Below are 57,671 nucleotides of genomic sequence, written 5' to 3'. Positions count from 1 at the left end.
CTACTTCCTGCGGGTGTTCGAGGCGTCTGATCCCGCGACATCCGCCGATAAGCAGCCTTTCTTCGAGAAGCTCCTCGTTGGGCTCGAGACCGCCCCGAAGTATCTTGGCGGATTCTGGGGACACACATGGACCCCGGGCTGGCACGATGTTCCTCTGGGGGCTCGCGCCCCCTACGTGCTCACCATTATGGCGGCCGGTGCCTTCGTGGCGATCTCCTTGCGCCGCGGGGGATGGCGCAAGTGGACCGCCTTGATGATCCTCGTGGGGTCGATGTGCCTTCTTCCGGCCTTGTTCTACGCCAACGGCGCCATGGACACCATCGAGCTCTACCAGGCCCGGTACATCTTCCCGCTGCTGGCGCCCACCTTCTTCCTCATGCTGGCCGTCGATCAGGATGAAGATGCGTGGTTCACAGTTCCGCAGGCTGTCTGGGTCACCGTCTGCATCTCGCTGTGCCAGACGATCACCCTGCATACACTGCTGCTGCGATTCGTTCAGGGCGCCAATGAACGGTGGGAGCTCAACCTCAACAAGAACATCGAGTGGTGGTGGAGTGCGCCGGTCTCACCCATGATGGTCTGGTTCCTCACGACATGCCTCGCTACTGCGGCACTGGGAACCTCCATGGCGATGCTGACGCGCACGGCCGAGAAGCACGCGTAGAGCCGTCCGTGTGCTTGCCGGACAGCCCGCACCCGGGCCTGCTCCGTCGAGCCGCCGTTGAACGTCGTGGGCGGGTGGCGCGAACTGGCGCCACCCGCCCACACAGGCATGAGGGGGAGAGGAACGGGCCGGGTGCTCCGGCGAGGAGCCTCAGGACTGCTGGTGGTCCAGCAGACCCAGGAGGTAGGCGCCGTACCCGGACTTCACCAGGGGCTCGGCGCGCTGGCGCAGGCCCTCGTCATCGATGAAGCCCATGCGCCAGGCGACCTCCTCGGGGGCGCCGATGTTGAGGCCCTGACGGTGCTGGACGGTGCGGATGAAGCTGGTGGCGTCGGCCAGGGAGTCGAAGGTGCCGGTGTCGAGCCAGGCGGTGCCGCGGGGGAGGACCTCGACGGTGAGCCGACCGGCCTCCAGGTAGGTGCGATTGACGTCGGTGATCTCGTACTCTCCGCGGGCGGAGGGCTTGAGGTTCTTGGCGATCTCGACGACGTCGTTGTCATAGAAGTACAGGCCGGGAACGGCGTAGTTGGAGCGGGGGCGGGCCGGCTTCTCCTCGATGGAGATGGCCTTGAAGCTCTCGTCGAACTCGACCACGCCGTAGGCCGTGGGGTCGGCGACCTGGTAGGCGTAGACGACGCCGCCGTCGGGACTGGTGTGGCGGCGCAGCTGGGTGCCCATGCCGGGGCCGTAGAAGATGTTGTCGCCCAGGACCAGGGCGGCGCTGTCGTCACCGATGAAGTCGGCACCCAGGACGAAGGCCTGGGCCAGGCCGTTGGGCTCCTGCTGGACCGTGTAGGACAGGTTGACACCGAGCTGGGAGCCGTCACCCAGGAGGCGGTGGAAGGAGGGGGCGTCATGGGGGGTGGTGATGATGAGGACGTCCTGGATCCCGGCGAGCATGAGGGTGCTCAACGGGTAGTAGATCATCGGCTTGTCGTAGACGGGCACCAGCTGCTTGGAGGTTCCCAGGGTGATCGGGTTGAGTCGTGTGCCGGAGCCTCCGGCCAGAATGATTCCTCGCATGCTCCAAGCATGGCCCATTCCGGCCCCGAATGGCGCCAGGATCGGGTGGATCGGGAACTCATGTCCGTGGTTCCCGGCACGTTCGGCCCCTGTGGCCTTGTCTCCGGGGTGTCGGGCAGGTGGCGCCGATAGACTCCCTCAGTGGCGCCTCGCCGACGCGGTGGCGCCGAGACCGAGACCTATGTGCACAGAAGGGGCCATCAATGGGGCAGATCGAGCTGGGCAAGCCGCTCGCCATCGAGGAGACGCCGATTCCGGGATTCCTGCGGATCGACCTGACTGTTCATGGGGACAACCGAGGCTGGTTCAAGGAGAACTGGCAGAGGGAGAAGATGCTGGCCCTGGGGCTGCCCGACTTCGGACCGGTTCAGAACAACATCTCCTTCAACAACGAGGTCGGGGTCACCCGGGGCATCCACGCCGAGCCCTGGGACAAGTTCGTCTCGGTGGCCACCGGCCGCGTCTTCGGCGCCTGGGTGGACCTGCGTGAGGGGTCCTCCTTCGGGGCCGTCTACACCTGCGAGATCGACCCGTCGGTGGCGGTGTTCGTGCCGCGGGGCGTGGGCAACGCCTATCAGACGCTGGAGCCCAACACCGCCTACACCTACCTGGTCAACGACCACTGGTCGGCCGATGCCCAGTACACCTTCCTCAACCTGGCCGATGAGACGGCAAACGTGCCCTGGCCGATTGCGCTGAGTGAGGCCATCCTCTCCGACAAGGACAAGGCGCACCCCCGCCTGGCCGACGTCACCCCTTTCCCGGCTCCCGGGGCCAAGGCTTAGGAGGCACACCGTACCGGTACGGTAACGGGGCCTAGGACGTGCCTGCGTACCGGTACGGTAGGGCGCTATGAGACGACTTGAGCCAGCGCGCCAGCAGTACGCCTGGGGGTCGACCTCCGCCATTCCCGCCCTCCTGGGCAGGGCCGACGACGGTGCCCCCTGGGCTGAGGCCTGGTACGGCTCCCACCCGGCCGGCCCCGCACGGGTCGCCGAAGGCGCTGTCCTGTCCGACCTCATTGACGCCGAGCCGGAGCGTCTCCTGGGCGAGGACATCATCTGGCGCTTCGGGCGTCGTCTGCCCTTCCTCCTCAAGCTCATCGCACCTGAGCAGCCCCTGTCCCTCCAGGTCCACCCCAGTCAGGCTCAGGCCGTCGAGGGCTATGCCCTGGAGGATGAGGCCGGCATCGCACTGGACCACCCCTCCCGCAACTACAAGGACGCGAACCACAAGCCGGAGATGGTTCTGGCACTCACGCGGTTCCAGGCCGTCGCCGGCTTCCGGGCCCCGCGCCGGGCCGTCGAGGTCCTGGCCGGTCTGGACAGCCCCCTGGCCCGACGCATGCGCCGCACCCTGCGGCTCAACCCCACCCGTTACGGCATCCGGCAGGTCTTCTCCGACGTCGTCTCAGCCGCCACGCGTCCGAGTCCTCAGGAGATCGACGCCCTCGTCACTGAGATCGCAGCCAGGTTCGAGGCCGGCACGTCCCCGTCGCTTCGGGTGGACTCCAACGTCGTGAAGATGGCGGGCACCTTCCCCGGGGATCCCGGCATCGCTGCCGCGCTCCTGCTCAACCCCGTCACCCTGCAGGCCGGTGAAGCGCTGTTCGTGCCTGCGGGAAGCGTTCACGCCTACATCTCCGGTCTGGGTGTGGAGGTCATGGCCTCCTCCGACAACGTGCTGCGCGCCGGACTGACCGCCAAGCACATCGATGTCCCCGAGATGCTGGCGTGTGTCGACTACGTGGCGGCGCCGCCGGTGCGCCCTGCCCCCGAGTACCTCTCTCGTGCCACCCGTGCCTACTACGCGCCGGTGGATGACTTCGAGCTCATGGTCACTACCGTGGTGGCCGCCGACGGGCGCCTGCCGGTCCCCGGACGGGGCCCGCGCATCCTCCTGGCCGTCGAGGGCGCCATGACGCTGGTGACACAGGCCGACTCGCAGACGCTCGCCCAGGGCGAGGCCGTGTTCGTCGGTGCCGACGAGCGCAGCCTGTCCGTTGAGGGGGAGGGCACCCTCGTCCAGGCCGACGTTCCCTGACCTGCGCGCTCAGCGGGACTGAGTACGGTCAGTCCCCTCGGTGATGCCCTCCTGCCGGACGGCGGCTGCGGCGATGTCGTCACCGGCCTCGGGGGTGAGAAGCACCGCTGTGCGTCCTGTTCGCCAGGCGACCAGCACCTCCTGGAGCGCCTGGGCCGTGCCAGGACAGCGCACCAGGACGGCACGTGAGGTGGAGCGGCTCTCAGCCCCCGCGGTTCCGGCTGCCGCCTCGACACGGGACACCAGCTCGGCACGCGTCAGGGTGGCGGGCCGTGCGTCTGGCGGGATGGTGCCGGCGGGTCCGCCCTGAGTCGTCGGTGCTGCGGGATCAGTGGTGAGGTCACTGAGGCACGTCAGGTCGGCAGCGGCGCTCACCGGTGTGAAGTGGTCGGGATAGTGCATGAGGTCGGCGGCGCCGTCGAGTGCGAGGGCGGGAAGCTCGCCCGGCCAGCGCAGTGCCAGCGAGGCAGGAGGAACCAGCACCTGAACCTCTGCCTCATCGCAGAGGCGCTCCGCGGTGAAGGCCACACTCAGCTCAGGGGTTAGGCCGGCGGTAGCGATCTCCTCCTCATCCCCCAGGAGCACGCCCCGGCCCGCCAACCACGCACCGCACGTCCAGGCGACGGTCCGCCAGTGCGGAGGGAGACCGACGTGGACTCCATCACCCTGTGTGGACTCCGATGTGATCAATCCCGCGATCTTTGCCAGCCACATGGACAGGACGTGTCCCGTCAACTCGACTCGCTCATCGATTCCATAACAAATAAGCCACGGTCTGTCGGCGTCTTGAGGGCCGGGAAGCAGCGGCAGCAGGGGGTCGTACATGACTCCGATTGAAGCAGATCTACTGACTTTCAGGAATCTCCCTGGTAACGTCCAGTCGGTTGGGGCAATATGGAAACGTGCGTCAGGAACCCTGAAATTCTCTGAAACGCCACGCGCATTCCTGCTGTCAGCCAGGCTGCGGGAGGCTCTCAGGGGATTTGTAGGAAGCCAACATATGGTGGCAACCAGATGGGGTTATTCCTTGATATATCAAGGAATGATGTCAACGGTCACGAGAGGATGAACTTTCCCTGGCCGGCTTGACTGGCCTTGTCTCACACGCATGTAATTCTTACTGACAAGAAGCTCGGATCGAAGGGAGGCCGACATGTGGAACATCCTCGGCGACGGCCCGCTCAAGCAGCCGGAGGAGCCTGACGCAGAAGTCCTGTCGCTCCTCTTCGGTGGTGGTGACGACGTCGATGAAGGTCCTCTGGCGTGGCAGGAGCGCGCACTGTGCGCTCAGACGGACCCAGAGGCGTTCTTCCCGGAGAAGGGTGGTTCCACACGTGAGGCCAAGCGAGTCTGTGCGACTTGCGAGGTTCGTGAGGAGTGCCTCGAGTACGCCCTCGCCAACGACGAGCGCTTCGGTATCTGGGGCGGTATGTCGGAGCGCGAGCGGCGCAAGCTCAAGCGTCGCGCAGTATGACCCGCGCCGGCTCCACACAGGGAGCCAGTCGGGTAGGAGCCCTGGCCGTCGTCGTGTCGGCCGGGGCGAGCCCGTTTCTGGCGCAGACACTTTCCGCGATCGCCTCACAGACCTGTGCGCCTGACGTCGTCCTCGTCGTCGATGTCGCCTCGAGAGCCAACGGGCTGGGAGACGGGACCCCGATCGAGGAGCTTGTTGAGACAACGGGGCTGGATGCCGTCACTGCGGTGCGTGTCGTCAGGGTCAGGGAGGCCAAGAGCTTCGGGGACGCCGTCTCCCGGGGGCTGACCGCCTACGCCGGGCTCGTCGCCGCGGGCAACCGCAGACGCCGCAGCCCGGAGACCGTTGACGGCGCAGAGGGCTCGGACAGCGAAGCCACCTCGGGCGGGCCGCGCACCTCGGTGCGTGACCTTCTGCTGTCAGGCTCCGGTCCCATCACCGGTCCCACCGGAGCGCTCTCACCGATCACCGCCTACGAGCAGCGGCTCGTGGCCCCCACCGAGGCCACCCCGGAGATGCCGGAGCACCAGGTGTGGTTCTGGCTGCTCCATGATGACTCCGCTCCTGCTCAGGACTGCCTCGAGCGGCTCCTGACCGCCGCGACCAATGCGCGCTCCGTGGGAGTCGTCGGGCCCAAGCAGGTGGGCTGGGACAACCCCGAGCTGCTCCTGGAGGTCGGGCTGCGCGCCACTGCCTCGGCCCGTCGCGCCAACGACATCGTCCCCGGCGAGGTCGACCAGGGGCAGCACGACGACCGCAGCGATGTTCTGGCCGTGGGAACGGCCGGTGCCCTCGTCGACCGGGCGGTGTGGGAGGAGATCGGCGGCATCGCCCCGTGGCTCGGCCCCTTCGGTGACGGTTTGGAGTTCTCGCGCGCCGCGCGCCTGGCCGGATACCGCGTCATCGTCGAACCCACCGCCGTCATCCGCCACCGACGGGCCTCCTACCAGGGGCTTCGACGCCCCGCACCCGTCTCTCACTCCTCCAGCGCGCCGCCCCGCACCGATGCTGAGGCCATCGCGGTCAGGCTCCCGGAACCTGACCCGGAGAGGTCCTTCCGGGCTCGGCGCACTGCCCAGCTCACCAACTGGGCGGCCTTCTCAACCCGGCCCATCGGCCTGCTGCTGACCTGGTTCGTCGTTCTCGGACTGATGCGGGCCGTGTGGCGCCTCGCCTCCAAGGCGCCGGCGCTGGCCGGCGATGAGCTCGGTGCGGCTCTGGCCGTGGCCGGACGCGGTCGACGGGTCAGGGCGGCCAGACGGCGGCTCGCCCGACACACCAGCGTGCCCGCATCCGCGCTGGGGCGTCTCTACGCCACGCCGGCCGAGATCCGCGGGGTGCGCCGCGACCGCACCCGCCAGGAGCGTGAGCGTCGTGCCCGAGCGGCAGCTCCCAGCGAGCTCGAGCTGCGTGAGCTCGCCGCACTGGCCCGCAGCCGGCGTCGCACCCTGAGCGCCGTCATGGTGCTGGTGCTGGCGCTGAGCACCTACGGCCTGTCCCGGCTGCTGCTCACCCGCTCCATCACCGGTGGGGCCCTGCCCCTGTTCAGCGGCGGCTGGCGCCAGATGTGGGACACCGCCTGGAGCACCTGGATCGCCACCGCTGACGGCTATCCGGGAGGCGTCACCCCGTTGCTGGCCATCCTGGCCGGGCTGGCGGCTCTGGGGCGGCTGGTGGGGCTGGAGGCCGGCGTGCTCATCAGCGCCCTGGTGCTCCTGGCCGTGCCCCTGGCGGCGCTGGGAGCATGGTTCGCCGCCGGCACGATGACCCGGAAGGTGGTTCTGCGGGCCTGGGCGGCGCTCGTGTGGGCTCTGGCTCCCAGCCTCCTGCTCGCCCTGGGGCAGGGGCGTCTCGGTGCTCTCCTGGTCCACCTCGTCCTTCCCTGGGCGCTACTGGCCCTCGCCCGCGCCGTGGGCGCCGACCGGCGGGACCTCGTTCTGTCCGGGCTGGTGGGCGCTCACCTGCTCACCGATGAGGAACGCGCCGAGCTCGACCGCTTCTCCACCGAGAAGGTCACCGACCTCGCCCACCTGGACGAGGGGACGCAGGCCGCCTCGAGCGTCCAGGGCGATACCGGGTCCTCGCAGGAGGGGGGCACTGAGAAGACACCCGCCCCGGACGACGCCTCGGCGGGTGCTGCTGCGGACCCGAGCACCACCAGCGTGACGGCCTCCACCGACGCCGAGGCCGCGACCTCGGACGACGGCGCTCGTGACCGTGGTGAGGACGAGGAGGCCGGCCGAGCGGCGTCCGCCCTGGCGACCGCGCGCGAGGTTCTCGACTCCCTCAACGCCCCCGACCCGGCCGCTCCGGAGACCGAGGTCGATCTGCCCCCCACGGAGAAGTACGGGTACGGGTCGGCGACGGCCGCCGCTGTCGCCGGGTTGCTGCTGAGCGTCGTCGTCGCGGCCGTCCCGGCCACTGCGGCCGTGCTGGCCGTCATCATCCTGCTGCTGTCGGTGACCATGCGACGCGGGTTCAAGCTCATTCTCACCCTGGTTCCCATGGTGGTCACGGCCGCCCCGGCCTGGTGGGGCGCCTGGCGCCTGGGTCAGAGGGCCGGCTGGGCCGAGGGGGTCCGGCTGCTGCTGACCGACATCGGCCTGCCCATCTCCGTGCCCGCACCGAGCAGTCTCGACCTGCTGGCCGGCTCCCCAGTGGACATGGACGCCCTCGTGTCCTCCGGGGCCTTGAGCGCCCTGCTCCGGGCACTGCTCATGCTGGTCCCGGTCCTCGGCGTCGTCGGTCTCTTCATCTCTCGGCGCGTCCGGGTTGCCCGCACCGGCATCCTCCTGGCCCTGGGAGGCCTCGTCCTGGGCGGGCTCTGCCTGCGCACACCGACCGGGCTGGGCCCGGACGTCGCCGGAGACGGCCTGACTCCCGTCAACGGATGGGCAGGAGCCGGTCTGTCCCTGGCACTGAGCGGTTTCCTCACGGCGGCCCTGACCGCCGGCGAGACCATCTGGACCCTGATCGGACAGCGGGTCGGAAGCGGCCGCCGAGCCCTGGAGCGCCGGAGCCGGGAGGATACCGACGCGACCTGCGCGAAGGACTCCGTCTCCTCAGCCTCCTCGGCAGAGACCGGCCCGACGGTGAAGCGGGCGGGCTCGCGCCGGCTCAGGACGGTCTTCACGACGGCGGCCTGCCTCGTCCTGCTCGCCCCGGTGGTGCTTGGCGCCGTCTGGTCCTACCAGGCCCACCGCGGCAGCAACCCGCAGGTCCTGGCGCTGCACTCCACGCCCCAGCAGATCCCGCTCATCGCCGAGCAGTTCCAAGGGTCGGGGGCAGCCGGAAGAGTTCTCAGACTCACCTCCACCCCTCAGGGACTTCAGGCCACCATCTGGCGAGGGCCCGGCACCCAGATCAGCGACGTCCTGCCCGGAGCGGTCAACATCGAGGCGCGCACCCGTGCCGCAGCGGCTCTGGCCGACCCCGGACTCAAGCCCACCAAGGACGGACAGAGGACGGGGCGCAGCAGCACCTCCGCAGCCCAGGCTCTTGTCCTGGAGGATCCTGCCGACGCCGAGCTCGCCCAGATCGTCACGCGCGCCACCGCCGGCCAGGACAAGGGGGCCGCTGACGCCCTGGCGGCCCACGGCATCGCCGTCGTCCTGCTCGATCACAAGGAGGGCGACACCGTCACCGCCGAGGCCCGCGTGGGTCTGGCCTCGACGCCGGGACTGGAACAGCTCGCCCAGACCACCTCGGGGAACTCCTGGCGGGTCACGTCCTCGGCGCACCCCGACTCGGCCCGTCTGAGCCTTGTCGACGCCGATGGTGAGGTCGCCCCGGTCACCTCCACCGGTACCAGGTCTGGGACCCGCACCCGGATCCCCGCTGGAACGGGCACCCGCACCCTCGTCATGGTGGAGCGGGCCGACGCCGGATGGAGCGCCACCCTCGACGGCCGACGCCTCGAGGCCACGACGGTTCCCGCCCGGGACGGCAGCTGGAAGCAGGGCTTCACCGTCGGCTCCGAGGGCGGGCAGCTGGTCGTCACCCACACCCGCAAGTCCACCGCCGCTGCGACCTACACGATCTGGGCCGTCTGGGCCCTGACCCTGGTGGCGGCGCTGCCCCTGCGACGCGGAAAGGAGATGGCCTCATGACTCAGCCCCGTGAGGACGACGCCGACAGCCAGCAGGAGTCGAAGGACACGTCCGAGCCCCAGGCCCTGGAGCGCGGGTCGACGAGCCCGGGTCCGGAGCAGGCCGGGGACGAGACCACCACCGTGGGCAAGGTCGACGACACGGCCGACGACGAGGCCGCTGGCAGCCCCGCGCCCCAGGACCAGGACAGCTCCTCCGCCGATGATGCCCCTGAGGATGACGCCGGCGCTGACACCGAGGGGGTGGCCGACGCTGCCGCTTCCGAGGTCCCCGGCTCTGCCGGGCCCGACGCCCCCTCCGAGAAGCGTCGGAGCGGCTCCCGCAGCGCCAGGCGCCACCGCCGTTCGCTGGGGCGGACGCTCGCTCGCAGCGTCGGCATCCTGACCTCGGCCGCGCTCGCCACAGCGATCGGAGGCGTCACCTGGTGGGGGCACGCCGCACCGACCACGCCAACCCCGCAGCTGCAGGCCCTGAGCCTGGCCCAGCCCGGAGGCGCCACCACCTACGTGTGCCCCCACGCGCCCACCAATACGTTGCGGGGCACCGACGTCGGCGCCACGGAGTCCACCACCGCCATCGTTCCCGCGAAGGGAACCGGGACCGCCCAGTCGGCCACCTACGCGGGGCGGAGCATCCCCACCGACACCGCCACCTCCATGAACACCGCCGAGGGCGGCATCCTCACCCTCGTCCCTGCCGACGGCCGGGTGGCCAACGCCGTCGGATCGGTGACCACTCTGACCAGGAACGGTGACCTGAGGGGGCTCACCGCCGCCCCCTGCACCCAGCCGGCCGCCATGTCCTGGATCGTGGGCGGATCCATCGCAGCGGGCTCCTCGTCCGAGCTGCGACTGACCAACCCCGGCGTCACCCCCGCCACCGCGAAGGTCACCCTTTACGGATCCATCGGCCGACTCAGCCTGCCCAGCAACGGGGAGATCACCGTGCCCGCAGGCGGCTCCTCCTCGCTGCCCCTGGAGACGAAGGGCAGCCAGGACCCGCGCATCGCCGTATCCGTCGAGGCCGATGGCGGCTCCGTGGTGCCCACGCTCGTCACCGAGTCCCTCGACGGGGAGACCCCCGCCGGCACCGACGTCATCACCCCGGGAGCCTCCCCGGCCACCGACCTCGTGATCCCGGGTGTGGAGATCGTCGAGCCGGCCGCACAGGGCGAGGTTCCTGAGGCCAAGACCGGTGCCGACTCCTCCGACGCCCCGGCCGTGCGCATCGTCAATCCCGGCCAGGCTCCGGCGACCGTGTCGGTGACCATGCTCGGCAAGGACGGGGCCCGCCCGCTGAGCGGGGCGCAGTCCGTGACCATCGATGCCGGCTCCGTCTTCGACATCCAGCTGGCCGGCGTGCCCGCAGGCACCTACGGCGTGCAGGTCACCTCGAGCACGCCGGTGGGAGCCGCTGTCCGTATGGTGCGCAGCGGTGCCGAGTACCCCCAGCGCTCCAAGGCCCTCATCCATGACCAGGCGTGGGCGCAGGCCGGCCTGCCGGGAGCCGCGGACTCCGGCCTGCTGGCCGTGCCGCGCGGGTCCTCCCTGAGCTCCGCGGTCACTGTGGCCAACAGCGGTGCGACCACCTCCGTCACCCTGTCCTCCCTCGACGGTTCCTGGAGCCAGGACGTCAAGGTCGCCAAGGGCGGCTCCGTCGTCGTCGAGGTTCCGGCCAAGGTCGCCGCCGTCCGCCTGAGCACAGGAAACCAGGAGAACTCATCGGGGACGTCCCGCACCTCCAGCGGCCTGGCCGCCGCCACCATCGTGACCGCACAGGCCGGGGGAGACATGGACGGGACGCTCATCTCCACCGTGCCGGCTCAGCCCGACGCCACTGTTCAGGCCCAGCGTCGCATCCTGCTGGACTGACGGGCCTTCGCCCCGGGCGGGGGAGTCCGTCTTACGGAGCCGAGCCCGGATCGATCTCCTCAGGTCGACGTCCCAGCATGAGGGCCACCTGCTCGACGACGACACGGCGCACCAGGTCGGCCAGCTCCGCCTCGTTCGTGGCGCGGGAGGCCACCGGTCGTCGGTAGATGACGACGCGCGCCGGCAGCCCCGCGCGAGGCTCCGCGGTGAAGCCGCGTCCCAGCACCACCGAGCGCTCCCAGGGCGCCGGGTCCGAGGGCGGGACCTCCTCGACGGCGAACTGGATCTGGTCCACCGACGGCCAACGCCTGGCCAGGTCCTGGGCAGCGTCCACGACGAGCTCGTCGAAGCGCTCGGCGCGGGTGCGCCTGGCCGGGAGGTTCGGCGGCAGGAGCGGACCACGCAGCCCCCGACCGTGACGATCACGACGACTGCCCGGGCGCCGCACCGGTGCAGTGGCGGATCGCGGCGGAATCGGCCCGGGCGAGAAGGGGAACAGGTCGGTCACATCAGCCAGCCTAGGCGGCGTCTGGATGACCGTCGGGCAGCGGCACGGTAACCTGCGAGCGTGAGAAGAGTCCGACACTGCCGCAAGCCCGGCTGCGAGCGCCCAGCCGTGGCCACCCTGACTTCCGTCTACGCGGACTCCACCATCGTGCTGGGGCCGCTGGCCACTGAGGCCCAGCCCGAGGCCTATGACCTGTGCGATAAGCACGTCTCCTCCTTCACGGCCCCCCGGGGCTGGCAGATCATCCGCCTGGCCACCGAGTTCGAGCCGGCGCCTCCCAGTGAGGACGACCTCCTGGCCCTGGCCGACGCCGTTCGTGAGGCCTCCCGCGCTCCGCGCCCGGTCGCCTCGCCGGCCGAGCACAGGCCTCGCCCCGGCGGGATCATGCCGGCCTCCCTGACGGCCCCGCTGCCGCCCCCGCCGGAGATCGCCGAGGACGAGATCCTGCGGCGTGGACACCTGCGGGTCCTGCGCGGACAGAAGGACGACGTATGAGCCTGCCGGACAACGCATCCGTGCCCGAGCCGCGCCTCCTCCCCTCCGGGCTGAGGGCCGTCCTGCGCTGCCCGCTGAGTGGGGACGAGCTCGTTGACGGCATCGACGACGCCGGTCACCCGACACTCGTCTCTCAGAACACGGGCCTGGCCTACCCGGTGCGCGACGGCGTGCCGATCCTCCTGGTCCACGAGGCACGACGCGTGTGCGCTCCCGACCCTGACCCGCTGGGATGAGGCGGCGCGCCCCGTTCCAACCCGGATGATCCGTCCCAGGTGTGAGGAGGGGGCTTCAGCGCCGTCGGGCCTCCGGGCCCACCTCGTAGGGAGGACGAGCCATGTCTCGGAGCACGTCCTCCTCCAGTCGGCGGTCGCGGCTCTCCAGCACCAGCTCCCGGTTGCGCCGCTCGGTGAGGACCGCTGCGAGGAACCGTTCGGGGTGAGTACCCGCAGGCGGTGGGGGAGAGACGTACTCCTGGACCTGAGAGGCCAGCTCCAGCCCCAGCTGGTGGCGGGAGGCGGGCATGAGGGAGGAGGCGCGCTGCAGGAAGGTGCGCGCCGTCAGGCTCAGGTCCCCGGGCAGGGCGCGCAGGTCCGTGCCCGCTGCCCACTCGGTCAGCTCGGGGGGCATGAGCAGCGGTGGCGCCGTCTGGGAGCGGTGATGCTCTCGAACCACGTAGGTACCGGCCAGCATGTCCCCGAGCCGTTTCCCCCGCTTGGAGACGACGCTGGCGCACAGGGCCGGTACGGCCCAGGTGCCCCAGATCTCGACGACGGCGAGCAGTGTCCGCACCAGGCAGTGACGCAGCCTGACGGTGCCGCCGTCGTCCCGCACCACCCGGGCCCCGGTCACTATCCGGCCCAGGCTCCGGCCCCCGCTGAGGAACTCGACGAGCAAAGGGATGACGACCAGCCAGGCGAGCGCGACCAGGGACAGCACTGCCTGGAGGAACGCGAGATTGTCCTCGAGCTCTGAGCCGTCGGCGACGGCCAGTGCCATCACCACGAGCACGGACACTCCTGTCCCCAGGGCGTAGACGCCGTAGTCGATGAGTCCCGAGGTGATGCGATTGGCGACCGTCGCCGGGGTGATGTCCAGGGCGACCGCCTCGCCGGTGATGAGCAGCTCGGGCTCGATCATTCGCTCGGAGGATATGGGTGACGCGGTCATCGTGACAGACTCCTTGCGTGGATCTTGATGCCTTCTCTGCAGCGCACCGTGATCAGTGGGAACGCCTCGACGTGCTCGTGGGGCGCCGCCATCTCAGCGGCGCCGAGACCGATGAGCTCGTGGCTCTCTACCGCACCTGTGCCCGCCATCTGTCGCGGGTGCGCTCGGCCGCGCCGGATCCGCAGCTCATCGCCGAGCTGTCCTCCCGAGTGGCCACGGCTCGTGGCCGTCTGACCGGAACGCGGGAGGTGAGGAGCCACTCGGTGCGTCGATTCGTTCTCCAGTCCGTGCCCGCAGCCCTGTACCGCATCCGCTGGTGGACCTGCGGGGTGATGGTCGCCGAGATCGCCCTGGCACTGGTGGTGGGGGTGTGGACCCTGCACAGTCCTGAGGCCATGGCCGCCCTGGGCAGCCCTGAGAAGCTGGACGCCTACGCCCATGAGGCCTTCGAGTCCTACTACTCCACCTACTCCGCCCCAGACTTCGCCGCGGTGGTGTGGACGAACAACGCCCGTCTCGCAGCGATCTGCGTGGCTGGCGGGATCACCGGTTTCGTGCCGCTCGTCATGCTCTACAAAAACGCCGTCAAAGTGGGACAGTCCGGGGCGATCATGGCCGACCACGACATGCTCGGCGTGTTCTTCTCGCTCATCTCGCCTCACGGCCTGCTGGAGCTGACCTGCATCTTCATCGCCGGTGCGGCCGGACTCAAGCTCTTCTGGACCATGCTGGTCCCCGGCCCCCGCAGACGCGCCGCCGCACTGGCCGCAGAGGGACGCGCCCTCATCACGGTGGCCGTTGGCCTGACCGTCGCCCTGGCCGTTGCCGGACTCATTGAGGCATTCGTGACTCCGGCCCCCATTGCCTGGCCGGTCAAGATCACCATCGGAGCCGGTGCGCTGGCGCTGCTGTGGGCCTACACGCTCATCCTGGGGCGCTCCGCCGTTGCCGTGGGAGCCACGGGGGACCTTGAGGACGACGAGGCCGGTTACGTTCAGCCCGAGGCCGGCTGAGTCGGGTGTCGCCACAGTGCGTCTCATAGCCGCCCCGCCGCCTTGAGGTCCAGGTAGCGGTCGGCCAGTGCGGGAGCGAGCCCCTGGTCCGCAGCCTCCACGACCTCGACCCCGCCACGGCGCAGGCGGCGACGTACAGCCTCCAGCTCCACCAGGTCCTTCTCCGCGGAGGCGGCCACGTACACGGAGTCAGTGTCGTCACGCGCCGCCCTGAGCTCCTCCAGCTCGGGGTCCAGGGCCGAGGCGAGAACGACCGTGTGATCCCGGGCCAGCGTCGCCAGCGTCCGGATCATCGTCGCGTCCCCACCGCTGCCGTCCAGGGCGGAGATGACAACGACCAGTGCACGCTGCGAGAGCGTCGTGCGCACCAGGGATGCCACGAGGGTCCAGTCGAGCTCGGTCAGGCGCGGTTCCACGTCCGTCAGGTGCTCGGCCAGCTCGGTCATGAGCACCGGTCCGGCGCTGCCCCGCACCTGCGCGCGCACGGCGTCGTCCATGGCCAGGACGTCGACCCGGTCTCCGGCGTGGGAGGCCAGGGCCGCCAGCAGCAGAGTGGCCTCGATCTGGGCGTCGAGCCTGGGGGCGTCCCCCAACCGGGCGGCCGACAGACGACCTGAGTCGATGATGATGAGAACTCTCCGATCACGCTCCGGGCGCCAGGTGCGCACCAGGACCTCGCCTCGGCGGGCCGTGGAGCGCCAGTCGATGGAGCGCACGTCGTCTCCGACGACGTACTCCCGTAGGGAGTCGAACTCGGTCCCCTCACCGCGCACCATGACGGCGCTGCGTCCGTCCATCTCCCGCAGCCGGGCCAGGCGCGAGTGCAGGTGGTGGCGTGAGCGGAAGGCCGGCAGGACCCGGACGGAGGCCGGAACGCTCAATGACGCCTGGCGCCCCGCGATGCCCAGAGGCCCCATCACCCTGATGGTCAGCGGTCCCGCCTCACGATCCCCCCGGCGTCGGGGCGTGAGTACCGTGGAATGGCGACGGCGCTGGGCAGGTGGGAGCGTCATCGTCCCGCGCTCGTGGGTCGCCCCGGCGCTGGGAGGCCAGGCGTCGCGCAGCAGGAGGCGGGCCGTGCGCCGACCGGTGTTGGTCAGCGTCAGCGTCGCGGTGATCGACTCGCCCAGCCTCACTCCGTGGCTCACCGAGCGCGAGGCCCGCAGCACTCCGGGCGAGGGGGCGCAGACCACGTCGATGATGACGAGGACGATGACCACGCCGGCCCAGGCCAGCACGGTCGCCGGGCGCGGCGCGATGAGGACCAGGGCGATCCCCGCAAGCATCGCCCACACGGCGCGCATCGTCAGGAACATGCCACTCCTGTCGTGAGTCGGTCAGGTGAACGGTGTCTGTGCTGCTCTTGGCCGTCCGAGGCCACGCCTCAGCGCGGGACCGGAACGGTTCTCAGCACGGACTCGATGACGGACTGAGGGGTGATGCCCTCCATCTCGGCCTCGGCGCGCAGCTTGATGCGATGGCGCAGAGTCGGCAGGGCCAGCGCCTTGATGTCATCAGGAGTGACGAAGGACCGGCCGGCGAGCCATGCCCAGGCCCGCGACGCGGCCAGGAGCGCAGTGGCTCCGCGGGGCGAGACCCCCAGGGCCACCGAGGGCATGGAGCGAGTGGCGCGCACAAGATCAACCACGTAGGCCAGCACCTCCGGCGTGACTCCGACGGTGCTCACCTGGGCCCGGGCCTGAGCCAGGTCCTGGACCCCGGCGACCGCCCGTAGTCCTGCCGAGGGCAGGTGACGTGGATCGAATCCCGAGGCGTGACGGGAGAGCACCTCGATCTCCTGGGCCCGCTCGGGCAGGGGCAGCACCAGCTTGAGCAGGAAACGGTCCAGCTGGGCCTCCGGCAGCGGGTAGGTCCCCTCATACTCCACCGGGTTCTGGGTGGCGATCACCATGAACGGATCCGGCAGGCCCTGGGGCTCGCCGTCAACGGAGACCTGGCGCTCCTCCATGGCCTCCAGCAGCGCCGACTGCGTCTTGGGTGGGGTGCGGTTGATCTCGTCAGCCAGCAGGAGGTTGGTGAAGACGGGGCCGGCCCGGAAGGAGAACTGCGCGCTGCGGGAGTCGTAGATGAGAGAGCCGGTGACGTCCCCGGGCATGAGATCGGGGGTGAACTGGATGCGTTTGGTCTCCACGTCCAGCGCTGTGGCCAGCGACCGCACCAGGAGGGTCTTGGCCACGCCGGGGACTCCCTCGAGCAGGACGTGCCCGCCGGCGAGCAGGGCGATGACCAGTCCGGTCACGGCGGCCTCCTGGCCGACGACGGCCTTGCCCACCTCGCTGCGCACGGCCACCAGGCGCTTGCGCGGGTCGGAGCCGGCCTCCCCGTGGGGGGACGGCTGGGGGCCTGGGTGGCGCCGAGGGTGCCTGGGGCCTCCGGGCCCCCGGGAGCCCGCAGGTGGGGGACGCCGGCTTTCGCATCACCTGCGGTGCCCGGCTCGCGGGTGGGGTCGGTGCTGTCCATGCTCATACGGAGTGAACCTCGCTCTCGAGTTGATCAAGCTGAACTGCCAGGGTGGCCAGGGCGTCGTCGCTGGAGGGTGGCGGACCGTAGAGAAGAGAGTCCACCGTGGCCGGAGCGGCGCCCGAGGCCATGGCGACGGCGGCGATCACGTCGCGACGCGAGGCCCCGGGGGGCAGGCCCAGGGCGGCGCCCAGACGCAGTGCGGTACCCGAGCGCAGGGCCTGAGCCGCCCGGGGGCGGTCCGAGCCCTGGCGGTAGAGACGCCCGCGCGCCACCGTGGTCTCGGTGGAGCGCACGACGACGGGCAGGTCCTCACTCACGATGCCGCCGAAGCGACGCCCCTGGACAATGGCCAGCACTCCGGCGATGACGATGAGCTGAAGGATGAGGACCGGTAGCCAGGGGGGTGTGGAGGGGGAGTTCCACAAGGAAGGGGTCTTCATGCGCTGCCCGTCCAGCCACATGACACGGCTGTGATGGCCCAGCGCGCGCACGCCCATGGCCGCGTGCCCCTTCTGGGCCAGGTGAGCGTTGGCCACCGGTGCGGGGTCGGGCAGCACACGCAGGGTGGCACCGCTGGGCAGGGAGTCGGTGGCGTAGGCGTAGCGGTCCTTGCCCACCGGGAAGCAGCCGACGGCGTCGTCATCGCCCTGCAGGGACACGGAGGCGCGTGTACCGGCCAGGCTCCGGGCGGCCTGGGCGTCGGCGTCGTCGCACTGCGGCGCCAGGGTGGAGGAGGTCGATGCCGCGGTGCCCTTGGCGGTCATATCCGTCAGTCCCGCCAAGGCGTTGCCGCCCCCCTTGGCACCGATGACGACGACGTCTCCCCCCGCCTGGGCCAGGGCCCGCCTGTCCTGGTCGCTGAGCTGGTCGGCGTTGACCACGGCGATGGTCGCGCCCTGGCGACTGGCATCCACGGCCTCGGAGAGGCTGCTCGCCTTACTCACCGAGACCCCCTCGTGGCGCAGCAGCTCGGCGACGGCCATGGTTCCCCAGTCCTTGGGGTTGTCGATGGCCAGAGGGATCGTGGAGGTGGTGGTCCGCGCCCACACGGTGAGCAGGGCGGGGACGAGCATGAGGGTCACAGCGATGACACCCGGTCGCCACCGGCGCCAGCGCTGGGACCAACGCGGGCCTGTCGCCTGGGCCGCGGAGGCCTCGCCAGGGGAGGGTGGGGGCGCGGACTGCGGCGATGTCGTTGTGGGCGCGCTCATGCCGGCGCCCCCGGGGCCGCGGTGGAGGCGCCGACGAGGGCACGTCCGGTGGGCAGCGTGACCGTGGCCATCTGATCGGCGAGCTCGCGCATCTGCTGGTCCTGGGAGCTGGTGGAGACCACTCGGCCGTAGAGGACGGCGTCGAACAGGTGAGCGGCCTCGTGCAGCGGGGCCATGAGCCGGTGCTCGCCGAGGGCCTGGTGGGTGAGTGCGGCCGCCTCCAGGGCCGTCATGCCCGGGTACTCGTCGATGATCCCGCGTTCGTCGAGGGAACGGATGATGGCGCGGAACCGTTCGACGACGGCGGTGGCGAAGTCGGCCTGCGCGGCCGCCGTGTCTGCGGCCCGGGTCAGGGTGGTGGCATCACGGTCGTCAGTGAGCACGGACAGCGACGGTGGCGTCGATACCCGGCGCGTCGAGGAGATCCTGGTCAGCAGGAGGATCAGCAGCGCGATACCGGCCGCGACGACGAGGACCACGATGACCGTTGACATCCAGGATGGAACCCCTGGGACCATGCCGTCGGTGTTGAAGTGCTCCCGGAGCCAGCTCCAGATCCGGTCCCACAGATCATGATGATCGTGGTAGATCGGACGGGAGAGCTCCTTTTCCGCGGCGCGCCGCGCCTCGTCGGCATCGGGGGTCGCCGGGGCCTTGGTGCCGATCATGCTGAGAGGGACCACGGCCGGCTCATACTCCGGCGGCGCGACGCAGCTCGACGTCCAGGCCCTCGGAGCGCATCCGCAGGTCGGTGTACATGAGCGCGATCACGGAGGAGTCGAAGGGCAGAATAGCGGCCTGGACGAGGCTGTTGAGCAGCGTCGATAACGCCATGAGCACGATCACGGCGTCCGGAGCGGCGTACACGAGCCCTTGCGTGATGAGGGATACGCCGTAGGACGCCGCCTGGCTGGCGACGAGGACGATGAGGAAGGAGAGCAGGCGGATGCCGACGATCCGCCAGAAGTAGCCCCGTGTGAGGGTCCAGGAGCGGGAGATCCCCTCGAGGACGCCGATGTTCTCCAGGACCAGCGCCGCCGGTGCCAGGCACAGCTTGCACATCAGGGCGAAGAGCGACAGTCCGAGCACGGCGGTCACCGCCAGGATCACCAGGACGGCGAGCATGATGACTCCGGCGGAGTCCTCGTCAGCCCCGTTGGTAATGATGTTCCCCAGGAGCGCCCAGCCGATACCGGCGGCGATCGCGACGAAGACGGCCGTCACCACGAGGAGGATGAGCTGGATGAGGAGCGTCTGACCGATGAGTGCCCAGGCTCGCGGCTTGGTTCGCTGCCACACATCGCTCAGGGACGCCTTGCGGCCCAGGATGGTGCGTGAGACGGTCACGATGAGCAGACCGACGATGATCGAGGTGGCCATCGTGCCCAGCACGACGGTCACGCCGAGCTGGGCGAACAGGCCCACGAACGACGATCCGAGCTGGTCCAGGCTGGCCTGGGCCTCCGCTTCAGTGATCTCACCGGACCCGGCTATCACGCCTGGCGTGTCGAGCCGGGACAGGAACAGCACGAGGCTTCCGGCGGACAGGAGTCCTACGATGCTCATCACCACCAGCGAGGGCACGAACATCGCCCTGGGGTTGGCGCGCAGGGACTCGAAGGCGCCTCCGAGGATCTCCCCGATGGACAGCGGCCGCAGCGGAATGATCGACGGCTTGGGGGCCAGGACCGACGCGTAGCCGCCGTAGCCCGCCTGGCCACCGGGGGCGCCGGGATAAGGGGAGTAACCGGGCCCCGAGGCGCCTCCGTAGCCGGGCTGGCCGCTGGGGCTGTGAGGCGGGTACCCGGGCTGGCCGACCGGCGGTGTGTGATAGCTGCCGTAGCCGGGATACTGCGATCTCTGTGCTGAGCCCTGTGACGGGTAGGAGGAGGCCCCTGCGAATGTCCCGGCGTCCGGGGCCTGCCATCCGTCCTGGCCGCCTCCGGCGACGTCGTGGCCGGGGTCGGCGGGAGTCTCACGATCCGGGCCGCCGCTCGGGCTGACATTGTCAGGGTGGGAGTCGGTACTCATAAGCCCATGCTGTCATGCTCAGCCGTCACCTGGCCCTCCCCCTGAAGGAGGAAATCCTGCTGCAGGGGGCTGCGTGAGGCTCCATGTGCGTGTCCGGGCCGGGTCCGGGGGCGTCTCGAAGATCACGGTTCGGCCGCAATAATTCCGGCTCTTGGGCGCTCTGACGCCGTTTTTTCCCGTAACTGAAGGAAATCTCTTAAAATCCTGAGGAAACTGTGGACGCCACCTCATTGGTCCGGATGTCCCTCGGGTCCTGGGCTCATGCCAAGATACGGGCTATGAGCACGCGCATTCTGGTCGTCGACGACGATGCATCCTTGGCCGAGATGATCGGCATCATGCTTGAGTCGGAGAGCTACACGCCCACACTTTGTCATGACGGGGCCAAGGCCCTGGACACCTTCCATGAGGTCAACCCCGATCTGGTCCTGCTCGACCTCATGCTTCCGGGGCTCGACGGCGTCGAGATCTGCCGGCTCATTCGCTCCGAGTCCGACGTGCCGATCATCATGCTGACCGCGCGGACCGACACGCAGGACGTCGTCGCCGGCCTCGAGGCGGGCGCGGACGACTACGTGACCAAGCCCTTCAAGTCCAAGGAGCTGCTGGCCCGCGTCTCCACCCGTCTGCGCCGCACCAACCCCGGGGCGGCCGAGCACGTGCGTGCCGGGGACCTCGACATCGATGTCGCCGGTCACCAGGTCAAGCGCGGTGAGTCGATCATCTCCCTGACGCCGCTCGAGTTCGAGCTGCTGGTGACCCTGGCCCGCTCGCCGTGGAAGGTCTTCACCCGTGAGGAGCTCCTCAGCCAGGTGTGGGGCTATCAGCACCCGGCCGACACCCGCCTGGTCAACGTCCACGTTCAGCGCCTGCGGGCCAAGATCGAGAAGGACCCCGAGCGTCCCTCGATCGTGGTGACGGTGCGCGGTGTCGGCTACAGGGTCGGCGAATCGGCGTGAGCGACAGCGCATCGGGCGCCATACAATGAACCCGATGCGTAATTCAGTGGGCACGTCGATGGGGTCATCGGTGGGCACTGCGGAGGAGCGGCTGGTCCGGCGTCTGCCTCTGCCGGGGCTGCTGCGCCGCAGCCTTGAGGTGCGCATGGTGTGCACCGCCACCGTCATCGGCCTGCTCCTCATCGTGCTGCTGCTGACCTTCGTGACCGACCGCATCCGCTCCGAGGTGTTCGCCGATCAGCGTGACGTCATCCTCACCGACGCCGCGCTGCGCGCCAGCGTCGCCCAGGCCGAGTTCGACTCGACCACGGCAGTCACCGTTGATGAGGTCTCGGCCACGGCGGAGCAGCAGGTCAACGGTGCCAAGAACTCGATCTCCTCCTCCGGAGGGGTGGGGGTTCTCATGCTGCGCAACGAGGAGGAGACCTCGACGACGGTCGTCAACGACCTGGAGACCGACACCCGCCTGCGCTCCCTCATCACCAGTGAGATGTCCCGTGCCCTCGACGAGGGCGGGGCGCGGGCGCAGTACTGGCAGTCGGTGTCCGTTCCCAACAATGAGGGGGGCACGGATCCGGGCCTCATCGTGGGGACCCGGGTGAGCCTGCCCCTGGCCGGGGAGTACGACCTCTACCTCGTCTACAGCCTCGCCAGCGAGCAGCGCATCGTCTCCCTGGCCTCCCGCAACATCACCATTGGCGGGCTGGGCTTCCTGGCCATCCTCATCGTCGTGGTGTGGGCCTTCACCAGATGGGTGCTCAGCCCCGTGCGGCACACCGCACGGGCCGCTGAACGGCTGGCCTCCGGGCTGCTGGCCGAGCGATTGAGCATTGAGGGGGAGGACGAGATATCCACCCTGGCCAGGTCCTTCAATCACATGGCGACCTCGCTGGAGGACCAGATCGAGCGCCTGGAGTCCCTGTCCAAGGTGCAGCGCCTCTTCGTCTCCGACGTCTCCCACGAGCTGCGCACCCCGCTGGCCTCGATCCGCCTGGCCACTGAACAGATCCAGGACGCGCGTGAGGAGATCTCCGATCCCTTCGCCCTGCGCAGCATCCAGGTCCTGTCGAGCTCAGTGGACCGCTTCGAGACCATGCTCACCGACCTGCTGGACATCTCCCGTATCGACTCCGGAAACGTCAAGCTGCGACTGGAGGAGATCGACCTCGCCCAGGTGGTCGACACCGTCATCGAGACGACCCAGTTCCACTTCGAGGCCACCGGCACCGAGCTGCGCCTTCACCTTCCCGAGGATCCGGCCACCGCGGAGATCGATGTCACCAGGGTCGAGCGCATCATCCGCAACCTCGTGGTCAACGCGCTCGAGCACGGCGAGGGCAAACCGCTGGACGTCACCGTCGCCGTGGACGACGACGCGGTCGCGGTGCGGGTGCGCGACCACGGGATCGGAATGAGTCCCGACGTCGTCACCAAGGTCTTCGACCGCTTCTACCGCGCCGACCCCTCACGCAAGCGCAGCCTGGGAGGAACCGGCCTGGGACTGTCCATCGCCATGGAGGACGCCCGTCTGCACGGCGGTCGCCTGTCGGCCTGGGGGTGGCCGGCCGACGGCTCCTCCTTCCTGCTGGTCCTGCCCCGCACCCAGGGGGCCGACGGTGGTCCCGGTCGGCTGAGTGGTCCCGGGCCGCTCGAGCTCGTCCCGCAGGACGCGCCCGCCGTGGCCCGTGCCGGCATGCCGATCGATGAGGAGTCCTCCTTCTCCCCGGTCGGACCCCTGGGGCCCGCGCCCGCCACGCGCCGGGCGCGCCAGAGCGTCGTCCTGGGGGACATCCCTCTGGCCGGGGAGAGCCATGAGGCGGTCACCGAGGACGTCGGCCGGGTCGTCGTCGTCCTTCCCGGCCAGGAGCCCGCCACCCGCACACCCGAGGAGACTGAGGAAGAGGGGTGGCGCCGATGAAGCAGCCGATGAACAGCAAGGCGCTCACCGGGGGGCGCACGTCCCCCGAGTTCACCGAGTTCACCGAGGCCCTCGAGACCTCCGGGACGGCCCCGTCCTCCCCGTCGCGACGCAGCGCGCTGGGGCTGCTGTCGGCCACGGCAGCCGGCATGCTGGCCGGCTGCACAGCGCTTCCGAGCTCCAGCGGCGTCACCCGCTCCGGGGTGGCCGCCTCCGACACCAACGCCCTCATCGAGACCGCGCCAGGACCGGGCGAGGGGGACTCGGCCGAGGACATCGTCAACGGTTTCCTGCGCGCCGCCATCGCCGGGTTCTCCGACGACTTCGCCACCGCCAAGCAGTTCCTCAGTGATCACGCCGTCGCGCAGTGGAGGCCCCTGGCGACGGTGAGCGCCTACAGCGGGTCGACCGAGCCGCAGGTCTCCGTGGCGGCCAACGGCTCCTTCAGGGTGACCTCCGGGCAGGTGGGGGTCCTGGACTCCCTGGGCGTCTTCACCCCCGCCCAGGAGGGGCCACCTACGACGGCGAGTTCTCCCTGGCCACCAACTCCACCGGTCAGTGGCGCATCGTCGGTCTGCCCCAGGGCATCCTGCTGCCCTTCTCCCGGCTCATGCAGAACTTCGCGGTCAGCTCTCTGGCCTTCCTGTCCGGTGATCGGTCCAGGTTCGTCCCCGAGCTGAGGTGGTACCCGCGCAGCTCGCAGGCCGACTCCCTCGTCGCAGGGCTGCTGGCCGGGCCGTCGGAGTGGCTCTCGAAGGGGGCCTTCAGCCTCATCCCGCCCAACGCCGGGCGGGCGGGGCGGGGTGTCGTCGTCGAGGCGGGCACCGCCACCGTTCACCTGAGTGCGGACTCCGACCCCGCCTCGGAGGAGGACCGTCGGCTCATGGTGGCCCAGATCGAGCAGAGCCTCGTTCAGATCAGCGGCATCGACCGTGTCCGGGTGCTCGCGGGCACCGTCGACCTCGGTGCCCCCGCCCAGCTGACACCGATGGCCCCCGAGGTCGGAGGTGTCGTGGGGATGTCGGAGGGCTCCGTCGTCCGTGGCTCGGGGGCGAGGCGTGTCACCCTGGCGACCGACCGGGTTCTGGGGACCACTGATGCCCGTAGCCCGAGCCTGGGGGCGGACGGGGCCGTCTACGCCTTGTCGGCCTCAAGCCTGCTGCGTCTGCCCCGGGGACAGCAGTCCGCCAGTGTCATCCTCTCGGTAGGGGATCCCTCCGCGGGCGCTGGTGGGCTGGGGGCGCCGCTGGGTGACCGGCACGGCTGGGCCTGGTTGCTGGCCGAGGGGCGGCTCACCGCCGTCAACGGCTCGGGGCAGCGTGCCACCCTGGAATTGCCCTGGCTGCAGAATGGCGCGGTGACGGCCTTCGACCTGTCCGTGGAGTCCGAGCGGATCGCCGTGCGTCGAACCGACGGGCGGGTTGCCGTCGCCGTCATCATCAGGGACCAGTACGGCCGTCCCACCGGGCTGGGGCCTGCCCTGGAGATGCCTCGCGCCAGCGGGTCGGGCACGCGCGGACTCTCCTGGTGCGCCCCCAATGCCGTATGCGTCCTGGCCGCTGCCGGCACCGAGGGCGGGGGCGTGCCGGAGGTGCGTCTCATCCAGGTCGGCGGTGCGGTCAACACGCTGGTCGGAGTGCGCGGTGCACGCTCCGTCATCTCCGACCGCTCCGAGGAGTCCCTTCTCATCGTCGACGAGCACGGACAGACCTGGCAGCGTCGTGGCGCGATGTGGCGGGTGCTCACCTCGGAGGTCACCGACCCCTCCTTCCCCCTGCCCTGACCCCTCCACCCGCTCCCGCCGCCCGACTCTTACCCCGGTGACGCCCTCGGTCACGCAACTCCGGGTGCCCCCGGTCGGTGAGGACCGCGGAGCACCCGGATATCAGGACGGACCCCGCGATGCGGGGCCGGACGGGCTACAGCACCTGGGCGTCCAGGCGGATGACGCCGTAGGTCCATCCATGCCGGTGGTAGACGGCGCAGGGCTGCTTGGTGGACTTCTCGATGAACAGGTAGAAGGGGTGCCCCACGAGCTCCATCTGGTAGAGGGCCTCGTCAACGGTCATCGGCCTGGCCTCGTGCAGCTTCTGACGCACGATCACCGGGGAGTCGCCGAGCTGCGCCTCAACGGCGACGCCCGGTTCGGTGGGTGCGGAGGGGGAGTCCTCGATCGGTGCGTCATCGGTCTCGGGGACGAGGGGCTCCTCCGTGTCGCGTGCTGTCTGGAGGTTCTCATTCGGTGCGGCCACGGTGTGACGGCGGTGGTGGTCCTTCTTGCGGTCCCTGGCCCGGCGAAGGCGCTCGGTCAGCTTGCCCATGGCGATATCGAAAGCGGCGAAGCGGTCCGAGGAGGAGGCCTCCGCCCGGATGATCGGGCCCTTGGAGACGACGGTGATCTCCACTCTCTCGGCGGTGTCGGCCTGACGCGGGTTGCGCTCATGGGTGACCTCCACCTCGACGCGCTGGACCCGGGGGTCGAACTGCTCAACCTTGACGGCCTTGTCCTCGACGTAGTCGCGCAGGCGAGAACTGATCTCGGCGTTACGACCGACGACGGTGATATCCATGGTGGAACCTCTTTCTGGGCTCGTGGGCCGGCCCTGACGGGCCGCGTGACAAGTACCCGCCACGTCTCACGGCGGGTTCGGGACTGGTGTCATCACCTCCTGATCACCTCGTGAGGGCCCTCAGGCACCGAGGCGGGCCCCGGCCGACCGTCCTTGTCGGCGTCGGAACCGCCTGTGCTTTGTGCCACACAAGGTACACCATATGGGGCTGTTTATGCCTCCTTTCCGTACGCGCCACGCCCAGAAGAAGCCTCCTGATCGCCGCAGGCGGACAAGGCGGACGCTCCCGGATCAATCGACGTCACGGGGCTGCCGCGTCCCGGGACCGTCGGGGAGGGTCTGGCCGGCACCGTGACGCGCGCATGCGCCGGAGGCGGGGCGGCACTCAGTGCCAGGGCTCCCAGCACCCGCCCGCCGTCCGCCCGCAGTGCCCGGGCGCAGCTGCCCAGAGTGGCCCCGGTGGTCACGACGTCGTCGACCAGCAGGACCGGCAGGCCGGCGACGGGGGCCAGCAGGCGCGCAGCCGCGGCGCGGTTGCCCCGCCGCTGACGGGCGGATCGACCCGCCTGGTGCGCCCCGCCGCCCCGACGCCGCAGCAGGTCCGTGCTCAGCACGAGCGCGGCGGTCGGCCCCCCGGGAGTCGACGTCGGAGCCGCCACCTCCAGGACCGACGGGGCGGCGGGGGACGTGGAGCGCACCTGCTCGGCCCACTGCTCGGAGATCCCCCGGGTGACGGCGTCGGCCAGGCGGGCCGCCACCAACCGGCCGCGCAGACGGCGTGCGACCCCGGAGGGTGCCGGGACCACGAGCAGAGCCCGCGTGCCCCGGGGAGGGTCCGCCCAGACCTCGTCCGGCGCGTGCGTCTGCGCCCACCAGCGCCCCAGGTGCCGACCGGAGCGGGCCATCACCTCCGACAGGTCCTCCCGGGCGCCGTTCTTCCACCCCAGAACCATGGTGCGCACCGGACCGGTGTAGGACGCCAGGGCCTGGATGTCCAGGTCGCCGGCGGCGTCAGCGTGCTCCACGGCGAAGGGCTCCGCCTCGAGCAGCTCCCGGCACCGCGGGCACAGCGCCGTCTCCCAGCGTCCGCAGCCCGCGCAGCTCGTCGGCAGCCCCAGGGACAGGCCCGGTGAGAACCCCGCCCACAGGTCCAGCGGCAGACGGAGTGCGGTGGGATGCCAAGGCTCGTGCCGGTGCTGCGCCATGCCCTCACTGTGACGCAGGAGGATTGTTCCCGCTCCTGCTGGCGCTCGCGGTCCACATTGCGGCGGGGCGGTCGCCATCGCCGCCCCCTGTGGCCCCTTGCTCCGTCCGTGTCCTCGGTGGGAAGAATCTCGGTGCTGGAAAGACCGCCGCTCACCGAGGTCCACTAGAGTACGGAGGCAGGTAGCCGGTGAGACCTGAACCGATGCCGAGCCGATCCTGAGCCGATCCTGAGCCTATGCCGAGTCGGCGACTCGCGCCGAGACGGCATCCGTCTCATCATCGCTCTTCGCAATATGACGTCCCAAGGGAGAATGCAGCGTGTCGATCGTGGACCGGATCCTTCGCATTGGCGAGGGCCGCACCCTGAAGAAGCTTGATGCCATCGCCGACCAGGTGGAGGCTCTCGCCGACGAGTACAGCGAGCTCTCCGACGCCGAGCTGCGCGAGATGACTGATGATCTCAAGGAGCGCTACCAGGACGGTGAGACTCTCGACGATCTGCTTCCCGAGGCCTTCGCCACGGTGGTGGAGGCGGCCGACCGGGTCCTGGGCATGCGTCCCTACCACGTCCAGATCATGGGTGGGGCCGCGCTCCACCGCGGCAACATCGCCGAGATGAAGACCGGTGAGGGCAAGACCCTCGTGGCCACGATGCCCTCCTACCTGCGGGCCCTGACCGGCAAGGGCGTCCACGTCGTGACCGTCAACGACTACCTCGCCGAGTACCAGTCCGACCTCATGGGGCGCGTCCACCGCTTCCTGGGGCTGACCACCGGCTGCATCCTCGTGGGCCAGACCCCCGCCGAGCGCCGTGAGCAGTACGACTGCGACATCACCTACGGCACCAACAACGAGTTCGGCTTCGACTACCTGCGCGACAACATGGCCCAGCGCCCCGAGGACCTGGTCCAGCGCGGCCACGCCTTCGTCATCGTCGACGAGGTCGACTCCATCCTCATCGATGAGGCCCGGACCCCGCTCATCATCTCCGGGCCGGCCAGTGGCGACGTCAACAAGTGGTACAAGGAGTTCGCCACGATCTCCGAGCGCCTGCGCGCAGGCAAGGACTACGAGGTCGATGAGAAGAAGCGCACCGTGGGTGTGCTGTCCGCCGGCATCGAGCGGGTGGAGGACTACCTGGGGGTGGACAACCTCTACGAGTCGGAGAACACCCCCCTGATCGGCTTCCTCAACAACGCCATCAAGGCCAAGGAGCTCTTCCACCGGGACAAGGACTACATCGTGCGTGACGGCGAGGTCCTCATCGTGGATGAGCACACCGGCCGTGTCCTGCCCGGCCGCCGCTACAACGAGGGCATGCACCAGGCCATCGAGGCCAAGGAGCGTGTGGAGATCAAGGCCGAGAACCAGACCCTGGCCACCATCACCCTCCAGAACTACTTCCGCCTCTACCCCGAGGGCTCGCGCTCGGGCATGACCGGTACCGCTGAGACCGAGGCCGCCGAGTTCGCCGGCACCTACAAGATCGGCGTCGTCCCGATCCCCACCAACAAGCCCATGATCCGTGAGGACCAGCCCGACCTCGTCTACACCACCGTCGAGGCCAAGCTCGACGCCGTTGTCGACGACATCGCCGAGCGTCACGAGGTCGGCCAGCCGGTCCTGGTGGGCACTACCAGCGTGGAGAAGTCGGAGATCCTCTCCGAGCGTCTGCGCGAGCAGGGCATTCCTCACGAGGTCCTCAACGCCAAGCAGCACGCCCGTGAGGCCGCCGTCGTGGCCATGGCCGGGCGCAAGGGCGCCGTCACCGTGGCGACCAACATGGCCGGGCGCGGAACCGACATCATGCTGGGCGGCAACGCCGAGCACATCGCGGTCACCGCCCTCAAGGAGGCCGGTCTGGACCCCGAGGAGAACGCCGAGGAGTATGAGAGGGCCTGGCCGCAGGCCCTCGCCGCCGCCAAGGAGGCCTGCCGGGCCGAGCACGACGAGGTTGTCGAGCTCGGCGGCCTCTACGTGCTGGGCACGGAGCGTCACGAGTCGCGGCGCATCGACAACCAGCTGCGCGGCCGCTCCGGCCGTCAGGGGGACCCGGGCGAGTCCCGCTTCTACCTGTCCATGGAGGACGACCTCATGCGCATGTTCGCCTCCGGGCTCGCCCAGCGCATCATGTCCTCGGGCGCCTACCCCGATGACGTCCCCCTGGAGTCCAAGATGGTCACCCGCGGCATCGCCGGGGCCCAGCGTCAGGTGGAGTCGCGCAACTACGAGATCCGCAAGAACGTCCTCAAGTACGACGACGTCATGACCGAGCAGCGCGAGAAGGTCTACTCCGAGCGTCGCCGCGTCCTGGACGGTGAGGACCTCGAGCCTCAGATCGAGGCCTTCCGGACCCAGGCCGTCACCTCCATCGTTGAGGCCGGCACGGCCGAGGGCCGCCCCGACGAGTGGGACCTGGACGCTCTGTGGGGCGAGCTCGGCCGCCTCTACCCGGTGGGCCTGACCCAGGACGAGGTCGTCGAGGCGCTGGGCGGCAAGGACGTACTGACCTCGGAGCGCCTCATCGAGGAGCTCAGCGAGGACGTCGCCGTGGCCTACGAGGACGCCGAGGCGCGTATCGAGGCCAATGCCCTGGCCCACGTCCAGCTCGGCGAGGAGCCCATGCGCACCCTGGAGCGCCGCATCCTGCTTGCCGTGGTGGACAAGCGCTGGCGGGAGCACCTCTACGAGATGGACTACCTCAAGGAGGGCATCGGTCTGCGGGCGATGGCCCAGCGCGACCCCCTCGTGGAGTACGCCAACGAGGGCGCCCGCATGTTCCGGGCGATGATGGAGGGGATCCGGGAGGAGACCGTCGAGCAGATCTTCGCCAATGTCGCCCGCTTCGACGCCGCCGCCCAGCGCGCCGCCGAGGACGGTACCGTCGAGGCCGCCCAGGCGGTTGCCAAGGCCAACGCCACCGCAGCAGCCGGTATCCGCGTGGGTCAGGCGAACGGCCAGGGGCACGGCACGGTTCTGGGGGACACCGGCCAGGCGTCCATGGAGCAGCGAGTCACCTACTCCGGGCCCAGCGAGTCCGGTGAGGAGGAGAGATCGGGAGCCTCCTCGCGCAAGGCCTCCGACTCCGGCGGCAACCGGGCCGAGCGCCGTCGCTCCAAGAAGAGGCGCCGGCACTGAGGCTCAGTAAGAGCTGACAGGACTGCGGACGATCCCGTCGGAACCCGGTGACCAACCGGGCTCCGACGGGATCACGCCATCTCCAGGCTGGTGAGGATCCAGCGTTCGCGCAACAGCTCCAGGCGTGCCGCCGCGGCCCGGACCCGGTTTCCCTCCTCCAGGAGAACGGTTGCCTCGCAGGCCCCCGACATCGTCAGCTCGGTGCGTACGCTGCGGATGCGTGGTCTTCGCGGGCTCGCCTGGCGCCCGAGGATCCGTGCGGCCAGGCCTGCTCGGCGGGCGATGGCCTCGAACAGGGAGGGGCTCGTCCAGCGGACCAGGTGGTCCACGGGTCGCAGTCCGGCCAGGACCTCGCTGGCGGCAGTCACCACGATCGCGGCCGTGCGTGAGGCGTCGGTGCCGGTGCTCGGCTGTCTTGTCAGAGAGCCCCCCTGTGTGACGGATCCCGAGCTGTTCGCCGGCCTGGAGGGCTTCTGCGGAACGGCACGAGTCGGCGTCGGGTGACTCGGTGCGGGGCGGCTGCGGCGTTGCGGGCCGGTCTTGCGGTGCACGGGCTGAGTGGTTCGGGTGGTGGCGGTCATGGCGGGCTCCTGAGAGTAGGCGGGTGCCCGGTGGGCACGAAGTGTGAGGTGAACTGGTGACGGCATTCGAGGCCGACGGTGGAAGCCGTCGGTGCGGGTGCGGTGCGATTCATCGTGATGGCGCCTGGCCTCCTGTCGTCGTGCTCGGTGCTGACAGGGAGTCCGGGACACTCAGGACCGTGCCGGGCCGGATCAGTGACGGGTCGGCGCCGACGACGTCGGAGTTGGCGCGATACAGGACCGGCCAGGCCTGCGCGATCTGTTCGGGGCCGGATCCGGCGGGCAGAAGGCGGGCGGTGATCGACCACAGGCTCTCGCCGGGCACGACGGTGTAGGTGGGTGTCGACGAGGTCTGGGGGGCGGGGCCGGCGGAGGACTGCGCCCGGGAGCTGCTCGGTGAGGGCGGCTCCGCTGACTGGCTCGAGCGGTCCGAGGCGCTGGAGCCGGTCGAAGGGGCCTGCTCGGCTGAAGCCGTGGAGCTCTCGGACCGGGACTGGGAGGCTCCCGTCCCGGCAGTCGCCTCCGGAGCCGGTTGGTCGGCTTGAGGCGACGGCGTCGAGGACTGCGACGGTGGGGAGGCGGGCGCCGAGCTGGTGGGGTGCCATCCGAGGTCGTCCCCGCCGGCGGTCCCCTCGGCGGCCAGTGCCGGCGCCGAGGACAGGGAGACGAGCAGTGCGGAAGCGGTGATGCGCCTGACCGCGGGTGCTCCCCAGGCCTCGAGAAGCCTGGCCGCCAGTGCGGAGGCGCCGCCTCGACGGAGGGATCCGGGCCCGTCCGCCCTGGGAAGCGTCATGAGTGCCAGGAGGGCTGAGATCACGTGCCACAAGGCCCCCAGGGTTCCGAATGCGCAGGTCCCGGCGACGATGGCGTCGGACAGCTCGCTCAGACCCCAGGACTGCGGCGGGACCTCCAGGAGCTGCTCCGCGGCGCGGTGGGCCATGTGTCCCAGAAGTATCAGGACAGCCCCTGACGCTCCGGCCAGTAGCACCAGCCGTTGATGAGCCCGCATGTCATCCTCCATCACCGATGATGTTCTTTGATAATGTTAGGTGTACGCCTATAGTGCAAAGATGTCAATAGTCGTGATACGTCATGTCGCAATCCTGGGGCGTGGCGGTGGGGAGGGTGTTGCCGGTGGCACGGTATGAGCCGCCTCGGAACGCTTTCCTCGGCGTGCGGACTGTGGTGAGGTGGGCCCATGGACTGGGATGCGATGCTTGCCGACCTGGAGAGCGGCTTCGATGCTGAGCGTCGGGCGGACCTGGTGGCGCAGAGTGCGGAGCTTGCGGAGGCCGAGCAGGCCTCCATCGAGGTCGTCGACCGTCTGCGAGGCTCTGTGGGGCGGTCCATCCACGTGCGGACTCGCAGCGGTGTTCCTGTCGATGGTGTCGTCTCCCGGGTGGAGCCCTCCTATGTCCTCATCGATGAGGGGGAGGGGCTGCAGGCCGTTGTCCCAGTGGGTGCGGTGGCCACCGTGGTGTCCCTCGCCGGCCCGGCACCCCGGGATGGTCGACGTCGGCCCACGCTCACCGCTCTGATGCGTGAGATCGCCCGGCGGGGAGCGCGGGTGCGCCTGGTGATGGGCTCTGGAGAAGTGGTGGGGCGGCTGGTCCGGGTGGGAGCGGACCATGTCGATGTCGCCGTCGACCCTGAGGGTGGGGGCCGTTCGCGTCGTGGCCCCGGGGTGGGTGGTGCAGGGGTTGTCAGCGTTATGACCGCTGCCATCGAGGTGCTGCGCAGTCGCTGACGGTACCGGACGGGGTGGCTCAGGGCTCCTCGTCCTCGCTCCAGCCCGCCGCGACCATGGCCCTGGTCGAGGCGAGCTGGCGCTGGATGTAGTCCTCCAGGGCCTGATCCTCAATGCGCCAGAGCTTGCGGGCGCCGACCTGAATGGCCGGAAGGTCGCCGGTACGGATGAGAGCGCGCACGGCCTGGGCGGACAGCTGAAGCTGCTCGGCGACGTCGGCGATGGTCAGGAATCGTGTGCTCATACCACGATGATCCCACTGCTGGATCCTCTCCACAATTCTTAAAGACACTTGTGGATAACCTTGAGGTACTATTTTATCCCAACGATGATTGCAGGAGATCAAGGAGGATTCCCGTGATGTCATCTCGCCGTTCCCGATCCCTGACCAACCCTGAGCGTCCCCGGGGTGGCCGTTGGCGCCGTCCTGCGTGGAAGGACCCGCGCATGGCCGGGGGAGTGGTCCTGGTCGCCGCAGCCGTCGCCCTGGGAGCCTGGGCGGTTGACGCGGCCGCTGACACCACCCGCGTCTACGTGCTGTCCCAGGACGTCGCTCCTGGGGCGGACCTGGCTGCCGACGGCGTTCTCACGGTGGTCGAGGCCCACCCCGGGACCGATGCCTATGTTGAGGCCGGGTACCTGCCGGACGGCGCTGTGGCCACACGGTCCATGCGCAAGGGGGAGCTGCTGGCGACGGCGGCCGTCAACAGCGGCCAGGAACAGGCCCTGCGGCCGGTGGTCCTCAATGTCGCCTCCAATCTGCCGGCCTCGACGAGGGTCGGCGACTACGTCGATCTGTGGATCGTGCCCAAGGAAGGCGTTGCGGGCAGGCCAGCGGCCCAGGCGCCCGCCACTGCGCAGGCCGGGCAGGACGGCCAGACCGCTCAGAGCGGTCAAGGCGACCAATCAGGACAGGCCGGGGGAGTCGAAGCCCGCCGCGTGGCCACAGGACTGGTCATCGCATCGGTCGGTGAGGCCAGCAAGGGGCTGATCTCCGGACCCAGTACCGGAGTGGAGGTCAAGGTCCCCGAGGGCTCCCTCGCCGCGGTTCTCAGCGCCGTCGGCCAAGAAGGTGCACTCGTCCTGGTTCCCACCGGCCAGGAGGCGCCTGCGGAGAAGGCCTCGTGAGTGTCCCAGGAGCCGGAGTCCTCCTGGCTCTCAGCGGTGACGACGCAGACATCCTGCGTGTGCTGAGCCAGGCGGGAAGCGGACTGTGCGTCGTACGCAGATGCGCCGACCTGCCCGAGCTGCTCTCAGCGGGCATGGCCGGACTGGCAACCTTCGCCCTCCTGGACACCGGCTTCGACGAGATCGACCGCACCGTCCTGGACCGACTCGCGCGCGCCGGCCTGAGCGGGCTGCTCCTGGTCGATGACTGCGAGGAGGAGCGCTGGCGCAGCGCGGGTTGGCCGGTTCTCAGGCGCGATACGGATCCCAGCCGCATCTGCTCGGTCATGCAGGACCTCGTGCGTCGCGGCGCGCCCTCCGGCGGATCATCCCAGGGGACGGGACCGGCCAGCGCTGCAGTGTCGGAGACCGTGACTGGGCCGGTGGCCGTGGACACCGACTGGTTGAGCGCTGCCACCCCCGCTTCTACGGGCTCGAATGCGGCCGCCCAGGAGACCGCCTGGCTCGAAGAGCTGTGGCGCCAGTCGCCCGGCTCCCCAGGAGACGGAATGGTGCCGTCGCAGCCGTCCTGGTTCTCCGGTGGTGCTGGGACCGGTGGCATCTCCGGACAGAACCGGCGGCGCGGCCCGGAGCCGACTGCGATGAGCCCGGCGGACGACGGGCGCCGGGGGAGAATCGTCCTGGTATGGGGGCCCCATGGATCTCCCGGACGCTCAACGGTCTCCGCCTCCCTCGCCCACGGTCTGGCCGCTTCCGGCGGTGCGATCCTCGTGGACGCCGACGTCGAGGCGCCCAGCCTCGTGCAGCTCCTCGGCATGCCGGAGGACTCCTCGGCTCTGGCCGGGGCGGCCCGTCTGGCCACCCACGGCCGGCTTGACGCCGAGAGCTTTCAACGGGTCCTGGCGCCGGTGGGTGGCGGGCTCTCCCTGCTGGGCGGCCTGGGGCGATCCGGGCGCTGGCGCGAGCTGCCACCGGCCTCGATGACCGAGGTCTGGCTGCAGTGCCGTCGGGCCGCGGCCTGGACCGTCGTCGACGTCGCCGGCGGGCCAGTCGATGATGATGTCGACGACTTCACCCTGGAGCCCGGGCGCGGGGCCGTGACCGCCGACCTGGTATCGCATGCCGATGTGATTCTGGTCGTCGGCGGGGCGGACCCCGTCGGGGTGCGTCGTCTGCTCCAGCTTCTCGACGAGGTGGGGTCCTCCATGAGCCCCACCGGTCGGGTCGAGGTCATCATCAACCGGGTGCGTGCCTCGGCCGCAGGTCCTTCCCCCCAGCATGCTCTGCGAGAGGCGCTGGCGCGTTTCGGCGGGCTGGAGGACATTGTGCTCCTGCCCGACGACGCGGCAACGGCTGATGCCTGCCTGCTCCGGGGGTGCGCCGTCCTGGAAGGGGCGCCCACCAGTGCGCTGGGCAAGGCCCTGAGCGCACTGGTCGACCGGATCGATCCGCAGGCGGCAGCGGCTCGCAAGGCCCGTTCCCCTCGTCGTTCCCTGCTGCGGCGCTCGAAGAAGCGTGACGGGCACCGAGACCCCGCGGACCAGGTCCCAAGCACCAGAGGTAGAAACCGTTCGACCGCGCGCAGCGCAGGTGCGAGGCGTCGTCGCAAAGGCGGGGGCGGGGGACGAGCGGTTGGCGAGCGTCTACCGGCTCCCCAGGCGCCAGGTGGGCCCGCGCGCACCTCGCAGCAGCCGCTCCAGGCTCCACCGCCTGCGATTCAGCCAGTGAATCAGCCTGTGAATCATCCACCGGGGCGGCCGCAGGGACCGTCCCCGAGCCGCTCTCCGATCATTCCACCGGCTCAGTCATCGCCACCGGCTCAGTCGCCGCCACCGGCTCAGGGATCGGTCCCCGGTTCACCGTGCCGGCCCTCGGCGACGCCGTGGTCCGGTGAGGGGAGGGCATCGGGTGCGGGAAGCTCCCCAGGAGCGGTGCGAGGCCCGCAGGCCGGCCGCGCCCCGGGCGGGAACGACGATCGGGGCTCGGGTGACCCTCCGTCGGTGCCACCGGGAACCGGGCGACACCGCTACTGAGGTCGGGGGATGTGAGGGCGGTGCCGGTGCACAGGCTCCGTGCGCTTCTCGGGAGGCCGAGTGCGGTGGTAGGGCAGACTGAGGGCATGCGCATCTACCTGCCCGCCACCGCCGCACACCTGCGCGCAAGCGTCCTCGGCTCCTCGCACGAGCCGCTCGCGGCTCACGCCGCCACCCCTGCGCTCGCCCACGCTCTGCCCGAGGAGGATGAGGAGGGACTGGAGGTCTCCGCCTCACTGTGCGCCGCCGATGCCTCTCTCGTTCTGCTGGCCGAGCCCGAGGCTGCGGGGCTGGCCGACCGGCGCATCGTCATCGCGGCGGATGTCGACGCCGAGAACGTGCGCGAGCTTGCCGTGGAGGGCGATGTCCTGCCCGGCACGATCGAGGTCACCGGCGAGATCGCCTGGGATGACGTCGCAGCCCTGCTCGTGGACGAGCCGGAGGCGGACGCCGATGTGCGAGCCGCCAGACTCGGCGACGAGGACGCCTTCGAGCGTGCCGCCGAGGCCGACCTGCTCTGGTACGACGTCACGGAGCGAGAGGCGCTTGCCGAGAGTCTTGGAGTCTGACGCAGCTGGTGCGGCAGGTGGGAGGGGCGCCCCGTGCCTGGCGTCGGACCGGCCGCCGACCCTGGAGCACGGGCTCAGTCGGGCCGCTCCCGCCGAGCGTCGGCGGTGACGTGACCAGTTCCACGGCCTCTTGCCTTGCGTGGCAGAGCCCGCTGCTGGGTATGGTGCTCTCTGCCAAAGACCGCAGGTCGCCCGCTTCGGCGGGACCAAGTCCACGTGAGGTGGGGCCGGCGCAGGTGAGAACGAGACTTCGTCGGGCGTGCCCGAGAGCGAGCCCCGTGCCCACCGGCGCGGGGCTTTTCCAGTGAATGGACCCCTGCGGCATACCACGGAAGGAGGGCCCATGGCACGGCCTGACAAGGAAGCAGCCGTTGCTGCGCTGGCGGACAAGTTCCGCCAGGCTGACGCGGTCCTGCTGACTGAGTACCGGGGACTGAGCGTCGCCCAGCTCAAGGAGCTGCGTCGTTCCCTCGCCGGTAACGCCGAGTACACCGTGGTGAAGAACACGCTTGCTGCGATCGCTGCCCGCCAGGTCGGGCTCGAGGGCTTCGCCGACGACCTCACGGGCCCCTCCGCCCTGACGTTCGTCACCGGTGAGCCGGTCGAGGCCGCCAAGGCTCTGCGTGACTTCGCCAAGGACAACCAGCAGCTCGTCATCAAGGGCGGTGTCATGGACGGCACCGTGCTGTCCGCCGACGGCGTTGACAAGCTTGCCTCTCTCGAGTCCCGCGAGGTGCTGCTCGCCAAGACCGCGGGCGCCGTCAAGGCGTCCCTGTCCAAGGCTGCGTACCTCTTCGCCGCACCGGCCTCCAAGGCCGTGCGCACCGTCGACGCCCTGCGCGAGAAGCAGGAGACCGCGGCCTGAGGCCGCACGCGTCATCCACCAACCCTGCGCGCGCAGGAACCTGATAAGGAAGGAACGCCCATCATGGCGAAGCTGACCACCGAAGAGCTCATCGAGCAGTTCAAGGAGCTCACCCTCATCGAGCTGTCCGAGTTCGTCAAGGCCTTCGAGGAGACCTTCGACGTTACCGCCGCCGCCCCGGCCGCCGTGGCCGTTGCCGCTGCCCCCGGCGCTGCCGGTGACGAGGCCGCCGCCGAGGAGAAGGACGAGTTCGACGTCATTCTCGAGGCCGCCGGTGACAAGAAGATCCAGGTCATCAAGGAGGTGCGTGCCCTGACCTCCCTCGGCCTGAAGGAGGCCAAGGAGCTCGTCGACGGCGCTCCCAAGCCCGTCCTCGAGGGCGCCAACAAGGAGGCCGCCGAGAAGGCCAAGGAGCAGCTCGAGGGCGCCGGCGCCACCGTCACCCTCAAGTGAGCCTCTCCCCGTTGCCTGAGGCGGCCTGAGGGTCGCCGACGGCTGGGGAGGCCCAGCGTCACTGGGTCCCGTCCATCTGATGGTGGGCGGGACCCAGTCGCGTTCCGAGGCGCCCTGGCGCTGCCCGGCGTCGGCACGTTTCGACGTCGTCGAGCTCAGGCCGGAGACCGGCCGGGAGATACGCAGGGGCTGCAGCGGTCTGTGCGAGCCGGTCGGCAGTCACTCAGCGAGTGGGCCACGCCGAGGGACTCAGGTCACGCGACGGACACGGGTGGGGCAGTATGCGCGACTGTGGTGGGAATCGCAAGGAACCAGTGAGGATCGGCGTGGAGTCCTTGACGTCGGCCGTGTACGCTAGCGCTTTGCGTGCATTGTGTGTATTTGGTGCGAGGAGTATCTGCCCTCCGTGCGGGCCCAGGCCCGTCGGAACCTTGGCGGGCGTGAGCCCGGCAACGGAGATTCTACTCAAGCCAGTGCCCGCGGTGTGCGTTGTGTGATCCCCGATCTGAGGGAAGGATCCCCCTTTGGCTGCCTCGCGCACCTCCGCACCCACTGCTGCTGACATCGCCGCCCGTACCGCGTCGCGTCGTATCAACTTTGCCAAGATCGCTGAGCCCATGCAGGCTCCGAATCTGCTTGCCCTTCAGACCGAGAGCTTCGACTGGCTCGTCGGTAACGAGAGGTGGCGCGAGCGGATGACCGCCGCCAACAAGGCGCACCCGGGCTCCCTGCCCGAGACCTCCGGTCTGGAGGAGATCTTCGACGAGATCTCCCCGATCGAGGACTTCGGGGAGACCATGGCCCTGTCCTTCCACGACCACCGCTTCGAGGAGCCGAAGTACACGGCCGAGGAGTGCCAGGAGAAGGACCTCACCTACTCCGCCCCCCTCTATGTGGTGGCGGACTTCGAGAACTTCTCCACCGGTGAGATCAAGTCCCAGACGGTCTTCATGGGCGACTTCCCGCTCATGACCGACAAGGGCACCTTCATCGTCAACGGCTCCGAGCGCGTCGTCGTCTCCCAGCTCGTGCGCTCGCCCGGCGTGTACTTCGAGCGCACCACCGAGAAGGCCACGGACAAGTACGTCTACAACGTCAAGTTCATCCCCTCGCGCGGTGCCTGGCTCGAGTTCGAGATCGACAAGTCCGACCGCGTCGCGGTGCGCATCGACCGCAAGCGCAAGCAGGACGTCACCGTCTTCCTGCTGGCCCTGGGCATGGACGAGTCGGAGATCCGCAAGGAGTTCGCCGACTTCCCGGCCCTGACCTCCGCCCTGGACGAGGACCGCAAGATCACCACCCAGGACGAGGCGCTCCTGGACATCTACAAGAAGATCCGCCCCGGTGAGCCGCCGAGCGTCGAGGCCGGGCGCACCCTGCTGGAGAACTTCTACTTCAACCCCAAGCGCTACGACCTGGCCAAGGTCGGCCGCTACAAGATCAACAAGAAGCTGGGCCTGGCCTCGGACCTGACCGAGTCGACCCTGCGGATCGAGGACATCGTCGCGGCCCTGCGCTACCTGCTGGCCCTGCACGCCGGCGCCGAGACCGTTGAGGGTGTGCGTGACGGCGAGATCACCGAGATCGCCGTCGAGTACGACGACATCGACCACCTGGGCAACCGCCGCATCCGCGCGGTGGGCGAGCTCATCCAGGCGCAGGTGCGCACCGGTATGAGCCGTATGGAGCGTCAGGTGCGCGAGCGCATGACCACCCAGGACGTCGAGGCCATCACGCCGAACACGCTCATCAACATCCGGCCCGTGACGGCCGCGATCAAGGAGTTCTTCGGCACCTCCCAGCTCAGCCAGTTCATGGACCAGAACAACCCGCTGGCGGGCCTGACCCACAAGCGCCGCCTGAGCGCCCTGGGCCCCGGCGGCCTGTCCCGTGAGCGCGCCTCCATGGAGGTCCGTGACGTCCACACCTCGCACTACGGGCGCATGTGCCCCATCGAGTCCCCCGAGGGCCCCAACATCGGCCTCATCGGCTCGCTGGCGACCTTCGGGCGCATCAACCCCTTCGGCTTCGTCGAGACCCCCTACCGCGTCGTCGTCGACGGCCGGGTCACCGATGAGACCCACTACCTGACGGCCGACGACGAGGACCGCCACGTCATCGCCCAGGCCAACGTCACCCTCACCGAGGACGGCCACTTCGCCGAGGACCACGTCCTGTGCCGCGTCACCGGCGGTGAGCCGGCCCTCGTGCCCTCCTCGCAGGTGGACCTCATGGACGTCTCCCCGCGCCAGATGGTGTCGGTGGGTACCTCCCTCATCCCCTTCCTCGAGCACGACGACGCCAACCGCGCCCTCATGGGCGCCAACATGCAGCGCCAGGCCGTGCCGCTCATCCGCCCCGACGCCCCGTTGGTGGGCACGGGCATGGAGCGGCGCACCGCCGTCGACGCCGGCGACGTCCTCGTGGCAGACAAGGCCGGTGTCGTCACCGAGGTCTGCGCGGACTTCGTGCGCGTGGCGAACGACGACGGCACCGAGAACGTCTACAAGGTCGCCAAGTTCCGCCGCTCCAACCAGGGCAACTGCTACAACCAGCGGGTCGTGGCCGCCGAGGGTGAGCGCGTCGAGGTCGGTTCGGTCCTGGCCGACGGCCCCGCCACCAACGAGGGAGATCTGGCCCTGGGCCAGAACCTCTTGGTCGCCTTCATGACCTGGGAGGGCCTCAACTACGAGGACGCCATCATCATCTCCCAGCGCGTGGTCGCCGAGGACATGCTCACCTCGATCCACATCGAGGAGCACGAGGTCGACGCCCGCGACACCAAGCTGGGCGCCGAGGAGATCACCCGCGACATCCCCAACGTTTCCGAGGAGACCCTGGCCAACCTCGACGAGCGCGGCATCATCCGTATCGGCGCCGAGGTCCGCAGCGGTGACATCCTCGTGGGCAAGGTGACCCCCAAGGGGGAGACCGAGCTGACCAGCGAGGAGCGCCTCCTGCGCGCCATCTTCGGTGAGAAGGCCCGCGAGGTCCGCGACACCTCCCTGCGCGTGCCCCACGGCGAGTACGGCATCGTTACCGGCGTGCGCGAGATCGACGCCGCCTCAGACGACGCCGAGCTGCCCGCGGGCGTCAACCGCATGGTGCGCGTCTACATCGCCCAGCGCCGCAAGATCACCGTGGGTGACAAGCTCTCCGGCCGTCACGGCAACAAGGGCGTCATCTCCAAGATCCTGCCCGTGGAGGACATGCCCTTCCTGGCCGACGGCACCCCGGTCGACGTCATCCTCAACCCGCTGGGCGTTCCCAGCCGTATGAACGTCGGTCAGGTCCTCGAGCTGCACCTGGGATGGGTCGCCTCCCGCGGCTGGGACGCCACCGCCGCCCACGAGGCCGGCGAGGCCTGGACCGCCAACCTCCCCGAGAACGGCATCAAGGCCGAGCCCCGCACGCCTGTGGCCACGCCCGTCTTCGACGGTGTGAGGGACAACGAGCTCATGGGCCTGCTGAACTCCACGCTGCCGACCTCCGACGGTCTGCAGCTGGTCGAGCCCAACGGTAAGGCGCGCCTGTTCGACGGCCGCTCCGGTGAGCCCTTCCCGTACCCCATCTCGGTGGGCTACATGTACATCCTCAAGCTCCACCACCTCGTGGATGACAAGATCCACGCCCGCTCCACGGGTCCGTACTCCATGATCACCCAGCAGCCGCTGGGTGGTAAGGCCCAGTTCGGTGGTCAGCGCTTCGGTGAGATGGAGGTGTGGGCCATGGAGGCGTACGGCGCCGCCCACGCACTCCAGGAGCTCCTCACCGTCAAGTCCGATGACGTCAACGGCCGTGTCAAGGTCTACGAGGCCATCGTCAAGGGCGAGGACATCCCCGAGCCCGGCATCCCCGAGTCCTTCAAGGTGCTCATGAAGGAGATGCAGTCGCTGTGCCTGAACGTCGAGGCCCTGGACGCCGAGGGCGTCGCCATCGCCCTGGACGACACCGACGACGACGGCTCGCGCGCCGCCGAGGAGCTCGGCTTCGACCTGGGCCGGCGTCCGGGCGGGGCCATGGCCTCCACGGTTGACGAGATCTGAGTGGCCACCGCCTGGTGACGACTTCGTGACAACTTCATCGAGCCCCGGTTGAGGGCGGGTGGCCCACCCGCCGCCCGCCCTCCCACCAGGCTCGCAGGCGCCGTCGGAGTCATGGAACAACGACGACGGAACGCCCCCAGACCACCACCTGATGAGATTCACCATCGGAAGTAGGAACTGTGCTCGACGCCAACGTGTTCGACAGGATCCAGCTCGGCCTCGCCACCGCGGAGGACATTCGCTCGTGGTCCCACGGCGAGGTCAAGAAGCCCGAGACCATCAACTACCGCACCCTCAAGCCAGAGAAGGACGGCCTCTTCTGCGAGAAGATCTTCGGCCCCACCCGGGACTGGGAGTGCGCCTGCGGCAAGTACAAGCGCGTGCGCTACAAGGGGATCGTCTGCGAGCGCTGCGGGGTCGAGGTCACTCGCTCCAAGGTGCGTCGCGAGCGCATGGCCCACATCAAGCTCGCCGCGCCGGTCACCCACATCTGGTACTTCAAGGGCGTCCCCTCGCGCCTGGGTTACCTGCTCAACCTCGCGCCCAAGGACCTGGAGAAGGTCATCTACTTCGCGGCCTACATGGTCACCGAGGTTGACGAGGAGGGCCGTCACGACGACCTGCCCTCGCTGCGCAACGAGCTGGAGGTCAAGAAGAAGCACCTCGAGGAGTCCGGCCAGGCCGAGGTCGAGGCGCGCCAGCAGCGCCTCGAGGAGGACCTCGCCCAGCTCGAGTCCGAGGGCGCCGAGGCCTCCCAGCGCGACAAGCTCCGCAAGACCGCTGAGCGTGAGATCACGGCCATGCGTCGCCGCAACCAGCGCGCCCTGGAGCACATGGACAAGGTGTGGGACCGCTTCGTGAGCCTCAAGGTCGGTGACCTGGAGGGTGACGAGGTCCTCTACCGCGACATGGTCGCCGACTACGGCATCTACTTCAAGGGCTCCATGGGGGCCGAGGCCATCCAGGCCCGCCTGCGCAGCTTCGACCTGGAGGGTGAGGCCGCAGCCCTGGCCGAGATCGTCGAGAACGGTACCGGCCAGCGCAAGACCCGCGCCATCAAGCGCCTCAAGGTCGTCAACGCCTTCCGCATGACCGGCACCGCCCCGGAGTCGATGGTCCTGGACAACATCCCGGTCATCCCACCGGACCTGCGCCCCATGGTCCAGCTCGACGGTGGTCGTTTCGCCACCAGTGACCTCAACGACCTCTACCGCCGCGTCATCAACCGCAACAACCGCCTCAAGCGGCTCATGGACCTGGGCGCCCCGACGATCATCGTCAACAACGAGAAGCGCATGCTTCAGGACGCCGTCGACGCCCTGTTCGACAACGGCCGCCGCGGCCGCCCGGTCACCGGTGTGGGCAACCGCCCGCTGAAGTCCCTGTCCGACATGCTCAAGGGCAAGCAGGGCCGCTTCCGCCAGAACCTCCTGGGCAAGCGCGTGGACTACTCCGGCCGCAGCGTCATCGTCGTCGGCCCCCAGCTCAAGCTGCACCAGTGCGGTCTGCCCAGCCAGATGGCCCTGGAGCTGTTCAAGCCCTTCGTCATGAAGCGGCTCGTCGAGCTCAAGGAGGCCCAGAACGTCAAGGCCGCCAAGCGCATGGTCGAGCGCGCCAACCCCAAGGTCTGGGACGTCCTGGCCGAGGTCATCCGCGAGCACCCCGTGCTGCTCAACCGAGCCCCCACCCTGCACCGCCTGGGCATCCAGGCCTTCGAGCCCCAGCTCATCGAAGGCAAGGCCATCCAGCTGCACCCGCTCGTGTGCGGCGCCTTCAACGCCGACTTCGACGGCGACCAGATGGCCGTCCACCTGCCGCTGGGCGCCGAGGCGCAGGCCGAGGCCCGCATCCTCATGCTGTCCTCCAACAACATCCTCAAGCCCTCCGACGGGCGCCCCGTGACCATGCCCAGCCAGGACATGATCATCGGCACCTACTACCTCACCTCCGACCCCGACCCGGCGGTGGAGGTCGAGCGCGACGCCGAGGGCAACGAGATCGTTCCGGCCTTCTCCTCCTTCGCGGAGGCGGTCATGGCCTACGACTTCGGCAAGCTCCACGTCAACGCCGCCTGCGACATCCGCTTCGAGGAGGGCATCTCCGCGCCCGAGGGCTGGCAGCCGCCCGAGGACTGGAGCGAGGGGGACCCGATCACCCTGCGCACCTCGCTGGGCCGGGCCCTGTTCAACACCTCGCTGCCCGAGACCTTCCCCTACGTCAACTACATCGTTGACAAGAAGCAGCTGGGCAACATCGTCAACGCCCTGGCGGAGAACTACTCGCGCGTCGAGGTCGCCGCCTCCCTGGACGCCCTCAAGGCCAACGGCTTCTACTGGTCCACCTGGTCCGGTATCACCGTCGCCTTCGCCGACGTCGTCTCCCCGGAGGCAAAGCAGGAGATCCTCGTCCGCTACGAGAACGAGGCCGCCGAGATCGAGGAGCAGTTCGAGCTCGGTGCCCTCACCGAGGACGACCGCTACGCCTCGCTCATCGACATCTGGACCAAGGCCACCGCCGAGGTCGCCGAGGCGATGCGCGAGAACTTCCCGCAGCGCAACACCGTCTACCAGATGGTGGTCTCCGGGGCCCGAGGCAACTGGGACCAGATCCGCCAGCTCGCCGGTATGCGCGGTCTGGTGGCCGACCCCAAGCAGCGCCTCATCGAGCGCCCGATCAAGTCGAACTACCGCGAGGGCCTGAGCGTCCTGGAGTACTTCATCGCCACCCACGGCGCCCGTAAGGGCCTGGCGGACACGGCGCTGCGTACCGCCGACTCCGGCTACCTCACGCGTCGTCTGGTCGACGTATCCCAGGACGTCATCGTCCGCGAGGAGGACTGCGGCACCCGCAAGGGCCTGACCAAGCGGATCTTCTCCTGGATCGACGCGGGTGACGAGCGCATCAAGGAGCCCTCGGAGATCCTGGGCACCACCGTGTTCGGCACCACCCTGGCGCGCGACGCCATCGACGCCGAGGGCAACCTGGTCATCGAGGCCGGCGCCGACCTGGGCGACGCCGAGATCCGGGCCGCCATCGACGCGGGCATCGAGGAGATCACGGTCCGCTCCGTGCTCACCTGCGACTCCAACGTCGGCACCTGCGCCGCCTGCTACGGCCGCTCGCTGGCCACCGGGAAACGCGTCGACATCGGTGAGGCCGTCGGCATCATCGCCGCCCAGTCCATCGGTGAGCCCGGTACGCAGCTGACCATGCGTACCTTCCACACCGGTGGTGCGGCCGGCGCCGCCGACATCACCCAGGGTCTGCCCCGTGTGCAGGAGCTCTTCGAGGCCCGCACTCCCAAGGGCGAGGCCGCCGTGGCCGAGGCCGCCGGCACTCTCAAGATCGAGGACGATGCCGACGGCAAGCGCCTGGTGATCACCCGCGACGACGGCGAGGAGGACGTGATCGTCCCGGTCTCGCGCCGTCAGCGCCTGCTGGTGGGCGACGGCGACCACGTCGAGCCCGGGCAGGCCCTCACCGAGGGACCGGTCGACCCCAAGAAGGTCCTGCGTCTGCGCTCAGTGGCCGCCACCCAGCGCCACCTCGTCGAGGAGGTCCAGGAGGTCTACCGCTCCCAGGGCGTGGACATCCACTCCAAGCACATCGAGGTCATCGTGCGCCAGATGCTGCGCCGCGTGACCGTGCTGGACTCCGGGGACACCCGCCTCCTCCAGGGCGACCTCGTGGACGTCATGCACTACCGCGCCGAGAACCGCCGGGTCATGGCCGAGGGCGGCAAGACCGCCACCGGCCGTACCGAGCTCATGGGAATCACCAAGGCCTCGCTGGCCACGGACTCCTGGCTGAGCGCCGCCTCCTTCCAGGAGACCACGCGCGTGCTCACCGAGGCCGCCATGAATGGCAAGTCCGACCCGTTGCTGGGCCTCAAGGAGAATGTCATCCTCGGTAAGCTCATCCCCGCCGGCACGGGCCTGGCCCGCTACTCCGACATCGAGGTCGAGCCCACCGAGACGGTCAAGGCCGAGGTCTTCTCCCGCGTGGACCTGGGAGACGGCGTCTTCGGCGAGTCCGTCGCCCTGGACGACTTCCACTTCGGCGGGGACCTGCGTGCGGACTTCTCAGAGGACTTCCGTACCGGCTTCTCCAGCAGCGAGGACGTCGAGTTCTGATCGAGCCCTCACCAGGCCCACGGGGCCTCAGGCTCGTATAGCGTTCGGCCCGCTCCCCGGCAGGGGAGCGGGCCGAACGTCGTATGAGGTCGGGTGGAGAGGAGCGGAGCGGGACTCAGACCGTGAGCATGGTCTCGCGCAGGCGGCCGATCCAGGCGAGCTTCTCCTCCAGGGAGGCGTTCGCCGGAGTGTTGATCTTGAGGCCCTCGTAGACCTGGGAGCCCCCTGCGGCCTGCATCGTGGCGGCCACCCGCCCCGGCGTGAGCCAGCTGGTCGGCTCGTGCTCGGCCAGCGGCAGGTGAGCGTCGGCCCACGCCCAGGCCCACTGCGTCTCCTCGGGACCGGCGCCGGAGATCATGACACCTCCCAGCCGGCCGGCCTCCACGAGCTCGCGCACGTGGCTCTCCGGGGTGGCCGGGTCGTGGGTCTCGATGACCGAGCGGCCCCAGTTGACGGTGATGAGCGCCGAGGTGTCCCGGCAGGCGGCGATCTCCTGGGACAGCGACAGGAAGGCCTTCTCCGAGGGACCCACACCGCCCTCGGCGTCGCAGTGCTCCACGATCATCCCCAGGTTCCGGGAGGCGAAGTCCTCGGCCAGCTCGCTCAAGGAGGCGTGGAAGGCCTCGGCGCCGGCCTGATGGTGAGGCGCCGAGTGCAGCTCCACCCGGGTGATGAGCTGCTGGCCCGCAGCCTCGTGGAGGCGGTCGACCGCCTCGAGCAGCGAGCGGGTGTAGGCCAGCGCCTGGCCGCGTCCATCGTCGTCGGGGGAGGCCAGGCCGAAGGCGGGATCGGCCCCGGCACGTCCCATGGTTCCCGGAATCGCCGTGACGACGCACTGGGTGAAGCGCCCCGCCAGCTGCTCGACCAGCCATGGCGTGGGCGCGTCGAGCGCCTCCCGGAAGGGCAGCTCGATGCCGTCGACCCAGCCGAGGTCGCCCAGGGCGGCGTAGAGGGCAGCAGCCCCGCGGCGGTCCTCGTCATTCGGGGGAAGCATGGGGTAGGCACCGACGACGAAGGGTACGGCGTTGGGCTCGGCGGGTTTCTCAGTCCGATTCTCTGAGGTGGCGGACATGTGGTCTCCTTGAGGTTCTGGGATCGTGCTACAGTGCGCGATACATCAGACATCATATGACTGGATGTGCGGTGACGCACCGTCGCGCACGGCACTGCCGGTCGCACAACGCCGGTGGAGAGCTGATGCCGGCATTAAGGACATCCCCATGCTCTTCGATCTCACCGCATCCGAGACCTCCTTCCTGAGTCTTGGCGAGCATGATGTCGCTGCCCTGGCCGCCTGCAGGCAGGGCACGATTCTTCTCGATGTCGCGGCCAGGGCCGACGCCACCCTCATCGTGCTCACCGGCACCAGGGGACGGATCACGTTGTCCCTGCGCGCAGGCCGCCTCGACGGTGAGCAGGTCCTCGGCGCGGACGGTGCCCCGGAGGACGGCCCTGGATCGGGGGGCGAGGGAGGTGCCCAGCGGCGGGTACTCGATGCCGAGGACGCCCTGGGCCTGGATGACGGCCGCCCCCACACGATCGCCTTGACCGTCAACGAGACCGGCACCCACCTCTACGCCGACGGCTACGAGTGCTTCTCCACGACGCTGCCGGCCTTCCTCGCCCAGATCGGGCTGACCGATGTCGTGATCGACCCCGACGGGATCGCCACGGTCACCCGCCTGGCCGCCTGGGACGAGCCGCTCAGCGACCGCGCCGTCATGGCCCAGTCCCTGGCCGCCACCCCACTGGTCCAGTTCGCGGCCAGTGAGCTCTCCGCCCGCGACGCCCGCCGCACCGGAGCCCTGTCCGCCGGCTCTATCCGGGCACTGTTCCGCACCCGCGGCCGCGGCCAGGCCGGCACCATCATCGCCGCGAGCGGCCAGGGCGGCACCCTCCACCTCGACATCGACGCGGGAGGCCTGACCTACCGCGTGCTCCCCGGTGAGGACTCGCCCGAGGGCGAGCCCCTCCTCGAGGCGTGCGCCCCGGGCCACTGGGACGACGGGACCTGGCACGATGTCGTGGTCACCTCGGGGCGCGGCGCGGTGGAGATCCACGTCGACGGCTACCAGGTCGCCCTCACCCCCGGCAGCGCCTTCCTGGCCGACATCGCGCCGGTGACGCGCGTCGTGGTGGGGGCCGACCTGGACGGCAGGCGCCTCTTCGGCGAGGCGCAGACCGCCATGGTCTACGACGCCGCCCTCACCGACGCCCAGATCAAGCGCCTGGCCGGGGCCGCCCCGCTGCCCACGCGCGCCCTGTTCGACACCGGCTACCACGGCGCCGAGTCCTACCGGATCCCCTCCCTGCTCGCCCTGGACAGCGGCGTCATCCTGGCCGGCGCTGACCAGCGCGTCTCGATCCCCAACGACGCCCCCAACGACATCAACCTCGTCATGCGCCGCAGCCTCGACGGCGGGACCACATGGGAGGAGATGCGCACCCTGCTCAGCCTCCCGGGCACCGGGGCGCTGGGAGCCAGCCTCATCGACTCCGTCCTGGTCCAGGACCGCTCCAGCGGACGCGTCATCTGCCTGGTCGACCAGTTCCCCGGCGGCATCGGCCAGCCCAACGCCGCAGTCGGCACCGGCTTCGACGAGCTGGGGCGCCGCGTGCTGCACAACCGCGACGGCGAGCTGTTCGCCGTCGAGCCCGACGGCAGCGTCCTCACCGCCTCAGGTGAGGCCACCGACTACCGCATCGTCCTGAGTGACGACGATGCAGCCGGGGCCCGCGCAGGTGACGTGCTCCTCGGCGGTCGGGCGGCCGGCAGCATCTACCTCGCCCACGAGCAGGCCCCCGAGGACTGCCTCTTCCAGCACCGTGGTTCCCACTTGCTCATGATCACCTCTGACGACGACGGCGCCACCTGGTCAGAGCCGATCGACATCACCGCCCAGGTCAAGACCGACTGGATGTGCTTCCTGGGAACCGGCCCCGGCAACGCCATCCAGCTGACCGCACCGGAGCACGCCGGACGCATCCTCGTGCCCGTCTACTACAGCCACGAGGCCGGTGGCACCGCCTACCTGTCCTGCGCCGCCATCTGCTCCGACGACGGCGGGACCACCTGGACCCTGGGGGCCTCACCCAACGACGGACGTGAGGTCCTGGGCGCCGTCGTCCACTCCCGGGACCTCGCCGACGAGCGGGCCAGCCTCTACGAGTCCGTCCTCGTCGAAGGATCCGACGGCGCCGTGCACGTGTGGGCCCGCAACCAGCACCCCTCGGGGAGGGTCGCCCACGCCGTGTCCCACGACGGGGGCTTCACCTGGGGCGAGGTCGACTACGATGAGCAGCTCCCCGAGATCTTCTCCCAGCCCAACGCCATCGCCGTCACCGGTCTGGAGCGCGCAGCGAGCGTGGGGGACGGCGACGGCGCGGCCGGCCGGGGGATCGTCTTCGCCAACGCCTCCCGGATGCTGCCCTTCCGCGGGTGCGGCGTCCTACGGCTCAGCCAGGACGACGGCGCCACCTGGCCCCACAACCGGGTCGTCAACCCGCGCCACTACGTCTACCAGTGCATGGCCCAGCTGCCCAGCGGTGACATCGCCCTGCTGTGGGAGCGCGAGTGGCAGGGGCTCTTCCTCACCACCGTGCCGCTGGCCTGGCTGACGAGCTCGCGCTCGACCATCAGCTGAGCCCGCACGGCCCCGCCGACCCGGGTGACCGCGGTGCACGGGGTAGGGGAGAGGTTGGGGGAGAATCGCCCCATGACGATTCCCTCGCCCTCAGCCTCCACGCCCCGAACAGAGCAGGCACCGGGCACCGCCACGCCCCGCCTCGCCCCGCACGAGCTGCTGGGACTGGCCAGCCCCGCCTACGGCGGCGACTACAACCCCGAGCAGTGGGACGAGGCCACCCTCGCCGAGGACCTCGAGCTCATGACCGAGGCCGGCGTCAACCTGGTCTCCTTAGGGATCTTCTCCTGGGCGAGCCTCGAGCCGCGCGAGGGCCGCTACGAGCTCGACTGGCTGGTGGAGATCGTCGACCGTCTCCACGAGGCAGGCATCGCCGTCGACCTGGCCACCGCCACCGCCTCACCGCCCGCCTGGATGGCCACCGACCACCCCGAGTCCCTGCCGATGAGCGCCGACGGTGTGCGCCTGGGCGTGGGCTCGCGCCAGCAGTACTGCCCCAGCTCGACCGTCTACCGGGAGCGCTCCGCGGCCCTGGCCGCGGCGCTGGCCGAGCGTCTGGGTGACCACGCGGGCGTCGTCATGTGGCACATCGGCAACGAGTACGGCTGTCACACCGCCGAGTGCTTCTGCCCCGCCTGCGCCCGGGCCTTCCGGGCCTGGCTGGCCGAGCGCTACGGTGACGTCGAGCGCCTCAACGCCGCCTGGGGCACCGACTTCTGGTCCCAGCGCTACACGGACCTGGAGCAGGTCGCCCCGCCCGCCGCCATGCCCACCTTCCCCAACCCCGCCCAGATGCTGGACTGGAGGCGCTTCAGCGACCACCAGCTGCGCAGCCTCATGGAGGCCGAGGCCCGCATCCTGCGGGAGCGCTCGAAGCGGCCGGTGACCACCAACTTCATGGGCGACTTCCCGGCCACCGACTACTGGCGCTGGGCCGAGTCCCTCGACGTCATCTCCGACGACTCCTACCCCGATCCCGCCGACCCGGCAGCCGCCCACGAGGTCGCCTGGGCCGGTGACCTCATGCGGGGCCTGGCCGGCGGACGTCCCTGGATCCTCATGGAGCAGGCGCCCAGCGCCGTCCAGTGGCGCAGGCGCAACTCCCCCAAGCGTCCCGGCCAGCACCTCCTGTGGTCCCTGGCGCGCGTGGCCCACGGCGCCGACGGCGTCCTGCAGTTCCAGTGGCGTCAGTCCCGTCAGGGCGCCGAGACCTTCCACTCCGGCATGGTTCCCCATGCCGGGCGCGACAGCCGCACCTGGGAGGAGACCGTGGCCACCGGGCAGGCGCTCAGGCGGCTCGGACCGGTCCTGGGGGAGCCGGTGCGGGCCGAGGCGGCCGTCGTCCTGGACTGGGAGAGCCAGTGGGCGCTGAGCACCGCCATCGGCCCGGTCGAGGTCGGTGAGCGCTTCGAGGCGGCCCGCGCCTGGCATCGCAGCCTGTGGGAGGCCGGGATCGCCACCGATATCGTCCCGGTGGGCCGGAGACTGGACGGCTATCGCCTCATCATCGTTCCCGCAGTGTTCATCGACCGTCCCGAGCTCGCCGGGCACCTGGAGCGGGCGGTCACCGCGGGCGCCCAGGTCGTCGTGGCCGGCCCCACCGGGGTCGTTGACACCGGCGCGGGCGCGGTCCTGGGCGGATACCTGGGAGCCCTGCGGCCGCTGCTGGGGGTGCGGGTCACTGATCACGCCGCCCTGACCGGACCGGTCGGGCAGTCCGATCCCCGTGGCGCGCTCGTCAGCCGCCTCAGCCGCGCCGTCGGGACTCCCGGCTCAGAGACCTGGGTGGGACTGGAGGCCGTCAGTGAGCCCCTGCGCCGGGTCCTGGAACGGATGGGCACGCCGGCCCCCGATCTGCGTGCCGGTGGTTGGGCCGAGGAGCTTCGTGTCGACGCGGGGTCCAACGAGGCACCCCAGGATGCTCAGGCCGGTCAGGACCGGGGGACGGTTGAGGTCGTCGCGGTCTTCGACGGCCGCGGCGGGGGAGCGGATCTGGCCGGGCGCCCCGCCGTCACCCGGCGGACCGTGGCGGGGGCGGGAGCGGGCTGGTACGTGGCCGCCGACCTCGACTCCCTCAGCCGGGCCGCCCTGCTGAGACTCGTGTGCGCGCACGCCCGGGTGCGGCCGGTCGTGGCCGACCTGCCCGACGGCGTTGAAGCCCAGCGGCGCGGCAAGGTTCTCTTCCTGCTCAACCACGGTGACCGGGCCGCCGAGGTGGTTGGAGTCATGGGCACGGACCTGCTGACCGGTGATGCGTGCACGGGCCATGTGGTCCTGTCCCCGCGTTCGGCGCTCGCAGTGCGAGACAACATGCGGTGAGTCACCGCACGAGGACCTGAGGCTCCTCGTGCCTACGGCGTCGGTGGCGTAGCCTCGGGGACAGAGACCCAATCGATACCCCCCCGTGGCAAGGAGCCTCATCGTGTCCCGTCCTCTCTCCCGTGGGCCGCAGTTCGACGACGACGCAGAGGTGGACGCGGCCGTTGACCGCGCCGACCGTGACGATCACATTGACCGCGGACGGCCCACCGAGCGGATCGACCTTGACCAGATGGAGGCGCAGCCGGGGGTCACGGAGGCCATCGCCATGCCTCCGGGAGGCGAGGGGTGGGGGTACCTGCCGCCGTCGACGTCGACCCCGCAGCTGGCCGCCTCCCCGGACCAGCGCAGCCAGTACACCCAGGTCCTTCAGCCCACGCCCGCGGCGCCGCAGACGATGGCCATGCCGACGCAGGCGGTCTACCCGGCTGAGCCGGTTCAGCAGGTCCAGCCGGTCTACGTCAACCCTGAGCCCACGCGGCCCATGGCCTCCGAGGTGCCGGTGCAGGCGACCTGGAGCGAGCCCGAGCCGGAGCCGCCGGTCGAGCTACCTCGCCCGCCCGAGCGCCGTCGTACCGCCGCGCTGCCGGTGGGCACGATCATGGTGCTCGCGGCCTCCGGCGCCCTGGGATGGGGGACCTACACGCTGCTGACCACGCTCCACGTCTTCGAGATCATCTCGACTCAGAGCTGGACACCGAACTGGGGCGCCGTCGGCGCAGTCGGCGGTGGCGCGCTGCTGGCCTTCATCGCCTTCTTCGTCGCGTGCACGGCCCTGGCCAGAGCCAAGCCGAAGGCTCCTGCGGCCCTGCTGGTGCTGGCGGCGCTGTTCCTGCCCCTGGTGGCCACGGGAGCGGGCATCTACTACGGGGCGGGCGTGCTCAAGAAGCAGACCATGGCCGAGGCGGAGAGCTTCTCCGGTCAGATCAAGATCGGCAACGTCGACCAGGCCCTTAAGACGCTGCAATCAGGAGCGTCCTTCCCCGGACGGGACGACCTCGTCAGCATCCTCAACACGGTCAAGGAGAAGGCCGCCGAGCAGGGCGTCGCCCCGCAGGAAACTGACTCGCAGGGCACTGACCAGTCCGGGGACCAGCAGGACGGATCCCAGGACGGATCTCAGGACGGTGCCGGTCAGGAAGGCGGCGACGGTCAGCAGGGTGATGACGGCTCGGCCGGCGGTGAAGGCTAGGCTCAGGTGCGGTAGGAGGTTGGGCTCAGACCGCTGCTGGCGTGCCTGGTGACGCCTCCGTTCTCCATGACCAGCAAGAATGCCGAGCCTGAAGGGGGTTGAGGGCTCCTCCTCGCTTCCGGGGCTGAAGGTCGCAGGGGTAGGGTCGACCTGCCTCAGGAGGGCGACGGGTGGAGTGGGGCTCGCGGTCTCAGGCGGTCACCCTCAGGGTGGATCCGCCTGAGACGACGCGCCGCACTACGATGCGCTCGGCGATCTGGTCGCGCAGCTCGGCCACGTGGGAGACGATGCCGACGGTGCGCCCGCCGGCGCGCAGATGGTCGATCTCGGCCATCACCATCTGGAGGGTGTCGGCATCCAGGGTGCCGAAGCCCTCGTCGATGAAGAGGGTCTCCAGGCTCACGCCCCCGGACTCGGCCGAGACGACGTCGGCCAGGGCCAGGGCCAGTGACAGGGAGACGTAGAAGGTCTCCCCGCCCGAGAGGGTCCGGGGGTCGCGGGTGCGCTCGTCACCGAGGTGGTCGACGACGGCCAGACCCAGCCCCTTGCGGCGTCGGCGCTGGCTGGTCTCCTCGGCGACCCTGATGAGCTCGTAGCGTCCGGAGGACATCTGGGACAGGCGCTCGTTGGCGAAGACGAGGACCTCCTCGAATCGGGCCTGCAGCACCCAGGTGGCCAGGGGTGTACCGGCGTCGTTCTCCCCGCGGGCCAGAGCCGCCACCCGGATGAGGTCGGCGCTGGAGCCGGCCGCCTCCTCATAGGCGGCGGCCGCCTGCTCGACGCCGTCGACGGCCCGGCGCAGGTGCTCGTGGGACTCGGCGGTGCGCGCCTGAACGGAGGCGGCCTGCCGGGCGGCGGCATCGGCCCGGGCGAGCTCGGCGGCGGCAGCCTCGAGACGGTCCTCCTCCTGGCCGCTCAGGGCGGCGATCTGCGGGTCCTCCAACCCCAGGCGAACCCGTTCCCGGGAGGTGGCGGCGGCGCGCACGCTGGCCGTCAGGGCCTCGATGGCACCGCGTTCCATGAGGGCCGCCGTTGCCTGGGCCGCACTGGTGAAGCCCTCCTCTGTCAGTGCGGCGGCCAGGTCGGCCAGGGCGCTGCGGGCCTGGGCCAGGGCGGTGCGGGCGGTGTCGATGTCCTGTGAGGCGTCCTCGGCCTCCTTGGCCCGCACGAGGAGGGCGGCGGCGCGTGCGGTGACGCTCGGCCAGGTCCCGCGCGCCTCCAGGCAGCGCTGCTGGTCCTGGGCGAGGGCCTCGCGCTCGGCCTCCGTGCGGCTGCGGGCGGACTCCTGGGTGGAGCGGGCGGCATCGAGTGCGGTGCGCTCCTGCTCGGTGCCGGCATCGAAGGCCTCGAGGCGCCCGGCCAGGTCCTCGACGCCGTCGGCTGTTGCCTGCGCCGTGGCCAGGGCGGTGGCGGCCGCCTCCAGTGCCTCCTTGGCGGCGGGGGCATCCATGCCGTCACTGGTGCGCTGGGCCTCCTGAAGCCGGGTGGCGCAGGCGTCGCGTTCCCGGACGGCGCTGCTGAGTGCCTCGTCGGCCTGCCGCTGCTGTTCCTCGGCGGCCTCGACCTGCTGGCGGGTGGCGCCGTCGGTGCCTGCGGTGGCGGGGGAGGGGTGCGTGGTTGAGCCGCACACGGGGCAGGGCTCGCCTTCGGTGAGCTCACCGGCGAGTGCCCCGGCGGTCCCGGAGATCCAGGCCAGGCGGGTGGTACGAACCCGTTCGGTCGCCTCCCGCGCGAGCGCGGCCGCCTGAGCACAGGCGGCGTCTCGCTGGGCGAGCTGGGCGCTGAGCTGTTCGACGGCGAGGGCTGCCCGGTGATGCTCCTCGGCTCGGGTGCGGCGGTCCTGAAGGCCGTCGAGACCCGCGCGGGCCTCGCGTGCCGCCTCCAGCGTCTCCACCAGGGCGGTGCGCTGCGCGGGACGTTCGGCGAGCTTCTCCGTGCGCTGCTCCAGCTGGCCGGAGGCGCGCTGCAGCTCCGCCTCCCGCTGCTGCGAGGCGCTCTCGCGTGTAGGGAGGCCGGCCTCCAGGTCCACGAGGGTCTCGAGCTGCCCGTGCTCGCGACGGCAGTGGTGCGCCAGGTCGTCAAGGCTGCGGGGGCTCAGGGCCTCAGCGCGGTCCGACTCCGATTCGCCGGCCGCTATAGGGGGCTCTGCCGCGTCCGAGTTCTGCGGGGCCGTGTCCACTTTGGCATCGCCGGCCCTCGCCTCGCTGGGTTCATCCTCGAGGGCGGCGAGCTGGCGTTGCGCCTCACGGACCAGGGGCTCGACGAGGGCGGCGGGCGTCACCGCGGCGCCATGGCTGTCAGCCTCGCTGCCGGTGGCATCCTCCGCGCTGCCGGCACTGGTGACTCCGGTCTGCTCGGCGAGGTGGGCCAGCCTGCTCTGGTCGGCGCGGGCGGCCAGTGCGGTGACGGCCTGCTGGGCGCGGCTGCGGGCGGCCTTCTCGGCGACCAGGTAGGGCCGCACCCGTGAGGCGCGCTCGGCGTCCTGGAGTCGCTGGGCGTCTGTGGCCTCCTGCTCGGCGCGCTCAGCCAGCCGCTCATTCTCCTCAATGAGGACACGACGTCGCTCCAGGAGGTCGTGGAGGCTCTGCGCCTCGTCGCGGGCCGACTGGGCCCGGGTGAGGGCCTTCCCCGCGGCCTCGGCCCGAGCGTCGGCCGATGCGACCCGGTGGCTGGAGGCCTCCAGCACCTTGGCGCCGATGCCGCGGAGAGCCGCCAGGTCTGGGGCGGCTCCCGCCATGGCCGCCTCTAAGACCTTGGCCGGTGCCTGGGCAGGGGCGGAGTCGGCCTCCTCCGGCGCCTCGAGCTCGGCGTCTTCCGTGGGCAGCGCCAGTGTCTCCTGGGTCCCTCCGGACGGGCCCTCCCGTGACGAGTCCTCCGGGAGAACCGCCTGATCGGCGTCGGCGGCCTCTTCGCCGGTATCTGCGGTGGTAGTGGGGGAGGGGGCCTCGGTGAGGAGGGGGTGCCGTCCCAGGGAGGTGACCTGCCCGCGCAGGTCGGCGGCGGCCTGCTCGACCCGCTTGGCCCCGTCCCGGGAGGCCTGGATGAGGGCGTCCTGGATGGCGTCGTAGATGCCGGTGCCGAAGACGTCCTTGAGGAGGTGCTGGCGCTCGGAGGAGTCGGCGCGCAGGAACCGGGCGAACTTGCCCTGCGGCAGGACGACCGTCTGCGTGAACTGCTCCCGGCTTAAGCCCACGGCGCGCGCGATCTCCGCGTCGGCATCGCCCACGCGGGTGACGGGCTCATCGAGCGGCTCCCCGCCGACCTCGGCCAGGTGCCAGAGCTTGACGGTGCCGTTCTGGGTGGTGGTGCCTTGCCCGCGCCGCTTGGCCCGCTCGTAGGTGGGGGTGCGGCGCACCCGGTAGACGCCGGCGCCGGTGGAGAAGACGAGCTCGATGACGCTCTCGGTGTGCGGGCCCACGAGGGTGGAGCGGATGCGCTCCTTGGAGGAGTCGGCCGAGTCGGCCACGTCCCCGTAGAGGGCGAAGACGATCGCGTCGATGATGGTGGTCTTGCCCGAGCCGGTGGGGCCGGTGAGCAGGAAGCGGCCGGAGGCGCCCACCGCGTCGAAGTCGATGTGCTCCTGCCCCGCGTAGGGGCCGATACCGGTCATGGTCAGGGAGTGGATCCTCATCGCTCGCTCCTCGCGCTCGCCAGGGCGGACTCGTAGGCGCTGCGCAGGACGCCGCGCTCGGAGGGCTCGGGGGCACGCCCGCAGACGTCGTCGAAGAAGTCCTCGGTGATGCGCAGCGGGTCGGCCGCGGCGGTGACGGTGATGCGCTCGCGGGCGGTGCGCGTGGGGGCCTCGTGCTGGAAGGCCAGGAGGTCGGGGAAGCGCTCCTTGAGGGTGGCCAGGGCGCCGGGTGGCCGCTCGCCCTGGAGGATGACACGCACCCAGGCGCCGGTGGCGTCGTCGAAGGCGGGGGAGAGGAGCTCAGGCATGGTGCCTGTCAGGGTGCGCACCTGGTGCAGGACCGGGGTGGGGATGCGCTCACAACCGGTGACGCCGTCGGCGCTGAGATCCAGCAGGACGGAGGACTTGGTGGCGGAGTTGCGGGCGCCTTCGGCCTCGTCGAAGGAGAAGGGCAGGGGCGAGCCGGAGTAGACCAGGCGTGGGCCGGTGGGCCGGGTGAGCTCCTGGGGCCGGTGGAGGTGGCCGAGGGCCACGTAGTCCAGGCCGCCGCTGTGCTCGGCCAGGGGCGAGCCGCCCAGGGTGGTGAAGACGCCGGAGGGCACGGAGTCGACGCCGCCGACGCGAATGTCCCGCTCGGACTCGCAGGCCTCGCCGCCGACGACGAAGGCGTGGGCCATGAGCAGGCTCGGCAGGCGCCGGCTGCGGCCGGCGCGCAGGCGGTCCAGGTCCGCGGCCACGAGGCGCAGGGCGGCGGAGACGACGGCCTCGTGGGAGCGGGGCAGGCGCGGGCGCTCCGGCGAGTCCGGATGGGAGGCGGTATCCCCGCTCTCGTCCTGGTCTTCTCCGACTGTGTGCTTCGCGGGGGTCTCCTCGCCGAGGCGTTCGGTGAGGAGGGGCGGGAGGATCTCGCGGGCGGCGTCGGGGTCGAGGTAGGGCAGGGCGTGGACGATGGCGGCATCGTTGCCGTCGGCGTCGGGCAGGATGATGCCACGGTCGAGGCCGGCGGTGCGGGCCCGGATGATGAGGCCCTCGCGCATGAGGTCGGCGGCGAAGCCGAGGCGGGGGGCGGAGTCGTGGTTACCGGGGGTCAGGACCACCCGGGTGCGCTCGGTCAGGCGGCGCAGCGTCTCATCGAGGAGGGCGACGGCGTCGTTGGGTGGGATGGCGCGGTCGTAGACGTCCCCGGCGACGAGGACGGCATCGACCGACTCGGCGGCGACGAGCTCGACGAGGTGGTCGGCGAAGGCGGCGTGCGCGTCATCGAGCACGCGCCCGTGGAAGGTGCGCCCCAGGTGCCAGTCGGAGGTGTGGAGGATCCGCATGCCGACACTGTCTCACAGCCCACCGACATCAAAGACTGCGCCTTGTGGCGGTCAGCTATCGGTCTCCTGGTCCGGGTTGTCCTCGCTGTCTTTCTGCTCGTCCTCTTCGGAGTCCGACGGC

41 protein-coding genes and 1 pseudogene (2 of these 42 cut by a window edge) are annotated in these 57,671 nt (G+C 70.2%); 24 read left to right on the top strand and 18 right to left on the bottom strand.

Going from position 1 to position 57,671, the window contains the following annotated elements; genetic code table 11:
• Positions 1-664 carry the end of a DUF2142 domain-containing protein gene (locus FBF36_RS10105; RefSeq protein ID WP_009733925.1) on the top strand. The gene continues 887 nt to the left of window position 1, outside the view, so only the last 664 of its 1,551 coding nucleotides appear in the window; the start codon falls outside the window, past its left edge; it ends in the stop codon at positions 662-664.
• Positions 665-814: 150 nt separating this feature from the next.
• Here the strand turns inward: FBF36_RS10105 and rfbA are convergent, their stop codons facing one another.
• Positions 815-1,687 carry a glucose-1-phosphate thymidylyltransferase RfbA gene (rfbA, locus tag FBF36_RS10100; RefSeq protein ID WP_009733926.1) on the bottom strand — a complete coding sequence of 291 codons (873 nt, stop codon included), beginning with the start codon at positions 1,685-1,687 and terminating at the stop codon, positions 815-817.
• 203 nt (positions 1,688-1,890) lie between these two features.
• Here rfbA and FBF36_RS10095 point away from each other — a divergent pair, with 203 nt between their 5' ends.
• Positions 1,891-2,472: a dTDP-4-dehydrorhamnose 3,5-epimerase family protein gene (locus FBF36_RS10095; protein WP_009733928.1), complete on the top strand. Its 582-nt coding sequence runs from the start codon at positions 1,891-1,893 to the stop codon at positions 2,470-2,472.
• Between the two features lie 67 nt (positions 2,473-2,539).
• A complete protein-coding gene (gene manA, locus FBF36_RS10090) occupies positions 2,540-3,730 on the top strand; it encodes a mannose-6-phosphate isomerase, class I (protein ID WP_009733929.1) in 1,191 nt (396 codons plus the stop codon).
• Positions 3,731-3,739: 9 nt separating this feature from the next.
• On the opposite strand, the gene FBF36_RS10085 is transcribed toward manA, so the two are convergent.
• The gene (locus tag FBF36_RS10085; RefSeq protein ID WP_009733930.1) at positions 3,740-4,555 is read right to left on the bottom strand and encodes a TIGR03089 family protein; all 816 of its coding nucleotides are present in this window, start codon (positions 4,553-4,555) and stop codon (positions 3,740-3,742) included.
• A gap of 328 nt (positions 4,556-4,883) precedes the next feature.
• On the opposite strand from FBF36_RS10085, the gene FBF36_RS10080 reads away from it, so the two are divergent.
• The 3 genes from FBF36_RS10080 to FBF36_RS10070 are packed head-to-tail and all read left to right on the top strand — an operon-like array spanning position 4,884 to position 11,184.
• Complete coding sequence (locus FBF36_RS10080) at positions 4,884-5,204, top strand: WhiB family transcriptional regulator (RefSeq protein WP_003779817.1); 321 nt, start codon at positions 4,884-4,886, stop codon at positions 5,202-5,204.
• Complete coding sequence (locus tag FBF36_RS10075) at positions 5,201-9,313, top strand: glycosyltransferase (protein WP_138137471.1); 4,113 nt, start codon at positions 5,201-5,203, stop codon at positions 9,311-9,313. Before FBF36_RS10080 ends, FBF36_RS10075 begins: the two co-directional genes overlap by 4 nt.
• Positions 9,310-11,184: a DUF5719 family protein gene (locus tag FBF36_RS10070; RefSeq protein WP_138137469.1), complete on the top strand. Its 1,875-nt coding sequence runs from the start codon at positions 9,310-9,312 to the stop codon at positions 11,182-11,184. Before FBF36_RS10075 ends, FBF36_RS10070 begins: the two co-directional genes overlap by 4 nt.
• Before the next feature lie 31 nt (positions 11,185-11,215).
• Here FBF36_RS10070 and FBF36_RS10065 read toward each other — a convergent pair whose 3' ends face one another.
• Positions 11,216-11,692, bottom strand: coding sequence for a metallopeptidase family protein (locus FBF36_RS10065; RefSeq protein ID WP_034491872.1), 477 nt, complete (start codon positions 11,690-11,692; stop codon positions 11,216-11,218).
• A gap of 60 nt (positions 11,693-11,752) precedes the next feature.
• Between FBF36_RS10065 and FBF36_RS10060 the strand changes: the two genes are divergently transcribed.
• Together FBF36_RS10060 and FBF36_RS10055 are read left to right on the top strand one after the other, a co-directional pair.
• Positions 11,753-12,187 carry a DUF3499 domain-containing protein gene (locus tag FBF36_RS10060; RefSeq protein ID WP_034491867.1) on the top strand — a complete coding sequence of 145 codons (435 nt, stop codon included), beginning with the start codon at positions 11,753-11,755 and terminating at the stop codon, positions 12,185-12,187.
• Positions 12,184-12,423, top strand: a complete 240-nt coding sequence (locus FBF36_RS10055) for a Trm112 family protein (RefSeq protein ID WP_009395334.1) — start codon at positions 12,184-12,186, stop codon at positions 12,421-12,423. The genes FBF36_RS10060 and FBF36_RS10055 overlap by 4 nt, the downstream gene beginning before the upstream one ends.
• A 55-nt stretch (positions 12,424-12,478) precedes the next feature.
• Here FBF36_RS10055 and FBF36_RS10050 read toward each other — a convergent pair whose 3' ends face one another.
• Positions 12,479-13,357, bottom strand: coding sequence for an RDD family protein (locus FBF36_RS10050; RefSeq protein ID WP_034491864.1), 879 nt, complete (start codon positions 13,355-13,357; stop codon positions 12,479-12,481).
• Between the two features lie 17 nt (positions 13,358-13,374).
• On the opposite strand from FBF36_RS10050, the gene FBF36_RS10045 reads away from it, so the two are divergent.
• A complete protein-coding gene (locus FBF36_RS10045; protein WP_009395332.1) occupies positions 13,375-14,370 on the top strand; it encodes a stage II sporulation protein M in 996 nt (331 codons plus the stop codon).
• 23 nt (positions 14,371-14,393) lie between these two features.
• On the opposite strand, the gene FBF36_RS10040 is transcribed toward FBF36_RS10045, so the two are convergent.
• The 5 genes from FBF36_RS10040 to FBF36_RS10020 all read right to left on the bottom strand — a co-directional run bounded on the left by FBF36_RS10040 (position 14,394) and on the right by FBF36_RS10020 (position 20,096).
• On the bottom strand, positions 14,394-15,686 hold the full coding sequence (locus FBF36_RS10040; protein WP_009395331.1) for a DUF58 domain-containing protein: 1,293 nt from the start codon (positions 15,684-15,686) through the stop codon (positions 14,394-14,396).
• Positions 15,687-15,754: 68 nt separating this feature from the next.
• A complete protein-coding gene (locus tag FBF36_RS10035; RefSeq protein WP_087943984.1) occupies positions 15,755-16,684 on the bottom strand; it encodes an AAA family ATPase in 930 nt (309 codons plus the stop codon).
• A gap of 169 nt (positions 16,685-16,853) precedes the next feature.
• Complete coding sequence (locus tag FBF36_RS10030) at positions 16,854-18,065, bottom strand: DUF4350 domain-containing protein (protein ID WP_034492971.1); 1,212 nt, start codon at positions 18,063-18,065, stop codon at positions 16,854-16,856.
• On the bottom strand, positions 18,062-18,733 hold the full coding sequence (locus tag FBF36_RS10025) for a DUF4129 domain-containing protein (RefSeq protein WP_009397475.1): 672 nt from the start codon (positions 18,731-18,733) through the stop codon (positions 18,062-18,064). The genes FBF36_RS10030 and FBF36_RS10025 overlap by 4 nt, the downstream gene beginning before the upstream one ends.
• Positions 18,734-18,755: 22 nt before the next feature.
• On the bottom strand, positions 18,756-20,096 hold the full coding sequence (locus FBF36_RS10020; protein WP_009397476.1) for a membrane protein: 1,341 nt from the start codon (positions 20,094-20,096) through the stop codon (positions 18,756-18,758).
• Positions 20,097-20,374: 278 nt separating this feature from the next.
• Here FBF36_RS10020 and mtrA point away from each other — a divergent pair, with 278 nt between their 5' ends.
• The 3 genes and pseudogenes from mtrA to FBF36_RS10005 all read left to right on the top strand — a co-directional run bounded on the left by mtrA (position 20,375) and on the right by FBF36_RS10005 (position 24,756).
• Positions 20,375-21,055 carry an MtrAB system response regulator MtrA gene (gene mtrA / locus FBF36_RS10015; protein WP_034492977.1) on the top strand — a complete coding sequence of 227 codons (681 nt, stop codon included), beginning with the start codon at positions 20,375-20,377 and terminating at the stop codon, positions 21,053-21,055.
• 34 nt (positions 21,056-21,089) lie between these two features.
• Positions 21,090-22,973, top strand: a complete 1,884-nt coding sequence (gene mtrB / locus FBF36_RS10010) for an MtrAB system histidine kinase MtrB (RefSeq protein WP_138137467.1) — start codon at positions 21,090-21,092, stop codon at positions 22,971-22,973.
• Positions 22,970-24,756 (top strand): annotated as a pseudogene (locus FBF36_RS10005) (GerMN domain-containing protein). Before mtrB ends, FBF36_RS10005 begins: the two are co-directional and overlap by 4 nt.
• Before the next feature lie 136 nt (positions 24,757-24,892).
• Here FBF36_RS10005 and hpf read toward each other — a convergent pair.
• Together hpf and FBF36_RS09995 are read right to left on the bottom strand one after the other, a co-directional pair.
• Complete coding sequence (gene hpf, locus FBF36_RS10000; protein WP_009397482.1) at positions 24,893-25,543, bottom strand: ribosome hibernation-promoting factor, HPF/YfiA family; 651 nt, start codon at positions 25,541-25,543, stop codon at positions 24,893-24,895.
• 212 nt (positions 25,544-25,755) lie between these two features.
• Positions 25,756-26,748, bottom strand: a complete 993-nt coding sequence (locus tag FBF36_RS09995; RefSeq protein ID WP_138137465.1) for a ComF family protein — start codon at positions 26,746-26,748, stop codon at positions 25,756-25,758.
• 319 nt (positions 26,749-27,067) lie between these two features.
• Between FBF36_RS09995 and secA the strand changes: the two genes are divergently transcribed.
• On the top strand, positions 27,068-29,887 hold the full coding sequence (secA, locus tag FBF36_RS09990) for a preprotein translocase subunit SecA (RefSeq protein ID WP_009395446.1): 2,820 nt from the start codon (positions 27,068-27,070) through the stop codon (positions 29,885-29,887).
• A 71-nt stretch (positions 29,888-29,958) separates the two neighbouring features.
• Here the strand turns inward: secA and FBF36_RS09985 are convergent, their stop codons facing one another.
• Together FBF36_RS09985 and FBF36_RS09980 are read right to left on the bottom strand one after the other, a co-directional pair.
• Complete coding sequence (locus tag FBF36_RS09985) at positions 29,959-30,468, bottom strand: Rv3235 family protein (RefSeq protein WP_034491908.1); 510 nt, start codon at positions 30,466-30,468, stop codon at positions 29,959-29,961.
• 109 nt (positions 30,469-30,577) lie between these two features.
• On the bottom strand, positions 30,578-31,489 hold the full coding sequence (locus FBF36_RS09980; RefSeq protein WP_009395448.1) for a LysM peptidoglycan-binding domain-containing protein: 912 nt from the start codon (positions 31,487-31,489) through the stop codon (positions 30,578-30,580).
• Between the two features lie 177 nt (positions 31,490-31,666).
• Between FBF36_RS09980 and FBF36_RS09975 the strand changes: the two genes are divergently transcribed.
• Positions 31,667-32,215 (top strand): hypothetical protein, encoded by a 549-nt coding sequence (locus FBF36_RS09975; RefSeq protein WP_009395449.1) that lies wholly within the window; start codon positions 31,667-31,669, stop codon positions 32,213-32,215.
• A 19-nt stretch (positions 32,216-32,234) separates the two neighbouring features.
• Here FBF36_RS09975 and FBF36_RS09970 read toward each other — a convergent pair whose 3' ends face one another.
• Complete coding sequence (locus FBF36_RS09970) at positions 32,235-32,459, bottom strand: helix-turn-helix domain-containing protein (RefSeq protein ID WP_009395450.1); 225 nt, start codon at positions 32,457-32,459, stop codon at positions 32,235-32,237.
• A 203-nt stretch (positions 32,460-32,662) separates the two neighbouring features.
• Here FBF36_RS09970 and FBF36_RS09965 point away from each other — a divergent pair, with 203 nt between their 5' ends.
• From FBF36_RS09965 to FBF36_RS09935, 7 genes are all read left to right on the top strand, one after another.
• Positions 32,663-33,343, top strand: coding sequence for a hypothetical protein (locus FBF36_RS09965; RefSeq protein WP_009395454.1), 681 nt, complete (start codon positions 32,663-32,665; stop codon positions 33,341-33,343).
• Positions 33,340-35,376 carry an AAA family ATPase gene (locus FBF36_RS09960; protein WP_009395455.1) on the top strand — a complete coding sequence of 679 codons (2,037 nt, stop codon included), beginning with the start codon at positions 33,340-33,342 and terminating at the stop codon, positions 35,374-35,376. Before FBF36_RS09965 ends, FBF36_RS09960 begins: the two co-directional genes overlap by 4 nt.
• 86 nt (positions 35,377-35,462) lie before the next feature.
• The gene (locus FBF36_RS09955; RefSeq protein ID WP_009395456.1) at positions 35,463-35,945 is read left to right on the top strand and encodes a DUF6912 family protein; all 483 of its coding nucleotides are present in this window, start codon (positions 35,463-35,465) and stop codon (positions 35,943-35,945) included.
• A gap of 343 nt (positions 35,946-36,288) precedes the next feature.
• On the top strand, positions 36,289-36,810 hold the full coding sequence (rplJ, locus tag FBF36_RS09950; protein ID WP_009395457.1) for a 50S ribosomal protein L10: 522 nt from the start codon (positions 36,289-36,291) through the stop codon (positions 36,808-36,810).
• Positions 36,811-36,873: 63 nt separating this feature from the next.
• Positions 36,874-37,263: a 50S ribosomal protein L7/L12 gene (gene rplL, locus FBF36_RS09945; protein WP_009395458.1), complete on the top strand. Its 390-nt coding sequence runs from the start codon at positions 36,874-36,876 to the stop codon at positions 37,261-37,263.
• 524 nt (positions 37,264-37,787) lie between these two features.
• Positions 37,788-41,309 carry a DNA-directed RNA polymerase subunit beta gene (gene rpoB / locus FBF36_RS09940; RefSeq protein ID WP_034491910.1) on the top strand — a complete coding sequence of 1,174 codons (3,522 nt, stop codon included), beginning with the start codon at positions 37,788-37,790 and terminating at the stop codon, positions 41,307-41,309.
• Between the two features lie 179 nt (positions 41,310-41,488).
• Entirely contained in the window at positions 41,489-45,442 is a 3,954-nt protein-coding gene (locus FBF36_RS09935; protein WP_009395460.1) for a DNA-directed RNA polymerase subunit beta', read from the top strand.
• 115 nt (positions 45,443-45,557) lie between these two features.
• Here the strand turns inward: FBF36_RS09935 and FBF36_RS09930 are convergent, their stop codons facing one another.
• Positions 45,558-46,514 carry a DUF4862 family protein gene (locus tag FBF36_RS09930; protein WP_009395461.1) on the bottom strand — a complete coding sequence of 319 codons (957 nt, stop codon included), beginning with the start codon at positions 46,512-46,514 and terminating at the stop codon, positions 45,558-45,560.
• A 148-nt stretch (positions 46,515-46,662) separates the two neighbouring features.
• Between FBF36_RS09930 and FBF36_RS09925 the strand changes: the two genes are divergently transcribed.
• From FBF36_RS09925 to FBF36_RS09915, 3 genes are all read left to right on the top strand, one after another.
• Positions 46,663-49,086 carry a sialidase family protein gene (locus FBF36_RS09925; protein WP_138137463.1) on the top strand — a complete coding sequence of 808 codons (2,424 nt, stop codon included), beginning with the start codon at positions 46,663-46,665 and terminating at the stop codon, positions 49,084-49,086.
• A 72-nt stretch (positions 49,087-49,158) separates the two neighbouring features.
• On the top strand, positions 49,159-51,405 hold the full coding sequence (locus FBF36_RS09920) for a beta-galactosidase (RefSeq protein ID WP_138137461.1): 2,247 nt from the start codon (positions 49,159-49,161) through the stop codon (positions 51,403-51,405).
• A gap of 103 nt (positions 51,406-51,508) precedes the next feature.
• Positions 51,509-52,597, top strand: a complete 1,089-nt coding sequence (locus FBF36_RS09915) for a hypothetical protein (RefSeq protein WP_034491588.1) — start codon at positions 51,509-51,511, stop codon at positions 52,595-52,597.
• Between the two features lie 190 nt (positions 52,598-52,787).
• Here FBF36_RS09915 and FBF36_RS09910 read toward each other — a convergent pair whose 3' ends face one another.
• The 3 genes in view from FBF36_RS09910 to FBF36_RS09900 are tightly spaced (at most 51 nt apart) and all read right to left on the bottom strand, a layout consistent with a single transcriptional unit that may run on beyond the window.
• Complete coding sequence (locus FBF36_RS09910; protein WP_138137459.1) at positions 52,788-56,228, bottom strand: AAA family ATPase; 3,441 nt, start codon at positions 56,226-56,228, stop codon at positions 52,788-52,790.
• Positions 56,225-57,550 carry a metallophosphoesterase family protein gene (locus FBF36_RS09905; protein ID WP_138137457.1) on the bottom strand — a complete coding sequence of 442 codons (1,326 nt, stop codon included), beginning with the start codon at positions 57,548-57,550 and terminating at the stop codon, positions 56,225-56,227. The genes FBF36_RS09910 and FBF36_RS09905 overlap by 4 nt, the downstream gene beginning before the upstream one ends.
• Before the next feature lie 51 nt (positions 57,551-57,601).
• Positions 57,602-57,671: the 3' end of a tetratricopeptide repeat protein gene (locus FBF36_RS09900; protein WP_138137455.1), read on the bottom strand. Its footprint extends 3,413 nt past the window's final position; the window shows 70 of its 3,483 coding nt (coding positions 3,414-3,483); its start codon lies off the right edge, out of view; its stop codon occupies positions 57,602-57,604.

It is taken from the genome of Actinomyces sp. oral taxon 171 str. F0337 (assembly GCF_005696555.1).
Taxonomy (GTDB): domain Bacteria; phylum Actinomycetota; class Actinomycetes; order Actinomycetales; family Actinomycetaceae; genus Actinomyces; species Actinomyces oris_E.
This window is presented reverse-complemented; position numbering and strand designations above follow the sequence as displayed.

Bases quoted from the DNA above. Each gene is read 5' to 3' on its own strand.
- rfbA (WP_009733926.1), bottom strand. From the start codon at position 1,687: ATGCGAGGAATCATTCTGGCCGGAGGCTCCGGCACACGACTCAACCCG.
- FBF36_RS10095 (WP_009733928.1), top strand. From the start codon at position 1,891: ATGGGGCAGATCGAGCTGGGCAAGCCGCTCGCCATCGAGGAGACGCCG.
- manA (WP_009733929.1), top strand. From the start codon at position 2,540: ATGAGACGACTTGAGCCAGCGCGCCAGCAGTACGCCTGGGGGTCGACC.
- FBF36_RS10085 (WP_009733930.1), bottom strand. From the start codon at position 4,555: ATGTACGACCCCCTGCTGCCGCTGCTTCCCGGCCCTCAAGACGCCGAC.
- FBF36_RS10080 (WP_003779817.1), top strand. From the start codon at position 4,884: ATGTGGAACATCCTCGGCGACGGCCCGCTCAAGCAGCCGGAGGAGCCT.
- FBF36_RS10075 (WP_138137471.1), top strand. From the start codon at position 5,201: ATGACCCGCGCCGGCTCCACACAGGGAGCCAGTCGGGTAGGAGCCCTG.
- FBF36_RS10070 (WP_138137469.1), top strand. From the start codon at position 9,310: ATGACTCAGCCCCGTGAGGACGACGCCGACAGCCAGCAGGAGTCGAAG.
- FBF36_RS10055 (WP_009395334.1), top strand. From the start codon at position 12,184: ATGAGCCTGCCGGACAACGCATCCGTGCCCGAGCCGCGCCTCCTCCCC.
- FBF36_RS10050 (WP_034491864.1), bottom strand. From the start codon at position 13,357: ATGACCGCGTCACCCATATCCTCCGAGCGAATGATCGAGCCCGAGCTG.
- FBF36_RS10040 (WP_009395331.1), bottom strand. From the start codon at position 15,686: ATGTTCCTGACGATGCGCGCCGTGTGGGCGATGCTTGCGGGGATCGCC.
- FBF36_RS10030 (WP_034492971.1), bottom strand. From the start codon at position 18,065: ATGAGCGCGCCCACAACGACATCGCCGCAGTCCGCGCCCCCACCCTCC.
- FBF36_RS10025 (WP_009397475.1), bottom strand. From the start codon at position 18,733: ATGATCGGCACCAAGGCCCCGGCGACCCCCGATGCCGACGAGGCGCGG.
- FBF36_RS10020 (WP_009397476.1), bottom strand. From the start codon at position 20,096: ATGAGTACCGACTCCCACCCTGACAATGTCAGCCCGAGCGGCGGCCCG.
- mtrA (WP_034492977.1), top strand. From the start codon at position 20,375: ATGAGCACGCGCATTCTGGTCGTCGACGACGATGCATCCTTGGCCGAG.
- mtrB (WP_138137467.1), top strand. From the start codon at position 21,090: ATGCGTAATTCAGTGGGCACGTCGATGGGGTCATCGGTGGGCACTGCG.
- hpf (WP_009397482.1), bottom strand. From the start codon at position 25,543: ATGGATATCACCGTCGTCGGTCGTAACGCCGAGATCAGTTCTCGCCTG.
- FBF36_RS09995 (WP_138137465.1), bottom strand. From the start codon at position 26,748: ATGGCGCAGCACCGGCACGAGCCTTGGCATCCCACCGCACTCCGTCTG.
- FBF36_RS09985 (WP_034491908.1), bottom strand. From the start codon at position 30,468: ATGACCGCCACCACCCGAACCACTCAGCCCGTGCACCGCAAGACCGGC.
- FBF36_RS09980 (WP_009395448.1), bottom strand. From the start codon at position 31,489: ATGGAGGATGACATGCGGGCTCATCAACGGCTGGTGCTACTGGCCGGA.
- FBF36_RS09975 (WP_009395449.1), top strand. From the start codon at position 31,667: ATGGACTGGGATGCGATGCTTGCCGACCTGGAGAGCGGCTTCGATGCT.
- FBF36_RS09970 (WP_009395450.1), bottom strand. From the start codon at position 32,459: ATGAGCACACGATTCCTGACCATCGCCGACGTCGCCGAGCAGCTTCAG.
- FBF36_RS09965 (WP_009395454.1), top strand. From the start codon at position 32,663: ATGGCCGGGGGAGTGGTCCTGGTCGCCGCAGCCGTCGCCCTGGGAGCC.
- FBF36_RS09955 (WP_009395456.1), top strand. From the start codon at position 35,463: ATGCGCATCTACCTGCCCGCCACCGCCGCACACCTGCGCGCAAGCGTC.
- rplJ (WP_009395457.1), top strand. From the start codon at position 36,289: ATGGCACGGCCTGACAAGGAAGCAGCCGTTGCTGCGCTGGCGGACAAG.
- rplL (WP_009395458.1), top strand. From the start codon at position 36,874: ATGGCGAAGCTGACCACCGAAGAGCTCATCGAGCAGTTCAAGGAGCTC.
- FBF36_RS09930 (WP_009395461.1), bottom strand. From the start codon at position 46,514: ATGTCCGCCACCTCAGAGAATCGGACTGAGAAACCCGCCGAGCCCAAC.
- FBF36_RS09925 (WP_138137463.1), top strand. From the start codon at position 46,663: ATGCTCTTCGATCTCACCGCATCCGAGACCTCCTTCCTGAGTCTTGGC.
- FBF36_RS09920 (WP_138137461.1), top strand. From the start codon at position 49,159: ATGACGATTCCCTCGCCCTCAGCCTCCACGCCCCGAACAGAGCAGGCA.
- FBF36_RS09910 (WP_138137459.1), bottom strand. From the start codon at position 56,228: ATGAGGATCCACTCCCTGACCATGACCGGTATCGGCCCCTACGCGGGG.
- FBF36_RS09905 (WP_138137457.1), bottom strand. From the start codon at position 57,550: ATGCGGATCCTCCACACCTCCGACTGGCACCTGGGGCGCACCTTCCAC.